Consider the following 57,671-nt stretch of genomic DNA (forward strand, 5'->3'; position numbering starts at 1 on the left):
TCGGCTGAAATCAAAACCTTTTGCCTGTTAGATACTCATACTTGCTATGTTGTGGATGTAAAAGACCGCTTTGGTAATTATGGTTTGGTGGGAATGATGATGGTACAGGCCACAGCGTCAGCCCTGGTGGTAGATACCCTATTACTCAGTTGTCGAGTGTTGGGCAGAGGAGTTGAATATCAAATGCTCAATTTCCTGGGTAAAATTGCCCTAGCACGCGGACTGAAGCAGATCGATATTATTTACAAGCCCAGTTCTAAAAATCAGCCTGTTGGGGATTTTCTAGAACAGTTGATAGCAATTAACAAGGAACGTTTAGCAGAAAGCTATTGTTATAAGTTATCAGCAGATGATTGTCGGGCGATCGCTATTGCTTCCGAACGATTAGACAAAGAAGCAAAACATTCGGCATCTGAAGGGAATTTAACCCAAAGCGATCGGGCAATACCCCAAAAATCCGCCAATTACACCGCCTTATTCCAAAAAATTGCTTCAGATTGGCATACACCAGATCGGATTCTTCAATACATTGAGGAGTCTCAAGTTCAAAACCAACAGCAGCATCAGACATTTGTTGCACCCCGCACTGAAACCGAGAAACACTTAGCTGACCTGTGGCAAAACTTACTTCATAGATCCCCAATCGGCATCTACGATAACTTCTTCGATTTGGGAGGCAATTCTTTGTTGGCAGTGCAACTGCTGTCTCGGTTGCGAGAAAACTTCCATGTAACCATACCCATTCATCAATTATTGGAAGTTCCAACAATTGCGAGAGTGGCTCAAGTAATTGAAGCGATCGCTCAGACAGGAGTGGCTGCCAATTTAGCGATCGATCTGGCAGCAGAAGCTATCTTAGATCCGGCAATTCGTCCAAAGACAGCATTCAAGTTTATCGTCCAACCCCAGGCGATTTTCTTAACTGGAGCAACCGGTTTTCTTGGCGCGTATTTAGTAGACGAACTCCTGCAACAGACCACAGCTAATATTTATTGCTTAGTGCGAGCGCAGGATGTAGAACAGGGCATCCAACGTATCCAAAGGAATTTGCAAGCATACGGACTTTGGCAAGAAGAATTTCGCTCTCGCATCATTCCAGTCATTGGTGATTTGGCTTTGCCCAACTTAGGTTTGAACGAGTCACAATTCCATCAACTTAGCCATGAAATTGATGTCATCTATCACAATGGTGCTGTCGTCAATTTTCTTTATCCCTACAGCAAACTCAAAGCAGGCAATGTGCTGGGAACTCAGGCGATTTTGAGGCTAGCAACTCAAACAAAAGTCAAACCCGTGCATTTTGTTTCGACACTGGGCATCTTTTCTGCTCCTGCTTATGCAAATGCTAACTACATTCAAGAATCCGATGGATTGGCAGAATTTGAAGGGTTGCAAGGGGGTTATTTACAGAGTAAATGGGTGGCAGAAAAGCTGGTCATGCAAGCACGCGATCGCGGACTTCCTGTATGTATCTACAGACCTGGTGCAATTTCCGGGCACAGCCAAACGGGAATTGCCAATGTGGATGACTTCTTTTGCAGCCTGACTAAAGGCTGTATCGAACTAGGTATGGTGCCGGATCTAGAATTTCCGCTCGATTTGACCCCAGTCGATTATGGTAGCAGAGCGATCGTCCACCTCTCTCAAAACCCTGACTCCTTCGGCAAGGCATTTCACCTTGTTTCTCCCGATTGTCTGTCTTGGGGTAATTGGTGTGAGTTAGTTCGGTCTTTAGGCTATTCGCTAGAGCAAGTTTCTTACCATGAGTGGTATGCTAAATTGCTACACAATGCGAAACACAATATTCCAAATGCTTTACATACCTTCCTGCCATTGTTAGACGAACAATTATTAAAGAACGTACAACTACCTGCATTTGATTGCCAAAATACATTAACTGGACTTGCTGACACCAATATTATTTATCCAACAATCAACACCGAATTACTCAATATCTACTTTGCATACTTCAAGAAAAGTGGATTTTTCAGCGGAGTTTAGCTTTCTTTTGCCACCTTATAAGTAGGTGGTTGCAATTAAATATAAGATAAACAGAGGACTTTCAGATTCAAGGTGTAACTGAATGCCTGTTGGAAAGCAATTGTGGGCTGGGCGACACGATAGCCCATAGTCAAAGGCGGGCAAGATGCCCACCCCACAACATTGGATAATTTTTTTCTTGGAAGTCCCTTATATCATGTCCGCTTGATTGCTTATTAAACCCGAAGAACCCCACCCCGCCAAAGCTGTGCTTTGTCTCCCCTCCCGAAGAGCGGGGAGGGGGTTGGGGGTGGGGTTATTTTATTATGGGTAATTTGACGGACATAATATTACGCCCCAATACAGTTCAGTTAAGCATTGTTTTCCTCTCTCTGTTCCCTCTGTGCCTCTGCGGTTCGTTAAAAAAATTGACTTTGATAAAGAGTTTTAGCCTTAACTGAACCGTATTGCCTTACGCCCACCTACTTAAATCTTACTAAAAATCGCTTTTATCTCAGAACTTGTAGTAGTAAAACAGATATAAAATAGCCCATCTTCTATTGGTTTTTCTAAAACTTTAGCATAAATATCAACGCTTAATTCTTTTGTATATTTTGGTGATAAAACTAATTTAATATTACTGAATAAAGAAGGGATGACATCTTTTTCTATATCATTGGGACGTACCTCGGCTCCCTTCGTGGAAAGTTTAACTAAACTGCCTTGAAAAAGGTTTTTTTCAATGTGCTTTTCATCTAAGATTGTATATTCTATTGGTATTGCTTCAGCTAAGGGTAGTAATCTTTCTTCTTCTTGAGTTAGAAAGAGATTGTATTCTCCAATAATCCCCCTAACTTCATAAATATTTATCGGTAGTTTAATTCCTTTTACTTGTACTTGCTTTTGTCCACAGATTTTAACAATTGACTCTACTTCTCTAAATGTCGATTCTGAAATAACAATCTGTCCTCCAATTGTATAGGATTCAATACGATAGGTAAGATTCACCTGGCTACCGACTACACCATATTTGGTTCGGATATAAGAACCAATATTTCCAACAACAACTTCGCCTGTGTTGACAGCTATTCCCATTTCTAATGGCGGCAGATTCCACTGCTGCATCTTTTCATTTATACTCGTCATTGCTAACTGCATAGCAATGGCACAAGCAATAGCCCTTGTAGTGTCGTCTTCTTTGGCAGTAGGCGCACCAAACAACACTAAAATACCATCACCTGTAAACTCATCAATGGTTCCTTGATACTGGGTAATAATATCTGCCATTGATGATAAATAAAAGTTGAGAACTTGAACAACCTTTTCCGGGGGTAATTGTTCAGAAATACTGGTAAATCCTCTTAAATCGGAGACGAGTATGGTGATTTTGCACCGTTCGCCCCCAAGCTGTAAACCTTTGGGGCTTTCTAATAAGGTAGTGACTACTTCTTTGCTTAAGTAACGCCCAAATGTATAACGAATTTCTCCAGCAGTACGGGCGATGTGGACTGTAATAGCGATCGCAGATCCCAACAAAGCTAATAATGGTGGTACTACAGGTATCCACCAACTGGCGATAAAGGCTGTATATGTACTAGCAAATAGCACACCTGCTGCCAAAATTGGGCTAGCTATTTTCTGGAGGGATAAAAACTTTACCCCACCTGCATATCGCCATTGCCAAGTTAGACTTGCACCCACAAAAGACCAGAGAAAAATCCATCCTATTTCCACTGGCTGCGACCAACTCTTAATTAGTGGGCGATCTGCTGTAGCTGCACTGATAATTTGACTCGCAATATTCGCATGAATTTCTACCCCAGGCATAGGTTCTGGGGAAGTCAACAAACCACTACTATAGGGAGTGAAGAATAAATCCTCAAAACTTTCGCTGACGTTACCAATTAAGATAATGCGATCGCGTCCCCATTCTGGTGGTACCTTGTCTTCCAAAATATCTGTCATCGTGACTGTAGAAAAGCGTCTGGCTGGGCCCCTGTAATTAATTAAAATTTGGTAGCCACGGTCATCAGCTCGCACATAGCCACCATCATTAGCGGCAAAGGGGATAAATCTTGTCTTTCCTAACTGCCAATTTTTTGTCTGTCCAAAAGTTTGGGGTGCAATACCTTCGGCATCAAGATAAAGTAAAGCTAAATATAATGCAAAACTATAAATAGTCTCCCCATTTTTATCTGTTAAGTAGAGCAAACCCCGTCTTACCTTTTTATCTGGATCTAAAACCAAATCATTTGCACCTACTTGCCCTTTATCTTTGAGTGCTGGTGGCGGGTCAATTGGTTCGCGTTGGTTATCCCCTACCACTCTTTGAATCCCGACTAAATTGGGGGTAGATGTAAATACTTTGGTTAATTCTTGATGTCCTGGTTCTACAGGTAAATCGCGGTAGATATCTAAACCAATAGCTCGTGGTTTCCTGGCTTTTAATTTTTGCAATAATTGAGCATACAGACCATCTGGAACGATTGGCTGACGAATTTTTTTCATGTCTGCAAGATTTACTCCCACAATGACAATCCGGTTATCTGGTGCTTCTTGGGGTCGCAGACGCATATATCCATCGAAAGCCTCCAACTCCCAAGGCTGCATTAAACCAGCAAAGCGTAATAAGATGACCACACTAGCCACACTAGGAGTAGTAATCAAAACACCGCGCCATTGCCACAGCAGCTTTTTCAACATCATCTTTTTTACACCAAAATTAATTTTTCAGGTTAGCAAAGTAGCCGTTTTAACTTTGCCAACATCAAAATGTACTGAGGTTAGCGATCGCTCGTGCAGCAGTCAAGGAAAGGTTCTTTGGCGATCGCCCCTAGACCGACTGATTGTAAAAGTTCTTCCCATTCAGTTGGCTTCTCGCGGCGCAATTGAGCAACGGTATTCAATGCTTCCTGCCAAATTTGAGACTCTGCATAAATTTTTGCCTGTTCTAGAAGTCCTGCCCCAGCTAGCTGACTCTTCAGGGATGAACTTACTTCAGTACGCTGGAGTAATCCCTTGACAGATTCATCCTGAGCGCGGTCTTGAAAATCGCAAATCATCGTGAAGTACCATCGATAATACTTACCAATTTGGAGAGGAACATTTGCTGGTAAGTCCAGTTTAATGATGCCAGGAGTACTAGGTAGTTTAAAAGTTGTCAGATAAACTTGATTTCCGGCTTCATCTGTCAAAGCCAATTCTCCAGATTGGGCAGTATTTTGAGGAATGTACCAATACAGTGTTGGATTGGCTGCAACCGTTTTCCCAAAATTATTTTTTGACGGCATCAAAGGCGTTATCGGTATTCCTCTCTCATCGATACAAGAAGAGCCACGCGTTCCTCCACCCAATGTTTGAGAGGGCGCTCCTCGGTCATCTACAGGTGGGAATTTGAGACTGACTTTCCACTCCAAGTTGGATAGCGATCGCCGTGATGGCAAGCTAGCAAAAGTGACAATGGTGGGAGAAAGTGCGCTAACAAGGATCGCTAAAAACAGAAAAGATTTTGGTAAATTCATGATCCGCGTAAGGACTTCTATTGAACGTAAATCTTTGAAGCAGTAAATTATACCAATTCAAAATTCAAAATTCAAAATTAAGAAAGTGAGAATTATAGCAACGGACAGGGAGCTTAGGACAGCAATAAAATCACAAAGTACGCTGTTGAAGACGCGTTTCCCGCAAACTGTCCTAACGGCTTTGGCGACTGCTATAGCATAGGTTTTATGGTTTGCATCTGTATCATATTTTTTGTGAATTGGTATCAGTCTTTTCAGAAGTATCTGAAAAATGCACTCCCTTAGGGACTTCCAATTAAAAAATATCTCGTTGCTGTGTAGGCAGAGTGCAGGCTACGGTGTACACACAAGTTATCCGAACCCCCTAAATCCCCCTTTTTAAGGGGGACTTAAAGAAAATTCCCCCCCTTTTTAAGGGGGGTTAGGGGGGATCAAAACGCTACTAGACAACTTTATAAGACTTGTATGTACACGGTAGGTGCAGGGGGGAGACAGAAAAATACGATTCCAGTAAATTGGATCGTTCGATTGTTTATTTTCTGGAAGTCCCTTACCAGGGATTGCCGACGATCGTGAAACCGCTCCAATAGTAGGGATGAGCAAATTCTTTGTCTCCTATTTGTCCTAACTCTGGCGGTAAAGGAAAACTCTTACTCGCTGTTACCAACCGACCCTTCTCTAGTCGCACCTGACCCTTGAGCATTGCTACCTGTGCTTGCCGCAGAGCCTCGGCTTTAATCGGAGTTTCTTTCAATTTCTCGTAGAAACTTGTCATTAGTCCCATTGTGCTTTCATCGTTGACAGACCATAGACTGCCCATCGCTGATTTCACTCCTGCTAACACCGCCAAGCCTGCAAATCCCAACTCCGCTTCTGGGTTCCCTAATGCTGTACGACAGGCACTCAAAACCAATAGTTCCACTGGTGGCTGACTTAACTTCAACTGCCGCAATTGGCTAATTAGTAATTTGCTATACCAAAACTCAATATAGGATTTATTGATATTACCAGGCTGAAAGTTGGCATGGGTAGAGAAATGGACAATACCAAACGTCTGTAAAGCGCGGGCTTGTTTGAGCTTTTCCACGGTGAAGTTTTCGTTGAGGAAAGATTTGCCAGTCCACAATTGACTGACGATTAAAGACAACTCTAGTGACGCTGCTGGTAAGGGTTTTTGATCGGGGAAGCGATCAGCTCCCATTGCTAAGACTTGCTGATTTCTCACATCCGCATAGCGAGTATCAGTAAGTGATAGGCTGGGCATGAGACCAACGCTGTATCTTTCCACAATAAACCCTTGCCCGTCATGGAGGGCGGCGATCGGTAGGGAGCGTAAACCCGTGTCCATCAAAAAGCTAAGATTCGTGATTTTTTGAGCTTGTAAATCCTTCTCTAAAGGTTCAAGCAGCCACTTATAAAGCTTTTGAGCCAAAGGCAGATAAGGGGGGGAGCGTTGAATATTAGTGATAGCTCCTTGGAATTCTTGAGCGTTTTTGAGGACTTGCTCTCGTGTCGCTCCCTTAATCTGCCGTCTGATTGGTGTTCCAGAAGCAGTGACCATCACTAGTTCGAGCTGGTAGTTATCTTGAGCTTGTTGCGTAGTGGGTTGTACTTGCTGTCGGCGCTGCTCCAAACTTTGAGAATGGAACTCCCAAATAGGTTGCGGTTGCTTGGCAGTCTCGTCTTGTTGAGATTTGGAGTCTTGCTCGGTTTGGGGTTGAAACAAGACATAAATCAGGGCAGGTTTAATGCCAGTGGCTTGTTCAATTCGGCGCAATATAGCCTGGGCTTCTTTTAGGGTTTTGATGCGGACATTGCTGATACCCAAATGATTCTCAAAGGTCTTGGTGAAGACTTCCTCCAGTTCTGGCATGTTAGTGTCAGTTGCTTGTGTGGAGGCGAAGGTTACTTCAGGTTGCTGGGTAAGAGCAAAGGGATTGGTGAGATCGACGGGATTAAAATTAATAAGTGGAGGAGGGATAATAGAGATTTTCCCGCCAACGATCGCACCAGCTGTACCATTTACCGAGGCATTACCAATCTGAAACGGATTTAAGCTGCCTCCTCCATGCCGGATCGTGATGTCTCCCCCACCGTTACCGCCAAGGCTGGAAATGCTAGCCAGACTGCTGTTGCTGTCGGTGAAGGTGTCTGTGACTCGGAAAAATTGTCTAGCGGTGATATCTATGTCACCACCTCTACCGTTTTTCCCACCTTGGGCGTTAATCTGGGTAGCTTGAATGTCACGGCTGGAGTCAAGGGTGACATTGCCACCTTTGCCGAAACTACTGCCAGAATCAATTGCGCCAGTGGTAATATTGGTGGCAGCTTTGGCGATGATGGCACCACCGTTAACTCCTGAACTGTTCAGGTTGCCCGTAGAAATGGCATCGCCGCTTTCGAGAGCGATCGCTCCCCCATTCCCAGTTGTAGAACTAGTGTTGAGAGTTCCCGCACTGGTATTGATATTGCCATTGGTACTGATTATTCTAATCTCTCGACCTTGATTTACCACATCGCCAGTGGTAATGTTTTGGTTGGCTTGTAGGTTAAGGGTGGCATTGTCAGCTCCAGTGAGTTGAAATCCACTAGTGTTAATGGAACCTAAGCCAAAGGGCGATCGCAAAGTAACCGGATCATTGAAAGTCACATCACCAGCTAGGGTAATTGCACCACTGCTGTTATCTCGCCCGATAAATATTTGAGAAAAGCCATTTTGCCAGGTGTTTAATTTACTGGCATTTAGATTTAAACGGGCATCGTTAATGTTGCCACCCAAGGTAATGTCTAAGCTAGGAGTACGAGGCTGCAACTGAAGGATACCAGTACCTTTGATTTGGGTGGAGCCAAGGAAGTTCATTTCATCAGCAGTGAGGGCGATCATACCACTACCTGTTCCAGTGGGGTTAATGGAACTGTTCTTAATGCTAATTCCTTCTGTACTGTTACTACTAGCGCCTTCTAAGCTTATATTTCCTGTTCCCGTCGATTCCACCTCTGCGCCGTCTTCAAGGAAAATGCCGAAGTTACGATTTCCCCCTCCATTACCGCCAGTACCCATGAGGCTGATATTTCCATTGGCTGAACGGACTTTGGAATTGCGACCGATATATATTCCCTCACTAATATCAGTCCCGACTCCGGCAATCCCCTCTAGAGTAATTGTCCCCGTTTTAGTCGCGGCGATCGTGCTACTGTTTACTTCAATGCCGTCGTTGTCCCTACCTCCCCTGGCGTTACTAGTACCTTGGAGTGTAATCCTCCCAGTTCCATTAGAGTTGACCAGGCTATTGTTAAGCTGAATCCCGTTGTTGTTGTTTCCATTCCCGTAGCCTATGCCAGTTAAGCTGATATCTCCATTTACGGCCATGATGCTGCTATTATTCAGCAAAATGCCTTTCTGCTCGCTAGCATCAGCATTGTTTCCCTGACCTTTAATCGAAATATTGCCAGTACCAGAATTGAGAGTAGCTCCATTAAGGCTGACTCCAATGGGATTCGCTGCTGTTCCTTGTGCCGGCTCATTTAAAGGGTTACTACTACCGCCCAGAATTATATTGCCTCCATTAGAATCGATCGCAGCACCGTTTTTGAGGGCGATCGCTCCTCCATTGATACCGTCTCGATCTGCATTGAGGGTGACATCCAACTTCCCCGCGCCACTGGCTGTTAGCTTGGCATTTGAGTTGATAAAAATACTGTTATTAGCTTCTAGCGTTAGATTTGTATTGCCAGTACCCGTTGTGCCGATGTTGGCATTGATGTTGATATTGCGATCGGCAGCTAATTTTAAGTCAGAACCACTGCTCCATGAGATCGGATTGCTGACTGTAATATCTCCTTTACCAGCCAAACCCGATGTTGTCGAAACGGTAACATTACTCAAAGCTAGTTGATTTTGTAGCGTAGTCGAGTTGAGATTAGAAGAGGTTGTGGTGGTGTCAGCAAATATTCCACTACCAAAGGTCATACTGGCGGTATCCATCGCGCTGCTGATGTTAATATCAGTCGGATCTAGCAGGAGCGTGCCGACTTCCCCCCCAGGCGAACGCAAATCAACTAAGCCTTGAAATAAGAGCAATCCTTTGCTAGATACTTCTACTAACCCGCCATTCCCACTGTTAAGCCCCCCGATGGCGTCGATCTTACCAAAGAACTGAGTGTTATTATCTGACCAAACGATCGCCCGACCGCCATCACCGTTTAGCAGTGCGTTAGCATTAATTACCGAATCACTACTAACAAACGTCTGTAAGGCATTGGGCAAGATACCTTGACCTTTGTAATCTCCCCCAATCCGAACGATGCCGCCACCAGTTGTACCAGAGGCATTAATGTTAGCACCAATCAATCCGACGCGATCGCCCAAGACGTTTACTGTACCACCTGTCTGCATAACTCCTGTATTGGAAACATCTAGGGTTCCAGAAGCGATCGTAGTTCCTGCGGCAGTTGGGATAGTTGTACCAGATCGTGTTAACTGTACTGTGCCCGCATCTAAATTCGCGATCGCACCAAGATTTAGTCCCTTAGCCCCTTGGGTTAACAGGGTTGGCAAATCCAGAGGGTTAATTGCTAGCTGTTGCTCTGTTGTATTTCTTGGCAGTTCTAGCTCTAAACTCAGCAGGTTTCCTGCTTGAGAGATCCGAATCAGGTTTGTCCCCGGTACTGCTGCAAGAGTGATATTGCCGCCAGGTGCGCTCAATGTCGCCGTATTGATAATACTCCCACCGATTAAAGCCAGATTGTGTTTTTCTAAAACTGACAAACTACCAGCATTGATAATAGTCCCAGGATTGGCGAAATCAAAGGCAAACCCAGAGGGATTGCCATTTAAATTTGAGTAATCATTTTTACCGACTGCATTAAACCAAAGGCGATTGTCAAAGCCAATTGCTGTAGCAGTCGTTACCGTAAAGTCAGCCGGAAGGTTAATTTGGGCATTCGGCCCAAAGATGACTCCAGCTGGATTCATGATGAATAAGTTGGAATTTCCTCCAGTTACCTGAATCAATCCATTGATGGTTGAAGGATCTCCGCCGACAACTCGTGTGAGAATGTTGTGAATATCGGGATTTGAGAGAAAATTGGCAATCTGCTCCTGATTGAGTCCAAATTTCTCCAAGCTGTGAAATAGGTTCGCCCGATCGCCAGAAAGCTGACCCCCTTGGATATCAATGCGATTTCCCTCTTGAGTCACAACTGTCCCTGTCCCATCATTAGCTGGAACGATGGATTGTCCAAGTACGGGTTTGGCAGCAATGCTCCCTAACCAAAAGCATAGGGTAAGCACAATCGGCAATGCAGCATCCTGACTTTTAAACACCAGTTGCTTCTGCTGGCAAAGACGCTGTAAGAAGAAGTGCGCAACTGCCTTGCCAATGTACTGCCTTGCCAACCTATTATTTCCTTTTGACTGTTGATTTTTTCTGTTCACTGCCAATTCCCCAAGCTTAAAGTTGATAATTCACTTGGAAATCAAAGCCATCATCTTGAGCGTTATTGCTATGTGCGATCGCCATAATTCTAGTGGTGCGCTACACAAACTTTGCCTCGTAGCGAGCAGAGGGGAAAGAACACTTGCGAACTATCTTCTTTTTGTTCAAAGTCCAAACAGTAGATATCTCTAAAATAGTATCATTCTGTTATAGAAGAAGATTATATAGCAATCCTATTTAATTCGTGAAAAATTATAAATAAGAAAACGAACCGCAAAGTACGCTTTCGCGCGGCGTCTCGTCAGAGAAGGGCGCAAAGGGAAGAAAGAAGAAAGAGATATATAACTTTCACAAATGATTTAGGACTGCTATAGAGTTTTTTTACACAGAAATATGAGCGGCATACTGAATTATATTGAAGACAATCCTAAAAAACAAAGCCTTTGATTAGTTTGGAGTATGAACAATTACAACAATTAATCTTAAATGCACAGTGATTGTATCATGAAAAACAAGCTTTATTAGAATTTAAAAAAGTGAAAATTATTGTTATGCGAGGAGGTCGTAAATCAAAACTATCTATTAAAGAACAAATCATTTTAAGAGGCTCGACCTTAACCTCTCACGAATACATACTGCGTCGTCTTGTAATCTAAAGATTTACTTGATAAATGGTCTCTAGGCAGAAATATAGAAGACTATTTAACCAATAATAGATTTCTAGCTCGAAAGTGACGATCACGTTTTAGGAACAGTTGATGCGGCGATGCTCTCAGTCGTTGTTTCAACTATTTAAGCACTCAATGGCCCACATATTAACATTGTATTTGAGTAAATTATAATGCAGATAAATTCTTCCACTTTGAATGTAAATAGAATACTGTCTCCTGACGAACGCGTGTTTGAAATTGCAAATCAGCTTGGGGGCGCATTAACTAACGTTGTCATTAACCGTATTAGAGGACCCTTGAGTGCAGCCATTGTCAGACAGGCAATTGACTTGACCCAACGTCGCCACCCACGTCTAAATTGTCGGATCGTTGGTTCTACCGATTCCCCACGCTTTGAAGAGGGAGGCGTGACGATCCCGTTGCAACTGGTACATAGCGAAGATGATAATCAATGGCAAAATATTGTTTTGCAAGAACTAAATCAAAAAATTGAAAGCGACAAATATCTCATACGTGCTGTATTGGTTCAGCCTGTTGGCGAACCAAAGGAATCAACAGTCAGCTTTTTGATTGTCACCTTACATCATGGCGTTGCAGATGGCACATTCTGCATCCGACTGCAAGCAGATATCTTGACGTACTGTCAAAAGATAGCAGCGGGACAATCTGTTGAAACAGTGGCGCGTTTGCCTGTGCTGCCTGCATTGCCAAAGCTTTTCCCTGCCTCAATGCAAGGATACGGTGGTGTGGTAAATACGATTGATTGTCTGTTGCGGCTTGTCAGCCAATATGTCGCCCATCGTCCCGAAACTTTAGGTTTTGAGCAGTATCAAACACCGGAATTACGTCGTGCTAACGTGGTTTATCGCCAGCTTGATGAAACTTTCACCCAACGGTTCAATGAAGTTTACAGAAAGGAGAAAGCGAGCGAACAGAGTGCTTTGTGTGCTGCCATGATGCTTGCAGCCGCGAATAAAATAACAGGTGGAAAAAAGCGAGATATCTGTTTGAGTTGTCAGTCATTTGCAGACCTGCGTCGCCGCATCCAACCAGTAATTAGTGATGAGCAGATGGGGTCTTTAGCTTCATCCACTTTGACATTTCACACCTTAAAACCAAGTATGTCCTTTTGGGATTTAGCACGCGATGTGAAACAACAAATCGCTACGAATATCCAGCGCAACGACCTATTTAGTATGATGCTAGCATCTGGACTGGCAGTGGCAACGAAGGGGATGCTCCTAAATCAAGTACTGGCTACTGTTGGAGTCACTAAGCTTGGTTTAGTTAACATTTCTCATCACTATGGCGTATTTGAACTCGAAGAAATTAATGCTGTAGCTTCAGCATCAGTGTTTCCAGGTGTTTTTGTGGTTGAGGCATTAAGGTTTCAGAAAAATATGTTTTTGAATTTTCTATTTTCTGAGCCTTCACTCAGTCCAGAAACGATCGCGGCACTTGCAGACGATGCTATTGCCTACCTAGTTGATGCTTGTGCAGATTAGAGTTTCTACCAACGTAAATTTGTTTTTTTGGTAGTGACTAGTTGAGTTTCTCAGGAAGCAGCATCATATTCATCAACTACAAGTAAGCTTTGGTCAAGTCCAGTTTTTTTGAGTGTTTCCAATACCATTTCTTGCGGAGCAACTATGTAAATATTTGCATTAGCATCTATTGTTTGTTTAGCAAAAATGAGTACCCGCAGACCCGCACTGGCCATATATTCTAAGTCTTGCATCAACAACACGAGGTGTTTTGGATTCTCAACTGCTGCTTTCTCTACCTCTGTCTTGAAAACGGGTGCAGTCATTGCATCTAATTCTCCAGACAAAGTGATTTTAGCAACATCATTGCCGATCTCTAGTGTGACGCTCAAAGCCATAACTTTTTCCTCTATGCTGATTTATTTGAACCTATTCGTAAGATTTTAATGTCGGAGATAATTTATCAATAAGCAATTATACTTAAAATGTTGCTGAAAATTGGCATTGGAAACATAATTTTTGAACAGGTGATACTTACTTTGGGCTATGCCTACGCATAAGGGACTTCCATCAAAAAAGCTCCCATCGCTGTGTAGGCAGAGGGGCAGGGAACTCTTAACAGTCTATACTTTGACGACGCATTCAGGAGCTTGTTGGCAGATAGGCACTTGAATTATGAAATTAGTAAATCACCCCCAGTCAACCCGCTAGTACAGTTAAACAAACCGTAGTCCGAATTATTGGTTCTCTGTGGGTACTGATTGCCAAGCAAGACGATGTTTCCAGTGCGATGTAAAATTAACTTGAACTACTTGGTTAAAGTCCTCCAAAGCTGCTGAAAAAGTTTTCTCTTTTAGCTTTGCTGCACCTTGGTTGTTCAACTGTTTAGGGAATTGTGGATTCCATACATATTTTTGACAAGTTTTGTGGGCAATTTCTACATCACTGCCATTTTCAGGATTTTGAAAGACGGGATGGTAATGTAACCTGTTGCAGCAAACTTGCAACCATTCTTGCCACCCACATTGCCACAAGCGGACTGTTCCATCAAGACTACCACTGACAATCAATTTACCATCAGGGCTAAAAGCTGCGGAATTTACCCAATACTCATGTCCGCGCCAAGGTTGACCAATGGGGTTGCCTTTCATATCCCATAAGCGCACTGTCAAATCATTGCTGGCACTGACAATCCACTGACCATCAGGACTAAAGGCGACAGAGTTGACTTCTTTTTCATGCCCGTGCCAAGGTTGACCAATGGGGTTGCCGTGAATATCCCACAAGCGTACTGTCAAATCATTGCTGGCACTGATAATCCACTGACCATCAGGGCTAAAGGCGACAGAGTTGACTTCTTTTTCATGTCCGTGCCAAGGTTGACCAATGGGGTTGCCGTGAATATCCCACAAGCGCACTGTCGAATCATTGCTAGCACTGATAATCCACTGACCATCAGGACTAAAGGCGACAGAGTTGACTTCTTTTTCATGCCCGTGCCAAGGTTGACCAATGGGGTTGCCTTTCATATCCCATAAGCGCACTGTCGAATCATTGCTAGCACTGACAATCCACTGACCATCAGGACTAAAGGCGACAGAATTAACTTCTTTTTCATGTCCGTGCCAAGGTTGACCAATGGGGTTGCCTTTCATATCCCATAAGCGCACTGTCGAATCATTGCTAGCACTGACAATCCACTGACCATCAGGACTAAAGGCGACAGAATTAACTTCTTTTTCATGTCCGTGCCAAGGTTGACCAATGGGGTTGCCTTTCATATCCCATAAGCGCACTGTCGAATCATTGCTAGCACTGACAATCAACTGACCATCAGGGCTAAAGGCGACAGAATTGACCCAATTCTCATATTTGCGCTGCGATCGCCCGATAACCCGATCTTGTAGTATTTGATCTAGCTCCCATAAACGCACAGTGCGATCGCCACCACTGATAATCAACTTGCCATCGGGGCTAAAGGCTAGAGAATTAACCTGTCCTTCATGTCCCCGCCAAGGTTGAGTCATGGGGTTGCCATTGATATTCCACAAGCGGATTGTGCGATCGCTGCTACCACTAATAATAAACTTGCCATCAGGGCTAAACGCTACAGAATTTACATGTCCTTCATGCCCGTGCCAAGGTTCACCGATGGGATTACCTTGGATGTCCCACAACCGCACTGTACAATCACTGCTACCACTGACAATCAACTTGCGATCGGGGCTAAAGGCGACGCAAATAATTTTCGCCTCATGTTTGTGCCAGGGTTGAGTAATGGCGTTACCTTGTAAATCCCACAAACACACCGTTCCGTCAAAACCAACACTGATAATGCGATTGCCATTTGGGCTAAAGGCGACGGAAATAACTCCTTCCTTATGTCCGCGCCAAGGTTGAGTAATGGCGTTACCTTGTAAATCCCACAAACACACTGTTCCGTCAAAACCAACACTGATAATATGCTCGCTATTTGGGCTAAAGGCGACAGAAATAACTCCTTCCTCATGTCCCTGCCACGGTTGATTAATGAGATTACCTTCTAGATCCCATAAACACAAAATTCCGTCAATACTGCCACTAACAAGAAACTTGCCATCACGACTAAAGGCTAGACAATTCACCTCTTGCTCGTGTCCCAACAAAAATTTAGCAGTAGGATTGCCCATGATATTCCACAAGCACACCGTAGAATCGCTACTGCCACTAGCAATAAACTTGCCATCAGGACTAAAGGCTACACAATTAACCTCTTGCTCGTGTTCGCGTAAGCTATTCGTCTCTGTCGGTGTGTTCATTGCTTGCTTTAAGCTTCCCAAAACAGGAGCTAGAAGCTGGTTTGAGTATTTTTCTAGATTCTCACCCATTGTTTGAATTGCCAGCACCAAACCTTCTAGCGGTTGAACAGGAAGTAAATTCAAAACCCTGGCGGATTGCTCGCGCAGTTTTAATTCAGTCAGTGCAAGGTGTAACTTTTGAATCTCTTGTTCCTTTTCTCTCAAATGGCGATCGTGCCATCCAAGACTAGGATTAATAAATTGATTAGCTTGTTCGCTTAAATAACCAAACGTTTGCTCTTTTAGTTCTTGATAAGTCTTTGTCTTCAAAACCCCGTTTGCAATATCTTCTCTTTCCCACAATACATTCAGGGTGTATGCCAGAAGTGGTAAATAATCATTTTGTTGGTGAAAATCATGAATAATTTGCTCAATTAGACCTTGCTCAAAGGTAACGCCATATCTAGCAGCAGGTTCAGCGATCGCTAACTTTAATTCTCCATCGCTCATTCTAGTGAGTATACGACTATAGCGATCGTGGATCTTCGCAAGTTGGGGATATTCACTAAATTTATCCAAAAAATCAGACCGCATTGTTAAAACAATTTTGACAGAGCTATCCTGCTGCTGGAACAGTTGAAAGAGACTAGCAAAAAATTTATCACGTTCCGGCTTTTGAGTTTTCGTAAACAGTTCTTCAAATTGGTCAATAAAAATCAGAATGCACTGATAATCTTGTTTGAGGAATGTGACAATTTTAATTAGGGTATTTTCTCTTATTTCTTTAGCAATATCCGCTAGTGGCGATTTTTTGCCATAAGTAGAAGCAAGACACTGATAAAGAGATTTAAAAGGATTTTCATCTGGGTGAAAACTTATATTAATTAATGATTTTTTATAAAATCCCAAACAAGGAATTAAACCTGCCCGAATCAATGATGATTTGCCACTCTCTGATGCTCCTAAAAGCAAGATTACACTATCTTTTTTTAAGCGATCGCCTAGATTAGCAATCCACTTCTCCCGACCAAAAAATTTATCTTTATCTTTAATTTCAAAAGTTTTTAATCCTAAGTAAGGAGAGTCTGTTTTAAGTGGACGACAATGAATTTCCTCAAAATTACTGTCAGAAAAAAAGTCGTATTCAGAAATACCTTGGACATTACATCCAATATTTATATCGCCTTGAGAACTGTTAACCATCTTATCTCCTTACCTTTGGACATCTCTGGCTAAATCTTTACCTCAGTTATAGTTCCTCGGCTAATCTTTGTAAGTAACTCAACAAAATTAATTAGCGAAGAAATGCAGAAGGCAGGTGGTCACTGAGCGTAGTCGAAGTGAGGCAGGAGGAAGAAAATACAATTCTTGCTCTCTGCCAAAAGGGTCTAAAGTCCCTAAATTCGGTTTTAAATACCTTTATTCCGGGAAATTACTTAAACAAACTTTAAAAATATGTAGTAACTTTATCCTAAAACGCCGGAAATGACAAACGGGATGGAACTTTTTGATAACCTACACCTTGCTATGTTTAGCGGCAAAGGTGGAGTCGGAAAAACGACAATCTCCTGCACCTTTGCATGTCGTTGGGCGCAGAAATTTGCCAATGAGCAAATTCTTTTAATCTCAACCGATCCGGCTCACTCTCTTGGAGATGTCTTACAAGTTAGCGTTGATGACATTCCTCGTCCCATAGCAGAACTACCCAATCTACGAGTAAGGGCGTTGGATGCAAAGCGTCTGCTACAAGACTTTAAAGAACGTTATGGTCAGGTGTTAGAACTGTTAGTGGAGCGGGGTAGTTTTGTTGAAGGAGAAGACTTGCTGCCAGTTTGGGATTTAAATTGGCCTGGACTGGACGAGTTGATGGGCTTGTTAGAAATCCAACGCCTTTTTCAGGAGCAGCAGGTAGATCGAGTAGTAGTAGATATGGCTCCTAGCGGTCATACTCTCAACTTGTTTGGATTGATGGATTTTTTAGACACTTTCCTTCATTCTCTGGAACTGTTTCAAGAAAAGCATCGGTATATTAGCAAGACCTTTGCTGGGAGTTACACACCCGATCGCGCTGACGAATTTTTGCAAACCCTGAAAGCTGAACTATTGCAAGGTCGCCGTCTCCTTCAAGATCCTAAGCATACAGCTTGTTTGTTAGTTGCGATCGCCGAACCAATGAGTTGGTTGGAGTCAAAACGATTCCTAGAAGCCTTACAAACCATGCAGGTTCCTTGCGGAGGATTGTTTGTTAACCAAGTCCTTGCCAGTGCGACTGACCGCGATCGTTATCAAGAACAACAACCGCTTATCAGCCAGTATACGGATCTTGCTAACGAAAAGCCGATGTTTATTGTGCCACAGCAAGATGAGGAGCCTTTGGGAATTGTAGCCCTCTGCCATCTCATCAACCAAATCCATATTCCTCAGCTGGAACCGCTATCTCTTTTCGATCTACTCCCAATTCAATGGCCTGAAACAATTCCTCCTAGCTTTGGAGATTTTCTCACCCAAGGTCGCCGCCTGTTACTAATTGGCGGTAAAGGTGGAGTAGGCAAGACCACAGTAGCAGCTGCCATTGGTTGGGCGATGGCTCAACAACATCCCGATCGCAAAATTCGCATGGTTTCCATCGATCCTGCTCATTCCTTGGGTGATGCCTTTGGTCTGAGTTTAGGACACGAACCATATCAAATAACAGCCAATCTTCGAGGTCAGGAAGTAGATAGCGATCGTATTGTCGATCAATTCAGAGCTGATTACCTATGGGAACTGGCCGAAATGATGAGTGGCGAAACCCAAACAAGCGAAACTATTGAAATGGCTTATGCTCCTGCTGCTTGGCGCAAAATTGTCGGTCAAGCTTTACCAGGGATTGATGAAATGCTTTCTCTGTTAACAGTAATGGAATTGCTAGAGCAACAAGAAGAAGACTTGATTATTTTAGACACTGCTCCTACAGGTCATCTTCTACGTTTTCTAGAAATGCCAAATGCACTAGCAGACTGGCTAGCTTGGATTTTCAAACTCTGGATCAAGTATCAGAATGTCCTTGGTCGTACAGAGTTTATGGGGCGTTTACGAACTTTGCGACAGCGCGTAGTCAAAGCCCAAAAAGTGCTAAAAGACCCACAGCAAGCAGAGTTCATTGGGGTTACGCTTAACCAGGCTAGTGTACTTGCCGAACAACAACGCCTGTTCAAATCTATGCAAGAAATAGGTGTGAGCCAGAATTACCTTGTTCTAAACCGCTTTACTTCTACAGCAACCATTACCATTAATTGCGATTTTCCAGGTTTGACAATGGTTCGCTTACCAATGCTTCCTCGCTCAGTTCAGCCTTTAGAACGCATCCAAGCAGCAGCCGGCTGTTTATTTTAACAGCTAATTAAACTAAATACTTTCATACCCAAAGAGAAATTTATTATGCACCGCACTCCAAAACGTGGACAAATTCAAGCCAAACTTAGCACCATGCCTCCTCAACGTTCGCAAGCAACAGTTTACTTAAATGCTTACAAAATAATGCTTGAAAAAGAGCGTTTAGAGGAGGAACTAAAGAAACTCGAAGCACGCCAATCTCAGATTCAGCAGCGTCTTGCTATTTTAAACAGTCAAATAATTGCTGAAGAGGACATTACCCATCAGCAAGCAAAGACTGACTTGGAGGACAAGACACCAAAATTCAAAACCTTAACATTGGAATACTAGTAAGTCGGTACAAATAAAGTTATACCAATTCAATTAATGATTGCAACACATCCTTGGGTGAAGACGCGATGAATCGCGTCTCTACAAATGGTCTATTTGTCGCATTCTTTTTTTAAACTGGTATTAACTAGTAAGGGTCATCATTAGTTAATAGTCTCTAATCCGAATAGCACTAAGTTAACGGCAAACCCATTATCTATAACGCTTTTGGGTGTTGGGTGTAGCGAGGAAGAGATTTATTTGTGTCGGTACTCATATTTACTTTTCTTGATTTTTCCTTACACCCCACACCCTAACCCCATCTTGCCAAAATAGTACTTTAATTTAGACTGATAGACCATCTTTAAAGTTAGTCTCGTTTTTTACTAATTCAAAAAATTCTGAGATTTCTTGAGGCGAGCGTAGGTGGTAGACATTTTTAGTGCTTTGAGCTTGCGCGACATATTCACGATATCTTGGAGTCAAATATTTGTGGCATAACCAAAGCACGCGGTAACTATTGAGGGAACTCTTCAATATTGGGCTGTCTTGAGGCCAGCCGTCTGGCGGTTTTAAGTAACCTGTGATGAATCGTTTAGTTACCCACCATCCATGCAGATATAGTGGTAGATCCACATAAACTAGAGTATCTGCCTCGTTCAGTCGTAGCCAAAGAGTTTCCATGCAACCAAACCCGTCAATAATCCATCGGTCAGTTGATAAGATTTGCTGATGAGTGCGCTTATAGTCTTCCTGGGGAACCTCTACACCTCCTGATTGATATTTAATTTTATCCAGGACGTGAAGTGGTAAACCAGTGATTTGGGATAATCTTTTGCTCAAAGTTGATTTACCGCCTCCAGCATTGCCAAACACCGCTACTTTTTTCATCATTACTCTCCTTTTGTTGCAATTAACTCACCTCTAATTAGAAATGATAAGTTCTTCCATACCCTACTACGATTATCATTTTCATTAATAGCTTTGCTATCGTAGTAACAGAAGTACGATCGCTCTTATGAATATTATGGAACGGCTAGTTATATAGAGTGGTAGTGTAGGTTAATCTACAATGCTTGCTCGAATATCTTTTAAAGTCATCATTAGTGTTAATGGTTCTATTGGTGATGCTTGAAAACCACGTTTTAAATAAAATTTTTGGGCTTCTTCATCTTTAGCGTGAACCAAAATACATCTAACACCAGCTATTTGAGATACTGATAAAATGCGTTTAATAGCATCTTTTAATAAACCAGACCCTATACCTTGTCCTTCCCATTTGGTATCTACAGCTAGCCTACCAATAAGCATACACGGTATAGAGTCTGGTGCATTCCGTTTAGCTTTGCTAACAGCTGCTAAATGAGTTACAGAAGCCGTTGCTAAACAGTAATAGCCTATTACTTTATTTTCAACTGTTACTACAAATGTTCTGGCTGCATCTCCCTCACTTTTCAAAGCTCTCTCCTTCAGCCAGCTATTCAAGGCTTCTGATTTAGATTCAAACTCTGATACATCATGGTCTTTAGTAACAGGCTGAGGAGCATTAATCATTTTCGTTTGGTTTGTCATCAATCCCAAGGCGATTTAGTAGTTAAGAGTTTACGAATTTCTTCATTCGCTTTAGGTGGTGATTCCAAAATAGCCATGAATTCTTGATATTTTTCCTCATCTAATGCAAAGAAGGTTTTGTCACAAATGACTTTTTCAGCTTCTCTACAGGCTACCTCTAACATAAAGTCAGAACGGCTTTTACCAAGAATCGAAGCCGCATTGTCAATTAAATCCCGTTGTTGTTCTTGAACTCTAATATTAATTACTTGGTTACGACCAAGATTATCCATTTTAGAACGGGCAACCATTAGGTATCTTCCATGTATATGTGTCATATAAGCATTACCGAAGTAAGGTTGCAACCTTACTTCGGTAATGCTTAATATCTAATATAGTATATTGTATATACAACGTCATCACATTTTATGTGTCAGTGAAAATGTCGGGAAATGACTCTTTTACTGGCGTTGCTAAATCTAGAGATGAAATTGTACGTATTGAAATTTAAAACTCCTTATCTAAGCTGTCGCGCCTACAAGTTGCTTCATAATCTTTTAGGTAAAACCTGTAAACCCTCTCCTCTGCCCCTCTGCCCCTCTGCTCCCCTGCTGTCTCAATATGCAAATTAAAAACACAACAGCTTATCTGCGTCTGGAGCGCTTCTGCGTGAGAAAAATCATCCCGCATTTATGCAACGCCCTATTCCCTATCCTCTGTTTCCTGCTTTTCTGCTTCCAGAATCGCTAATAAAAGAGCTTCTTCCTGAATTTCAAACTCTTCTTCAGAAAGTTCTCCCATATCAAAAGCAAGTTGGAGTGTAAGAAGTTGCTTGCTGAGATTTTCTTTATCATCAATTTCAGTATTGGCTTGTTCTAAAATTTTTTCCCCAAGCCACGTTACCCCCATTAATGGGCCAGTAATCGGTAATAGTAAGAAGCGCAGAACCATATTAATTTACACTTGTGTAGATTTGTTACAGCTGTCTCACAAGACCGTAATCTTGCTGATGACATTATATAAAACATTACTTAGTCTTATGTTGATGCCAAAATGGGTTGGATTTGAGTTCAGTTAAGGCTTCTTGACATCTGTATTTTATATTTCCGATGTGCAAAAAATTACTTTTACATAAAATTATTACTTACGAGGTACTTAGAGCTTGACAACAGTATTAAATGCATCTCCCCAACGATTTGTCAATACCCCTGCTATTCAACGCATCGCTCAACGTGCTTTGCGCTATCTGCAGTCGGGTTTTTCAGTACATTTACGTGGTGCGGCCGGAGTCGGAAAAACTACTCTGGCAATGCATCTAGCTGATTTGCTCAACCAGCCGATCATCCTCTTATTTGGAGATGATGAGTTTAAAACCTCAGACTTGATTGGTAATCAATTAGGTTATACCCGCAAAAAGGTTGTTGATAACTTCATCCACAGCGTTGTGAAAGTTGAAGATGAACTTCGACAACACTGGGTTGATGCCCGATTAACCCTAGCTTGTAAAGAAGGATTTACGCTGGTTTACGACGAATTCAATCGATCGCACCCGGAGGTAAATAACGTTTTACTCTCGGTACTTGAGGAGAGGTTGTTGGTATTGCCAACAAACCAACAGCGAGCCGAGTATATCCGGGTTCATCCTAAGTTTCGGGCAATTTTAACATCAAATCCTCAAGAGTATTGTGGAGTTCATGCAACTCAGGATGCTTTGATGGATCGTGTTATTACCATCGATATGCCTACACCTGATGAACTGAGTCAGCAGGAAATTGTAGTTCATAAAACAGGCATAGATTCTGAGAAAGCAGAAGTAATTGTCCGCTTAGTACGGATGTTTTGGAGTCGATCTGGTTCTGGACAGGGCGGTGGATTACGTTCCTGTCTGATGATTGCCAAAATCTGCCACGAACACGAAATTTCCGTAAACCCTGGAGATCCTAGCTTCCAAGATATTTGTGCCGATATCCTGCTTTCTCGCACGAATCAACCTCTTATGGAAGCAACTCGCCTACTGGAAGAGGTTTTAAGTGAATTCTATCATCGTATAAATACTCAATCTCAGCCAACTGAGACAATACCAGACAGCCAAAATCAGATTGTATTGGAACAACGAGTACCTTACGAGCATGAGGTCTACAACTACCTGTGCAATTCTCCAGGAAGGCGTTTCTCTGAATTGGCAGTAGAGTTAGGGATCGATCGCAGTCAAATTGTGGCTGCACTCAAGTCTCTCAGAGAACAGGGAGTATTAGTACAAATGCAGGGCAATGCCGAGTCGCCTAACATCTCACAAACAGTTGCTTTTGATTCTGGTCATTTAATAAACAAATGAGTACTAATACTAACCGGGGAGCTATCACCACATCAACTCAGGGTTCTACTTTGGCAGATATTCTCGAACGGGTTCTGGATAAAGGCATTGTGATAGCAGGAGATATTTCTATTTCCGTAGGCTCCACAGAACTGCTCAACATCCGAATTCGTTTGTTGATTTCTTCTGTTGATAAAGCCAAAGAAATTGGAATTAACTGGTGGGAGAGCGACCCCTATCTTAATAGTCAAACTCGCACCTTATTAGCAACTAATCAACAACTTCAAGAGCGTCTTGTCAGTCTAGAAACAGAACTGCGATCGCTCAAAGCACTCAATCCTATTAATCATCAGAATGCAGGCGATTAGCAAATCAAAAGGTTCCGATTCCGGTTTAGCGCCGTTGTTACTAACGGTTGTTGAACTGATACGCCAACTCATGGAAGCTCAGGTGATTCGGCGAATGGATGCTGGCACTCTCAACGACTCTGAGCTAGATCGGGCTGCCGAAAGCCTGCAACAGCTTGAACAACAGGTTGTTAAGCTTTGCGAGATATTTGATGTTGACCCAGCCGATCTAAATATTAACTTGGGTGAAATGGGAAATTTACTTCCCCAATCTGGAGGATACTACCCCGGTGAAACCTCTAGTCAACCCTCTATTCTAGAACTCCTCGATCGCCTATTAAATACGGGTGTTGTGGTTGAAGGTGATTTGGACTTAGGACTGGCTCAGTTAAGCTTAGTTCATGCCAAGTTAAGATTAGTACTCACTTCTAAACCCCTATAACTTTTTTATCTAAATTCTTTTTGGTAAGACATTTTTATGAGTTATGGCTTTTACATTTATGGAATTTTGACCTTGCCTGCTCCACAAAATTTAAATTTAGAGGGCTTAGATCGGCAACCCGTACAAATTAAAATTTTGGATGATTTTGCAGTAATCTATTCGGAAGCACAGCAAGAGCGTTATTTGGCTAGCCGTCGTAACCTGCTAAGTCATGAAAAAGTCCTTGAGGAGATCATGCAAGGAGGCGATGTCTACGACGGGCTACGCCAACGCAATTTACTGCCCGTGCAATTTGGACTTTTGGTTTCAAGCTGGGAAACGGTTTCAAAGCAATTAATTCGTCCTCATCAAGAAGAATTGACGCAATTGCTTGCGAAGTTATCGGGTTGCCGAGAAGTTAGTGTCAAAGTTTTTTGGGATACCGAGGCAGAAATTCAGGGACTATTGGCAGAACACCCAAATCTCAAAACCGAAAGGGATAAGCTAGTGGGCCAACCCCTGAGTATGGAGCGGGTAATCCAAATAGGGCAAACCATCGAACAGGGAATGAGCGATCGCAAGCAAAGCATCATAGATGTATTTAAAAGCACGCTCAACTCCATTGCGATCGAAGTGGTGGAAAATACTCCCCAAATGGACACAATGATCTACAATTCAGCCTACCTAATTCCTTGGGAAGCAGAATCACAATTTAGCGAACACGTTGAAGCACTCGATCGTCAATTTGAAAACCGTTTGCGAATTCGTTACAACAATTTCACTGCCCCGTATAACTTTGCTCGTCTTCGATTAAGTACAACGGCGTAAATATTTGTAGTTGGGATGATGCAGGAGGGAAGAGGATTTTAGTCTAGTTTATCTTCTTTGCCAAATCATAGTTTTTTTTTAACGCAAAGGTACGCGGAGGTTAGCGCAAAGGTACGCAGAGATTTTCTCAAGTTAATTCGCTATGTTCAAAAATATTTAGGGGCATTTCATAGAGAATTGGTATGAACAGCAATAAAAATTGAAACTGTTGAATTTTTTAGAAATTAAATTTTTCTCTCCCTTTTATTTAAGTAAAATCAATGGACGACATATTTAAAGGATTTGAACACCTATTAGAAATTGCCAAAGCTTTAGAAGAAAAAGTAGAGAAAGGGGAGTTAAAAACTTCTATTCAAATTCGATCTCATAATCTCAGTAGTATTCCCCGGCAAGGCAATATTCCGAGAACAAGGAGTTCCAGCCGAGTCAGATCCAATTCCACCGATGCAGCTACACCAATGGATGATGCTGATGTCACCCCCCCATCAGCTCGAACGAACTCAAAAACTTCTTGGCAAGATGTCGGGGGCTTGGCTGATGTTCTCCAAGAAATCAGAGAGTTAGTTGAAATTCCACTTAAACGTCCAGATTTATTGGTGAAATTAGGGTTAGAGCCTCCGCGTGGGGTTTTACTCGTTGGCCCGCCCGGTACGGGAAAAACTTTAACAGCCCGTGTTTTGGCAGAAGAGTTAGAGTTAAACTACATTGCCATCAATGGCCCAGAGGTGATGAGCAAGTATTACGGCGAAGCAGAAGCTCGTTTGCGAAGTATTTTTGAGAAAGCAACTCGTTCTGCTCCTTGCTTGATATTTATTGACGAAATTGACAGCCTTGCCCCAGATCGCAGCCAAGTAGAAGGTGAAGTTGAAAAAAGACTAGTGGCGCAGTTGCTTGGGTTAATGGATGGGTTTGCCAAAACCGAGGGCGTAATTGTATTAGCGGCAACAAATCGTCCCGATTATCTCGATCCGGCGCTTCGTCGTCCGGGGCGCTTCGATCGCGAAGTTCAGTTTCGGGTTCCCGATCGCAATGGACGATTGGAAATTCTCACGATTTTAACAAGTGCCATGCCCTTGGAGACTGCGATTGATTTAGGAGCGATCGCCGATTTGGCTGTCGGTTTTGTCGGTGCTGATATCAAAGCTCTTTGTCAGAAAGCAGCCTACATTGCCCTGCGTCGTCAAGTCCCCTCGCTCAACAGTGCCATTCCTGAGAACATGACTATCATCCAGCAGGATTTTCTGGAAGCAATTAAGGAGATAAAACCCTCAGTTCTCAGGGATGTAGCAATTGAAGTACCGAGTGTCAGTTGGGATGACATTGGTGGTTTGGATAATGTTAAACAAAAACTTCAAGAATCTGTTGAAGGCGCACTCCTTTATCCCGAACTATACGAGCAAACCAAAGCCAAGCCTCCTCGTGGAATTCTGTTGTGGGGGCCGCCGGGAACGGGAAAAACATTACTTGCAAAAGCGATCGCATCTCAGGCTAGAGCCAACTTTATTGCTGTGAATGGCCCGGAATTACTCAGTCGATGGGTAGGTGCAGCAGAACAGGCAGTCAGAGAACTCTTTCGCAAAGCTCGGCAAGCAGCGCCTTGCGTTGTGTTTATAGATGAAATTGATACCCTAGCACCAGCACGAGGACGATTCACTGGTGATTCTGGAGTTAGCGATCGTGTCGTCGGGCAACTGCTCACCGAACTAGATGGGTTGCATGAATGCCCGAAAGTATTGTTAGTAGGAGCAACCAATCGTCCAGAAGCGATCGATCCTGCCTTGCTCAGAGCCGGAAGATTGGACTTACAAATCAAAATCGATCTACCAGAACGAGCCAGTCGATTAGCTATTTTACAAGTTCACAATCTAGATCGTCCCTTGGTTGATGTCGATTTAGAAACCTGGGCAACAGTTACCGAGGGTTGGAATGGTGCAGACTTGGCTTTATTGAGCAATCAAGCTGCTTTAAGCGCAATTCGTCGATACCGCGCCCAAGGATTGACTGACTCCAGCTTGATTCAGATTACAAATGATGATTTCCAAGTTACATATCAGATGCTTGCTAATCAGCACTATGAGGGCTTATAGATCCCCGACTTCTAGATCCCCGACTTCTTGAAGAAGTCGGGGATCTAAACACCCGCACTTGAAAAAACGCAGAGGTTCAGTATTTATACAGTCTTAATGTACTTAATAAGTATCCCAAATTTATGTCAATATACGCCTATGCTCTTTTAGTCCCCACCGCATCACCACTTGTTCTACCTTTAGGGATGGAAAGGAATATTGAACTAGTTTACTCTTCTGGTTTAGGTGCGATCGTAGAGTCGGAAATCTCACTGGAGGCAATACAGGCAACGGATGAGCGTTTACTTCAAGCTGTATTAAACCACGATCGCGTGATTCGAGAACTTTTTCAACAAACTCCCCTTCTTCCCCTACGCTTTGGGAGGGGTTTTACCTCGCAAGAAAAACTGCTAAATCATCTAGAAAAGCACCAAGAGCAATATCTAGAAGCCCTAACTCAGCTAGCAGACAAAGTTGAGTACACTTTAAAAATGACACCCTGTAATTTGGTTGACGATTCTGAAACTATTGATGCTAAGGGAAAAGCCTATTTATTGGCTAAAAAACAACGCTACCAAACACAGCAAGCATTTCAAACACAACAATGCCAACAGTGGGAACTCTTGAGCCAGTTAATTCTCAAAACATATACAAATGTTATCTGTGAAACTCGACAGTCAGATGTGCGGCAAATCCACTTTTTGGCACAGCGTAACGATTCAACGCTCAGTACGCAGCAGTTTTCACTCTGGCAGGTACAATGCTCACACTGGCAATTGGCACTGAGCGAACCTCTGCCACCCTATCATTTTCTAGAAAATACTCTCATATAAATTCATAAAAAATAATATTTAAAACTTTCCCAGAAAAAATAAAGATGAGATAATTTTTTCTTTATTTTTTTTATTTTCTTATATTTATCTTATATTTTTGGGAACACTAAACCCAGGAAGAATAAAACACATTGTGTAAGTTTTACCTACTGCTCAATCAGAGCAGGATGAAATCAATAATTAGAGTTGTGAGAGTAAAAGAAAATGGCTGTTGAAAAAGTTAACTCATCTTCAAGTCTGGCTGAAGTTATTGACCGCATTTTGGACAAAGGAATTGTAGTTGATGCTTGGGTACGTGTTTCTTTAGTTGGTATTGAACTGCTATCAATAGAAGCTCGGATTGTGATTGCTTCAGTTGAAACTTACTTAAGATATGCCGAGGCAGTTGGTTTAACATCTCAGGCTGCTGTTCCATCTGCTGCTTAACACCACATTAGAAAAAGCGAGTCTTTATGGCTTCTAAGCTGATGCGCGTCTAAAGTATATAAACACTCTTGATGGTCGTTGACTGATGATTGTTGACAGTTAACTCTTAACGGTTAACAATCATTAGTTAAATGTACAAATTAAATGCGTAACAGCCTATTTAATATAGGACTCATATTTGATTTTTGAACAAAACTCAGTACACCTTTATTCCTTCTTTCCAGTAAAGAGTCTCTTACCTTTACGAGTGATTCAGAAATTAAATCTGATTGCTATATTTCTAGTTAACAAAATAGGAGATATCATCTGATGGCTCTCAAGAATTTATGGGAACAAGAGCGATCGCAGCGATTGCAAATAACTGCTGAACGCCGTCAACAAGTTAAGCAGTGGAAACAGCTAACTCAACAAGAATTTCAGCTGCAAGCAGATGTGCTTCATCAAGAATTGAGCAGTTTTGTTACCACGCTTGACAACAACAGAAAGTTACAACAGCAGCAATTTCAGCAAGAGATCGTCGAGCGGCAATTGGAAATATTGCAAATAAAAACAGATGTCTCGCAACGCCAGCAAGAATACCGCCAACAGCGTTCAGCAAAGGCTCAGGCATTATTCCAAAACTTGCAAAATTTCCGAGAAATCTTACATAACAGTGTTTGGGGCGATTACAGTCAAGAACAAGCAGTTTCCCCCCCTCCTGCTAAAGAAGAGAAATTAGTTGCAACAGTTCCAAAATGGTCAATCTCCCGTTCTGCAATTAAAGGCGCTGGTTTTCGTCCTTCCGCCAATACGATGACTAAGAAAGTGCCTGCCTTGAATGCGGATACTGTTAAATCTAAAGTGCAGCAATACATTCAGCAAGCTGAAGGAGCTACTCTGATAGAAATTGAAGAAGTGATAGGCTTAAGCCGGGTGCAAACGATAGATATCCTGCGCTCCTTGATTAAGCAAGGGGTACTAGAACAACGCGATCGCCAATACTTTATTCGGCAACAAGCAATTTCTTGACAAACTTACATTCAAGCTGATTTTTTGTATTTGCAGACTACCTAGCGATCGCTTGTATCTGTCGCCTTAAGCAGCAGAGTACACAACCGATAAGCATTAAAGCTGGTCTATGCTTTGTAGTATTCAACATTTCCATCTTTTTCCGGTCTGTATTGACAAGCAATTTGCTCAGTAGCAGTAGATGTAATATGGCAAAAAGTTAACCTATTAATAATTAGAAAAAGAGCTTAAATCTTTGTTCAAGTTTCCGGCTTTTAACTTTAAAAATATCCAGATTAAAAAGGGATATAACAAGTTCGTGTAGCTCAATCAAGGTTTTAAACTGTGCTATTGGCAATTGCACGATGAAGTTAGTAAGCTGGATTGTTTGAGGAATTCTAATGTAAATGCAAAACTCAAGATATATAAGGAGGTGCGATCCATTGTGAATCAATTGATCAACCAACTTCAAACTAAATTATTTACAGGTAGGCTGAATCTTGAAGCAAGAGATGGGCCGACTTGGACGCTATATTTTCGTTTAGGACGATTAATTTGGCAGGCTGGCGGTTCTAATGCCGATGAGCGATGGCGACGACACTTGTTGCGGTACTGTTCTAATCTGGATGTGACACAGTTGGAGCAGCTTGTCTCTCCCCAGGAAAATTATCGCGAGTATTCCATTCTTGTTAAGTTGCGAGAACAAAAATTAATCGAACAACAACAACTCGTTAGCCTGATTACAAGCTCAATAGCTGAAGTTCTGTTTGATATAATGCAGTACATTGAAGCCAAAAGAAATGGCGACAATCCAGCAGGGCAGTTGTCACATACTACCGTTGTTGGTGAAGTTCCTGGGGTTCTTTTAGCTGTAATACCAACTGAGGAAGTCTTGAAAAAGGCTACACAAGCCTGGCAAGAATGGCGAGATGCAGGACTGGCAACCTACTCGCCCAATTTATTTCCGATCATTCAAAAAATTGAGCTACTTCAAGGACAAGCATCCTCCAAACAGATTATTGCTCTAGTTGATGGCACAAAAACTTTACGAGGTCTAGGGCAAAAAAGCGGTCGGGATGTCTTAGCTTTGACTCGGTTATTGATGACATTGGTAAAAACAGGGGCGATCGCTTTTTCACCCACCCCAAAACTCAGGCAGGTTGGGATTACTAAAGAAACTGGCAACCCCTCCAGTGCAGTTAATAATTCCAATTCTTCACTAAAGGCAGAAGAGGACACTGTTTTACAAGTTGCACCCAATTTCAACAAAGTTGCTCCCCCAGCGACTAGTAAAGAAATTGTCAGCCCATCCAGTGCAGTTAATAATTTCAATTCTTCACTGAAGAAAGAAGAGAACACTGTTATACAAGTTGCTCCCCCAGCAGCCGGAAACAAAAATCAACCCACAATCAAAGTCGAAGAAAAGACTATTTTACAAGTTGCCCCCCCAGCAGCTAGTAAAGCAATTATTGATGTCTCAAGACCTTTAGTTGCCTGTGTGGATGATAGTCCGATGATCTGTCGCAGTTTGGAGGAAATTCTCACCCATCAAGGTTATCGTTTTGTTGGCATTCAAGATTCCTTGACGGCAGTTTTAAACCTAATTAAAAGCAAGCCAGACTTCATTTTTTTGGATCTTTTGATGCCAAAAGTAAATGGCTATGAAATTTGTTCTCAAATCCGTAAAACTCCAAGTCTCAAAAATGTGCCGGTTGTTATCTTAACGGGCAAAGATGGAATAGTAGATCGGATGCGAGCAAAATTAGTAGGGGCAACTGACTTTATGGGTAAACCTGTAGAAGCAGACAAAGTACTCAATGTGCTTCACAAGTATTTAAGCGTTTAGGTTGAAGCGACAGTCATGCCAGTAGCTTCCCTACATCCATTTTCAAAACAGATTTTGGATTGTAAATTGCTTTCTATATCTGGCTTGGTGTTAATTCATTTGTCGCAATAATTTGTCAAATTCTAAATTAAATAGTTAGGAAAAAATGAAAAAAGTTCTTTTAGTTGAAGATAGCCTCACAGAATCCGAAAAGATGACACGTTACCTAGAGCAAGGAGGATATTCAGTTTATGAAGTTCGCAGTGGTGAAGAGGCTCAACTCAGGTTGAAACAACAAAAACCCGACTTGATCTTACTGGATTTGATTTTGCCAGGTCAAAGTGGATTTGAGTTCTGCCGCAAGTTGAAAGCCGATCCGACAACAAAAGGAATCCCGGTAGTGATTTGCTCAACTAAAAATACAGATGTTGATAGAACTTGGGGCAATATGAGTGGTGCCGATGGCTATTTAGTCAAACCTGTAGATGAAAATACCTTGCTCCAGACTGTTAATAAATTTATTCGCTAAAGGAAACTAGGGCAATGGTACAGGGCAATGATAGCTTTTCTTCGTTACCCATAAATAGCCAATTTCGACTTGAAAACTCTCCTCAAGGAAACAACCAGAGGTTTTTAAGATTTCCGTTGAATGGAAAGGTAAATGGGTTACTCCCATTAGCTGATTTGCGGGGAGTAATTCAGGTTGCACTCACTGAGATTTTGCCAGTACCGCAAGTAGCAGAATTCTTGTTAGGCATAATGAATTGGCGGGGAGAAGCGATCTGGATTCTTGATTTAGCAGCTTTGTTGGGAGCAACACACTGGTGTCGGCGAGAAGGTGTGCGAAACTCTGGCATGGCGATGCTTGTTCAAGTCCAGAATCAAACCGTCGGGCTGTTGGTGGAGCAAGTCAATACCATTGAAGTTCACGATCCCCAAGAGCGGTTAGAGATTTCGACATCAATGTTACCTGGCCGACTAGGCTCATTTTTACAGGGTTACTTTGTGGATTCTCAAGGTAGCCCTTTGATGTTACTTGACACCCAGATTGTGATTCAAGCCCTTCAGCCTCTTTAACACTAGACCTCTTGCAAAAATAGTTTTGCACTCTTGGGGGAAAGGGTAAAGGTAAAAGGGCAAGGGTTTTTTCTTATCCCTTTACCCTTTACCCTTTCCCCCTTACCCTTTTCCCTACTTCTGCAAGAAGTTTACTCTGCATTCTACTCCTTAATTCCGACAACCTTCATAGCAAGAAAGATCATGGTAGCGCAACACAATCTTAGATCCAGCCAACCTCACTCAAATCCCAGTAACGGTTATAAAGAAACCGATAACGGGCATACCGTTGATGTACCAGCAAAACAGCAAATCACCTCCGCTCTAGAAGAATTGCGAACTGAACTGGATCAAGCTGATTGGGTGGAAACAGGGCCATTGCGAGAGAGAATCCGCAAGTTAAAAGAACTGCTAAGTGTGTTGCCATATCAAGACGGAGGAGATGGATTAGAGGTAGAGCAAGTACAGGCGATCGCTAGCAAAATCCGCCAATTTTCCGATCTAGATACTTTGCTCGCCACTGCTGTCATAGAGATACAAAGCGCCCTGCAAGCCGATCGCGTCGTGCTGTATCAGTTTACGAATCCGACGCTGGGGATAGCTGTTGCGGAGGCGATGAGGGATGGTTTTACCCCAATGCTGAAGGAAAAACTGCCCGCCGTCACTTTTGGATTGGGTTCTGGCAAGGTTTATCAACAAGAAAAATTAGTCGCGATCGCAGATACCTACACTGCAAACTTGTCTCCTTACCAAAAGCAACTCATGGAGCGGTTTCAGGTTAGAGCTTGTGTGAGTTTGCCAATCTTAGTAAAAGATGAGGTTTGGGGTTTGTTGGTAGTGCAGCAATGCACTGCTACTCGCCAGTGGCAAAATGCTGAAATTCAGTTACTAAAATTGATCGAGCAGGAATTAGAAGCGCAACTGCAAGTTGCCGTGATTCAGGCTACGTTGCAACAAGAAGTGGAAAAAGACCAAATCCTGGTTGGTGTAGCGAATAAAATTCTCCAGTCCAAAGATTTGGATACCATCTTTCGCGTTACCACCCAAGAAGTAAGACAGTCACTAAAATGCGATCGCGTCGCAATTTATCGTTTCCAGCCAGATTGGAGTGGGGAATTTATTGCTGAATCTGCTGGATCTGAGTGGGTTTCTCTATTAGAAGAACAGCGAAACAACCCAGCAATTGTCAATAACGTTAACTATTGCAGTGTTAGGAACCTTGCAGACGAAGGGGGATTGGCTGGGACAACAGGGCGATCGCAAAATGCAGATAGCTACATTCAGCATAGCCAAGGCAAAAATTTCCATCGCGGACAGATTTATCGAGTCAATAATGATATTTACAGTGCTGGTTTTTCTGACTGCTATATCAAAGTTTTAGAAACCTATCAAGCCAAAGCATACATTATTGTTGCCATCTTCCAGGGAGAAAAGTTGTGGGGCTTGCTCGCTGCCTATCAAAATTCTCAGCCTCGTCAGTGGAAAGATAGTGAAGTTCGCCTAATGGTGCAGGTTGCAACTCTGTCTAGTATTGCGATTCAACAGGTGCAATATCAGCAACAACTTTATCACCGCTCTGAAGAGTCAGCCAAACTTGTTGAACGAGAACGTACAGTTTTCGGCATCATTGAAAAGATTGGGCAAGCAACGGATCTTCGCACCCTTTTCCGCACTACAACCCAAGAGTTGCGGCGATTTTTAAAATGCGATCGCGTTGTCGTTTATCAATTTCATCCAGATTGGAGTGGAGAAGTTATCGCTGAATCTGTGGCTGCTGGTTGGTCGTCACTGGTGGAGATGCAGGAACAAGAAAGCATTTTAAAAACAGGCATGGTATCTTCAGAGCGTTGCCATGTTAAGGACTATGGCTCCCCTGTTAAACCTGACGCTGATACCTATCTTAAGGAAACGCAGGGTGGAATGTACGCCAAAGAAAAGCGCTTCCGCAAAGTCAACGATATTTATGCTGCTGGTTTTTCACCTTGCTATTTAGAAGCATTAGAGAAGTTCCAAGCCAAAGCGTACATCATTGTTCCCATTTTCCGCGCTGGTAATCTCTGGGGTTTGTTAGCAGCCTATCAGAATTCTGATGTGCGGAAGTGGACTGAAGAAGAAATCGGTGCTTTATTGCAGATCGGCGAACCGTTGAGCATTGCCCTCCAGCAAGCTGAATATATCGAACAGCTACGGTTAAAAAATATCGAAATGACCCAAGTAGCTGAAGTAGAACACGCCATCGCCCGAATGACGGAGAGAATGCTTCATTCCCAACACCCAGAAACAATTTACCGCACTACCTTGGCAGAATTGCGGCAGTTGTTCAAATGCGATCGCCTAGCAATATATCGCTTCAACTCTGACTGGAGTGGTGAATTTATGGCTGAATCTGTAGGCAGTGACTGGGTGCCTCTGATTGGCCCCGATATCAAGACCGTATGGGAAGACGAACACCTACAGCAAACCCAAGGCGGACGCTATCGCAATAATGAAACTTTTGTCGTCAATGATATCTATACTGTTGGTCATGCCCAGTGCCACATCGACCTGTTAGAGCAGTTCCAGGCTAAAGCCTACACCATCGCCCCAATTTTTGCTGGAAACAAACTTTGGGGTTTGTTAGGAGCTTACCAAAATAGCAGCCCGCGCCAGTGGAATTCTGAGGAGGTGCGATTGCTGACCAAATTGGGCATTCAGTTGGGTTTAAGCGTGCAGCAAGCCGAGTACGTCGGAGAACTGAAAACGAAAAATGCAGAGTTGGCGCAGGCAGCAGAAGAGGAACAAGTGCTGACAGGGATGGTGGAAAAAATTCGCCAAGCTCAAGAGGCAGATACAATTTTCCTGAACGTGCTGCCAAGTTTACGCAAACAACTACAGTGCGATCGCCTAGCAGTATTTCGCTTTCATCCCGACTGGAGTGTAGAGTTTGTTGCCGAAGCCGTAAAAGATCAATGGCTGTCTTTAGCTGGTTCCGACATCAAAACGATTTGGATGGACGATCACTTACAAGAAACTCAGGGCGGACGCTATCGCAATCATGAAACCTTTGTTGTCGATGATATCTCCACTGCCGGTCACGTTCAGTGCTACGTCGAAATATTAGAAAAAATCCAGGCCAAAGCTTACGCGATCGCTCCGATATTTACTGGAAGCAAACTCTGGGGCTTTATAGGAGCATACCAAAATACTGGCCCTCGGCAGTGGAAATCTAAGGATGTGCAACTGTTGCGAAAAATAGCTGTGCAAATGGGTATAGGCTTGCAGCAGATTAAGTATATCGAACAACTTAAGAAGAAGAATGCAGAATTAGCGCGAACCGCAGAAGGGGAACGAGCGCTAACACGGCTGTCAGAAAAAATCCGCCAAGTTCAAGAGCTAGATACGATTTTCCGCAATGCCTTACCAGAATTGCGATCGCATTTGGAATGCGATCGTTTAGCAGTGTATCGCTTCAATCCAGATTGGGGTGGCGAGTTTATTGCCGAATCCGTCAGTCGGGAATGGGTGGCTTTGGTTGGCCCCGATATCAGGACTGTATGGGAAGACGAACACCTCCAACAAACCCAAGGTGGACGCTATCGCCACAACGAGACGTTTGTGATAAATGACATTTACACTTCTGGTCATGCCCAGTGCCACATAAAAATTCTAGAGCAATTCCAGATGAGAGCCTATATCATCACCCCGATTATTGCTGGAAACAAGCTCTGGGGTTTGTTAGGAGCTTACCAAAATAGCGGGCCGCGACACTGGCAAGAGAATGAAGTCAACTTGGTAGCGAAAATCGGCACGCAGTTTGGGGTTGCCGTCCAACAATCGCAATACTTACAACAAACCTTAAGCAAGAATGAGGAATTAATCAAACTGGCAGAACGGGAAGTAGCAAACGCCCGATTTTCCTATCGCCTGCCAAGTCGGTTAACAGAGATGGCACAAAGTCATGGTAATGTTCTGGAATTTGTCCAGTTTGCCACCCACGAACTTCGTCAACTACTGAAAGTAGATCGAGTTGGAGTTTACCGGTTTGAGCCTGATTGGTCTGGAGAATTTGTAGTTGAGTCTGTGACTGGGGATTGGCCTAAGTTGGTGGGAACAAGTCTTGCCAAAGTTAGAGATACCTATCTCCAGTACAACCAAGGAGGGCGTTATGTCCGCAAAGAAAGTTTGCGGGTTGACAATATATATAGTGTCGGTCATGACGAATGTCACATCCAATTGTTAGAGATGTGGGGAACTAAAGCCTACATGATTTCTCCGATTTTTCAAGAGAATCGGCTCTGGGGACTGATGGGAGTTTATCAAAATAGTACAGCGCGCCAGTGGGAGCAATCCGAGGAAGATGTTCTCAACCAAGCCAGCGTCCAGATTGGTATTGCCCTGAATCTTGCAGATTACCTAACACAAGTGCGTATTCAAGAGCAGCAACTAGCAGAAGCAGCAGAGCGCGAACGCACCGCCCGCGAAAAACTCCAACAAGGAGCTATACGCGTTCTCATGGCTTTGGAACCATCCTTCAGAGGCGATCTTACCGTTCGAGCGCCCCTATCTGAAGATGAAATTGGGACGATCGCCGATGGTTACAATACTACGATCCAAAGTTTGCGAGATTTAGTGCGACAAGTGCAGATTGCTGCCAGCAAGGTGAGTGAAAATTCCAGCAATAACACTACCTCAGTAGTACAACTATCTAACCAAGCTCAACAGCAAGCAGAACGGCTCGAACGCGCTTTGGAACAATTACAAATGATGGTAACTTCCACCCAGGTAGTTGCTGTTGATGCCCAAAGAGTAGGACAGGCGGTTCAACAAGCTAATAAAACCGTCCAAGCTGGCGATTCGCTGATGGAAAGAACCGTAGATGGGATTTTGGAGATTCGGGAAACTGTATCCGAAACAGCGAAGAAAATTAAGCGCCTCGGTGAAGCTTCTCAGAAAATCTCGAAAGTAGTGAGTTTGATTGAAAACTTTGCTACTCAAACTAACTTGCTGGCGCTCAATGCGGCGATTGAGGCTACCCGTGCCGGAGAGTACGGTAAAGGCTTTGCGGTGGTTGCAGATGAAGTTCGTTCCCTGGCTTATCAATCAGCGAGTGCCACCACAGAAATTGAGCGACTCGTGCAAGAAATTCAAAGTGGAACCAACGAAGTTACCGAAGCAATGGAAGTCGGGATTACCCAAGTTGTCCAAGGCTCGAACTTGATCGATGAGACTCGTCATTCCCTGAGTGCGATCGTGGCAGCTACCAACGAAATTGGTGGACTGGTGCAAGGAATTACTCAAGCAGTTTCCACTCAAAGTCAGCAATCTCAGATGTTGACAGAAGCGATGATGGATGTATCGGCGATCGCCCGCAAGACTTCAGAAAGTGCCATCCACATTTCCGAGTCTTTTGAGGAATTACGGATGACTTCACAACAACTGGAAACCAGCGTTAGCCAGTTCAAAGTTGACTAGCCCGTTCCGGGAGGGGAAAGGGAAAGGGGGAAAGGGGAAAGGGAAAGAAAAAACCTTTAACCCTTACCCTTTAACCCCTTCGGGGTGACGCTCGCAAGCTCGCTAACGCCAGTCGCTCATGGGGGAAACCCCCAAGACCGCGCTGGCTCACCTTTTCCCCAAACCCAATTCTGAGTTGAAAATGCTTATCCTAACCGTATTGCCCTCCTGCCTTAACAGATAAATCTCCTTAACACCAAGCGCATTGTGTTATGAATCCCGATCCCAGTAATCAAGAGCAGGCTTTTCTTGCGGAAGCGGCAGAGTTATTGCAAACCATTGAGCAGAATCTGATCGGTCTACTTGATGAAAAAACAATAGAAAAAGTTCATGCCTTGATGCGAAGCGCCCATACTATCAAAGGGAGTGCTGCCAGTGTTGGGCAAGAAACTATTCAGACAATTGCCCATCATTTGGAAGATGTATTCCAAGCGTTATACGCTCCAGAACTGGAAATCGATCCAGAATTGGGCGCTTTGCTTCTAGATGCTTATGAGTGCCTGCGAACTCCATTGAGTGCAGCCTTGATGGGCTTATCCTGCAATGAGGCAGAAATACTCGATCGCACTGCCTCAATCTTTGCCCAACTTCAACATAAGCTAGGCGACTTTTTTGGCCGCGAGGCTCCGCTTCCCAGTTCGGAAGAACTTGGCTTTGATGTGGTAGAGTCAATCTTTTCCGGGAGTGTACTCCAGGATTTGCAACAGTTGGAAACTGACATTCAAAGCCAAGATCCGCAACAAATTCAAACAACACTCAACTCCCAAGCAGAATTTTTTGTCGAACTAGCAGCATCTTATGGCTTATCTGGATTGGAAGAAATTGCCCAGGCGACCCTAAACGCGCTCAAAGCACATCCAGATAAAGTATTGGAAATCGCTCAGGCGGCTTTAGAAAATTTTAAAGCAGCTCAAACAGCAGTACTTGCAGGCGATCGCACTCAAGGGGGAGAGATATCTCTACAATTGCGAGAATGGACAGAACTAACTACTCCTGTCCCAGAACCGCCTGGGCAACCAGTTGCGATCGCTGCCCAACCAACACAAACGACTACAACTGAGAATCAGCCATCTCCCCTCCTCAGCGCCAGCGAAGCGGAATCAATTTGGTCGTTTTTCCCGAAGCGGACTGATAACTCCGTACCGAAAACACCGGAGGTACTAGCACCTATTTCTCAGGATTCGGTAGTAGCCCCTTCTGCCATAGAGCGGATTTTACAGTCAATCTGGATCGGAGATCCACAGACATCTTGCCGATACTCAGACTCAGATCGGACAGCCTCTCCACCACCAGCACCAAGCCTCCAGGCTCAATCATCGGCATCACTTCCCAGTATCCGAGTCGCGATAGAACAGCTCGATCGCCTCAGCCATACAATTGGGGAATTGCTAATCAGCGAAAACCAACAAAACCTGCAATCTAACTACATCCACAAAGCAGCTCAAGACACTCTACTACAGTTTTTGTACTGTCAACAACAACTTAGTAAAGTTTTTACTTGGTCGGATCGACATCTGCTGCTTCCCGAACGCAAGCAGCGACATATACATGGCTCTCCACGAGTTATCTCTGCTACCGAGGCACAATCCAATTTTGATGCCTTAGAAATGGATAACTATAGCGAGTTGCACATTCTCCTGCAAAATCTGACAGAAGACATGGTGCAATTAGGAGAACAGATTGAGGCTGTTAATGGCTTAGTTCAGCAATCTCGCTTCAGTCTCGGAAAGCGCAAGCAACTGCTTTCAGGAGCGCAGGAAGATTTACTGCAAGCCAGAATGGTTCCACTGGGAACAGTGTTGAATCGATTACCGCGTCTCCTGCAACAGATGGTAGCAACTTATCATAAGCCTGTTGAACTCAAGCTTGGCGGTACGAAGGTACTGGTGGATAAAGCCATTTCTGAGCAGTTGTACGATCCCTTGCTGCACATGATTCGCAATGCCTTCGATCATGGCATTGAACCGGTAGAAACCCGCCGCCAGCAGGGTAAACCAGAAACCGGAACAATTACAATTCAAGCCTATCATCAAGGCAACCGCACTACTATTGAGGTACGGGATGATGGTCGAGGCTTAAATTGGGAAGCCATTCGTCAACGAGGTATAGAAAAACACCTGCTGACTCCCGAACAAGCCGCCTACGCCTCAGAAGACCAACTGGCAGAGTTATTATTTGAACCAGGCTTTTCTACCGCCAAGCAGGTTGGTGAGTTATCTGGCCGTGGTATCGGCTTAGATGTGGTTCGCACTCAATTGCAAGCTTTACAAGGTTCGATTGTGGTGCGATCGCTTTTAGGGCAGGGAACCACCTTCATCCTGCAATTGCCCCTGAGCTTGACAACAGCACGCTTGCTCGTTTGTCAATCTCAAGGTATTACTTATGGCTTGCTGTCTGAAGGAGTTAGCCAGGTTTTATTACCGCAGCCAGAGCAGATTCAAGTCCAGCAATCTTTACATGGGCAAGGCAGCCAAAAATTCTGGCAGTGGGGAGAAGGGCAAAGTCAGCAACTAGTTCCCATCCGCTCACTTGCCAATTTGCTGGATTACAAATATCCTTTATTCACCCAAGACCACAATTTAAACCTAAGTCCTTTTCCAGTCAAACAACGGAACACCGTTGAACCTCTGCTGCTGTTGGAAACAGAGCATCAATATCTGTGTTTGCAAGTCGATCAAATTTTAGTCGAGCAGGAATTAGTAATTAAGTCCCTCGGTAGAGTCCTGACTTTACCTAGTTACATCCAAGGCTACAGCGTGTTGGGAAATGGTAGTCTTACCCTAATCGTTGACCCGTTGGAGTTAGTTCGGCAAACTTGGGAGACAGATATGATGCCAACTTCCCCGGCATCAAGTCTTGCAACTAAACTATTGCCCGCGCCTGAGCCTGTTCTGACTCTAGAGGGACAGCAAACCTTAACGATAACGCAACCACAGCAACAGCCGATGGAAGTCAATACAGCCGTTGCTCAACCTAACCGACTGACAGTTTTAGTGGTGGAAGATTCGGTTGTACAAAGGCAAAGTTTGGTGCAGACGCTCCAGAAAGCCGATTATCAAGTGTTGCAAGCAGGTGATGGTCGAGAGGCGATCGCGCAAATGCTGCAACACGGTGATGTTGATTTAGTGATTTGTGACATTGAAATGCCACAGATGAATGGATTTGAATTCTTAGAACACCGTCGCCAAGACGAGCGTTTGTCCGGGATTCCTGTGGTGATGCTGACTACCCGTAGCGGACAAAAGCACCGCCAATTAGCTTTAGCTCTAGGGGCGAAAGCTTACATGACCAAACCCTATTCCGAACAGAGCTTTCTAGCCGCGATCGCTGAATTGGTTAATGGGTAAAGGGTAAAGGGTAAGGGGGAAAGGGGAAGGGGGAAAGGGGAAAGGGGAAGGGGGAAAGGGAACCCCATAACTAAAGTTAGCGGCTTGAAGTAAGGATACCTCAATTCTTCCGCAATAGTCTGGAATTGAATCTTTTTCCCCTCCATAAATAAAGTTTAGGGGCTTGCACCCTTTCCCCTTCCCCTTTACCCCTTCCCTTTTCCCCCTTCCCCTTTACCCCTTCCCTTTTCCCCCTTCCCCTTTCCCCTTTACCCTTTACCCTTGCTATGCTCAACACTCCCTTTCCGTTTAAGCGATTATCTGGCGCTGTGAGCGATCGCGACTCCCTACGAGTCGTTGTTTTTGCGATCGCAGACTATTTATTTGCCCTGCCAGTTGGTGCAGTTCTCAAGGTGATGGCTTGTCCCCCGATTCGCAGTACAGTTGAAAGTGGTATCGGGATGGTTGATTTGGGAGCGCAAACGATCACAATTGTGGACTTGCGCCAAAAGTTCATTTCGCAAATGCAAGCCCAACAGCCGCATCAAGTTCCCTCTGCGGTTGACACTTCAGGGCGCTTCTTACTTCTGACTCAAACCCGGACTGGGGAAATTTGTGGCATTCCTGTAGACAAGCCCCCTGCCTTAATTGATATTCCTTTGTCAGCAGTGCGTCCGGTGCCGTGGTCTTATCGGCAAGTGGCGGAGTTAAGCTGTGTTAGCCACATGGCTGTTTTGCCTGTAGCACCGAACGAGGAACCACTCAAAGTACTTCTTTTTGGTATGAGCCAGATATTGGCTAATAAGTTGGGGTTGCCCGGAACAACCGCAACCTTGCCTCCTGGGCTGGCATCAGGCGAACAACGGCAAAGATTTCTCCGTTTTTCCTTGGGGAATCAAGGAAGTGGATTGCTACCATTCCACTCATTACAGGACATTATTCATCTCGCTAGCCAAGAAATTTCCCCAGCCCCGGCCTTACCAAGTTGGATTTTAGGTTTCTATAATTGGCAAGGACAGATGCTACGGGTGGTTGACTTGGAACATTTGCTTGGTTATGCGCCGCTTTTGAAACGGCAGTCACGACCAGAAAAGCCAATGGTTCTGGTTCTCGAACTGCAAAATCAGGTAATCGGGTTTTTGGTGGCTCATGTCTACGATGTAGAGTGGCAGGATTTACAGCAAGCACAATCGGCACCAACCGACTTTTCCCCAAACAAACTGCTAAATTTTGTTCAAGGTATTCTGCCAGGCGATCGCTGGATTTTAGACACCAGAGCGATCGCCCAAACATTGCAATGGCAAACCCACTGATTTAACTTGATGCTGCCAAGGAGTTTTCCGTGACGATCGCAACTTTAGACCCTAATTCTGAAACCCAGCCTGTTGAAAATGAAATCCAGATAGAAGAAATTTTGGCTAATGTGGCTCTAATCAAAGCAGTCTTTCAATCTGCTAAGGGGCCAAAGGTCGCTCAATTGCAGCAGAAGGTAAGTCAAATCGAAGCTTTTATCCAAGCTTTGGCTAAGGATTCGCCCAGTGACAATGATGAAAATGTTCGAGGAGCTTTTCAACTCCAGCGAGAACAACTTGCGGGCATCGATCGGCAAATGCAGCAGGCAAAAGGCCAAACTGCACTTTTGGAGGTTACAGTCACCGTCCTTCGAGATATTCTCAACGCCGATCGCGTTTTGATTTATCGTTTTGAAGAAGATAATCGCTCTCGTGCGATCGCTGAAGCTATACAAGCAGGTTGGACATCCTTGCTCAACCAATCCCTACCGATAAATTTGTTTGTTAATAAACCCGATGTTAGTGACGGACAAAACTTACTCAACAACCTAACTGAAGTATTAGAATTAACTCCCCGCCAACAGCAATTTTGGCAACGCTTTCAGGTGCAAGCTAGCCTCTGCTTACCCTTGATTGTCAAACAACAGCCTTGGGGTTTTTTAGTTATTCATCATTGCCTCCAACCCCGACAATGGCAGGAAGCAGAGCGCAGTTTGCTACAACAAGTAGGAATGATGTTGACAATTAACTTGCGCTGGGCTGAAATAGTAGCTCCACCTGCTCAACATCTGTCACAGCCTCCCCAAAAGGCTGATCGCTCTGAGTTACTAGTGCCATTTCAGCAGGTGAGTCAAGCTGTACAAGCAGGAGTAAGAATCGCCGAGCTTGCCGGCGAGCATTTAATGTCTATTCAAGATACTGTTGCTATTACTAATAAACAGCTGCAATATCTTGGTGAATTTTGCCAGCAAGCTTCTGACTTTATTCGCCTTGTGGAAGGCTTGAGTACCAAAATTCAGGTTTTATCCCTGAATACAGCCATCGAAGCCACAAAAGCTAACGACCAAGAACTAGGTTTGCTAGCTGCTGCCGAACAGGTGGAAATTCTCGCCCGTCAAGCCCGCGATAGCACCCTAAATATAGAGGAATGGTTCCAAGAACTCCAAGTGGCAGCAGCAGACGTTGCTTCTGCGATCGAACCGTGCGATCGCCAAATCAGTGCGGGACTGGAGTCAATCGCGCAAATTCAGGAGCAATTCAAAGCGATCGCCGACATCGCTGCTTGTACCCTCAAATCAATAGACCTATGAGCAAAAGTTACTTTTGCTCATAGGGGGGAAAGGGAAAAGGTTAAAGGGAAAAGGGTTTTTATTAGCCCTTTCCCCTTTACCCCTTACCCTTTTCCCCACTTCTGCAAGAAGTCTAATGTCGAAGCCATAGAATTGTCACAAACCCCATAGAAACGAGAGTTGTTTTCATGAGTACCGATTTTGTCCCCCAACCGCAGAACGACGATCGCTTCCTAGAAGAAGCGATCGATTTGTTACTGTTCTTGGAGCAGGAGTTGCCTAACTATACAAAAGACAGTAACCCTGGTACAGCTTTGGCTCTCATGGAAGCTGCTAGCTCTCTGCATTCGATTGCCATAGCAGCTGAGTTAGATGCCATTGCTATAGTTGCGGCTGCACTAGAAGAGATTTTTCAGCTTCTACATCAGTATCGGGCAACTGTCAACGCCCCGATCGCCTCCCTGTTGTCGGAAGGATTAGATTGTCTACAGATGCTATTGATGGCATTTTTAACAGCCTCGCAAATTGACGAAGTAGAAATTCTGGAGCGGATGTCTGCCATTGTTGCTCATCTACAAGCAGAGTTTGGCGATCACCAGGAAACAAACTTTGAGACATTGATAGAGCGATCGCAAGAATGTGAAAAAGCAGGCGAACAGGGAGTAGGGAGCTTTCCCCTGCCCCCTGCCCCCTGCCCCCTGCCCCCTGCCTCTTGTGAAACTAGCCCCCAGTCTGGCAGCCTTGTTTACGTAGATACCGAGCAGCTTCCCATCAATGTAGGGGAACTAGCAAATCCGAAGGAGTATGATGAAGGAGATTTTCATGCTTGGTTGGGGGATTTTTCCTTACCTACTGAAGCATCCCTAGTTAAATCTGTTCGCGATCGCCATCCACTCTCTTTACAAGAATCCATTTCTACCATTGTTGCAACAAGTATTCCAACCGCCACACCGATCAATATTCAGCATCTCGAACAACTAAATGTGCTAGTTGCAACATTATTAACTACATATAATCAGCAAGCCTGTCAAGAAGAACAACAGCAACATACCATCGGGCGGTTGCTCCGACAAGTTAAACGATTACAACACCTGCTGGATAATCTACAAGAATGGTCAGGACGTTTAGCAGCAATTTCAGATACCCTTTCTCCTCTAGCTGCTTCTCGCTCTCAGCAATTATACAGTATTCTGCAATCTGTTTTGGCTGAAGCGTCTCAGGTGGCATCAACTGTTGATTCGCTGAATAACAATCATCATCAACTCAAACAAGAACTTATACAGCAGGAAAAGTTACTTAAGCATTCTGCCAATTTAGTCAAAAAAGTTACAACTATTCCTTTAAAAGTAGCCTTAGAACCGTTGCATCGGCTTTGGTCTCAGCTACAAGCTCTACAAGATAAGTCTGCTAGACTACATTTACAAGTTAGCGATATCCAAGTCAATCGGGCATTTAGCGATCGCCTCCATGCTCTCCTATTGCATATAAGTTGCTATTTACTAGAGCAAAGTATTGAGTCTGGCCAAACACGCCAACAGCTAGGTAAAAATAGCAACGGTATTATTGAAATTCAAATTTACCAGCAGGGAAATCAACTAATTATTGATGGCTGTGATGATGGCGCAGGACTGAACTTATCTCAAATCTATCAACAAGCTTTAGCCCAAGGACTCGCCCTGACAAAACCAGGGGATATCTTACAAGAACTAGTAATTGAACCAGAGGTTTCATCTGTTTTATGCGATCGCGCTGCCTTAGAGTTAGGAGTAGAATTAACTGAAGTTTGCAAGCAATTAACAGCTATTCAGGGAAGAATAGTATTGAAGTCTAAAGCTGGACATGGTACAGCTTTCTCGCTCCAAATTCCCCTCGATCAAAAAATTGCTCAACTTATCGTCTGTCAAGCTAACTCCAGAGTCTATGCATTTATTGCCGATTCTGTAGAGCAGATTTGTCTATCCCAGTCCGAACAAATTATCCAAACTCAAGCGGGACGGATGTTATTTTTGCAGTCTTCTAGCACCAGTGGCTTCCTTGGTTGCGATCGTGAGGATTTAACAACAGAAATGCTCGTCCCTATTCACTTATTGACTGATGTACTGATTTGTCCTAACCAGCTTCCTACCTCAGTTACTACTTACAACACAGATACACTAAATGCTTTCAAGCAGGATAAGCCTTTATTAGTATTTCGTTACTTAGACAAACGATGTGCTTTAGAAGTAGATTGCATCATCGGCAAGCAATCCGCTGCGATCCATCCTTTGGGGGAAGCAATCCCAGTTGCAGCTTATATCCAAGGAACTAGCATTCTTGCCAATGGGCAACTTAGCCTGGTTTTAGATGGTCATCTTCTCACAAAATCTCTAACTTGAATCAATACCTGTGTCATTCTTGTTAAGAAGGTGTTATGAATTTCAGACAAAACTGGCTGACTTATAAAGGGTTTTAGCAATAATGTATTTGCCCTAGGTGGGTTTCCAAAAAGTGCTAACACCCCCTAGAAAATTCAACTTTTTCTACAAGCTTGCTTCATCAAGATACGCTTGTTTTTATACACCTCTAAAGTTCCAGACTGCGGGTTATCTAACGTGCCATCCCACACCCAATATTCATAAATTCCATTCCGAAACTTATACACTCGAACCCCTTCTGTCGCTTGGCTAGTTCCTTTACCCAAACTTAAATTACCGTTGGGATTGGTCGCGCGATAGAGCAGTTCACCATTCGTATAATTCTGCCAAATATTGATGTTATAACCACCCTGGCATTTTGTACTCAGGATGATGCCAGCAGTAGAATCAGCAGAAGCAGGTAAGGAAAAATTAGCTAATATACTGATTGGCAAAGCAAGGAATAACGCCGATCTTTTCAGGAGTGTTTTCATTATTTTCAAGAGTGTTGTGAAATTAATTTTTGTTTAGCATTCCAGCAAGCCTTTATTTCACATCCTGACGACGACTTTGCTCCTGAAAGTAGTCGCGCCAGCTTTCGGGTAAGGCTTCAAGTTGAGCAGCTTGGTGAAGTAACTCTGGATTGTTCTGCTCACGAGTATAAAGCTGAGTGATATTAGCAACAGTAATATTATTGTCATCCCGGCTCACCAATTCTAAAGTGTCTCCGGCTCCAACTTCGCCCTCTTGCAAAACACGAAAGTAAAATCCGGTGCGGCGACTTGCGAGAAATCGTTTTACCATATCAGGTCGTCCAAACCGAATGCCCAGTTTGTAGCAGGGTAGGCGAGGTTGTGTCACCATCAGTTTTACAGTGCCGATACGAAAGCGATCGCCAATATTCACGTCTTCTTCTCTGAGTCCAGCGATCGTTAAATTTTCACCAAAGATGCCTAGCGGTAACTCTGTGTCAGGCAATTCATTTCGCCAATAATCGTAATGCTCGAATGGGTATACATAGACTGCTTTATCTGCTCCGCCATGAACGGTGAGATCGGCTTGTCCATCACCGTCTAAATTGAGTACGCGCACCATGACGCGATCGCTAACTGGCTCTTTGAAAATTCCAGTGCTAACTGTTTTCCCTTTCCAGGTAACTTCACGCGGTAGTCCCACGTTTACAGAAATAAGTTTCATCTTTGCGGTATGAGTCTTCGTTAATGTTAAGTTTACTAAGTATAACTGTTTTAATGGTTATCAAAAAAAAAATAAACGGTAGGTTCGCTCATTTACAACACTCGATAGTCCCAATTTTTGTGTTGCTGATTAAGGTTAAATACTATAGACAATTCATCAGTAATAACATCGCCTAAATTAAGTAAATCAGCCAGATAGCAAACAAACTTTGGAGGCTATTTCGTATAGCAATTATTTAGAAGTTTAAAACATCTAATGATTCTTCTATTTCTAAATCTAATATTATTTCTCGTGTATCCTTGAGTGCTTCAAGCTTACCTTCTTTACGATAAATATCTGCCGCTTTTTGAAAATCTTCAATTGCTCCCTGTTTATCTGCAATTTCTAAACGAATATTGCCACGATTATAATAAGCATCAGCATAACTACAATTAATCTCGATTGCCTGAGTATAATCTTCAATTGCGCCCTCAAAGTCTCCTAAATCTGAACGAGCATTACCACGGTTGTAATAAGCATCAGCATAACTAGGATTAATCTGGATTGCCTGAGTATAATCTTCAATTGCACCCTCAAAGTCTCCTAAATCTGAACGAGCATTACCGCGTTTTTTATAGGCTATTGCATCTTGAGGATTAATCTTGATTGCTTGAGGAAATCCTGGCTGAGAGCCTAATAAATAACGAGTAATCCCACGGTTTTTATAAGCATCAGCATAATGAGGATTAATTTTAATCGCCTGGGTATAATCCTCAATTGCTCCTTGGTTATCTCCAACATGAGAACGAGCTTCAGCACGATTTTTATAGGTTACGGCAACATTAGGATTTATTCTAATAGCTTGAGTATAATCATTAATTGCTTCCTCTAATCGCCCAAGTTGATAGAGAGCTAAACCTCTTTTATTGTAAGATTTAGCATCATGAAGGTTTATTTGGATTGCCTGAGAATAATCTGCGATCGCAGCTTCGTAATCTCCTATTTGATAGTGAGCTAAACCTCGTTTATAATATAAAACGTCAATATCGCTTTGATTAACTTGTAGTGCTTGATTATAGTTAGTAATTGCATTTATATATTCTCCTTTTTGAAAGCATTCATCACCCAGCTTTACATAAAATATATTTAAATCTTCATTATGATATTCAGGTTGAAAAGAAGATTTGAATACCTGATGATTAGTTGGCTTAGATAGAATTTCTTGTTTCGGGAGATATTTATAAATAGATGGTTGTTGCCGAGAAGAATTATTTATAGAAGATTGTAACTGTTCTAGATAGCACCATAAACCACCACCATATAGTAATTGTTCTATCCCAAAAGAAATTTTACCAGTCTTCAACTTAATCATCCGGGTTGGGAGAAAGCCAGCCAAAAAAAGGTGATACTCCGATTGTGCTTCACTCACATCTTCTTGAATTAAAATGCAAACTACAACTGCATTTTTTTCAACTTCTTCAGAACTAATTGACCATCTAACTCTGTCAATGCGACCATGACGAGATTTAACTTCGATACCAATAGATGGGTCAGAAGTCAACGTAAAATCTATATTACCATCGCCGCCAAATCGCTTTTCATAATCGACTTCGGTAATAAAATCAGCTAAACGTTCTTTGACAACTTCTTCACCCAACTTCCCTTTGAGATAGCTAAGAAAAACATCACGCACTGGTAAAACACGCTTATATTTTTCAGCCATCTGCCAGCAAAACTCCCGTAGTACCTTTAATCTCTCTCCAGAAATTATAGTTAATTCACTATATTGACCTTCTGTTTCACAATGAAGCAGACAACCAGATGCTAACCTTTTAATAAAATCAGACTGTAGCGATCGCAGTAGTGTAATCCAGTCCATTTATATTTCTGCGAATCTTTTGATGAGATTATTCTATTAAAATATCCATTCGGCGTAAACCTTTTAATTAGCTTGCAGGATTTACATCAGTTTTAAAGGTGCAGCCATGTCTGATTATGCCAGAGTTTTGAGGAGTTGGGAGAGTGCGATCGCTGGGAATAATACATGAAATATTAATTAACTCCAAGAGTGTCAAATGACCCAAAATCAAAACCCCAAGCCTTTCACCGACTCCAGTCCCCCCTCCTCGCTTGCGGGGAGGGGGCTAGGGGGTGGGGTTCCGGGATACCCTTGGCAAACCTCCCACGAACTTTGGAAAAAACTTAAACCATTAGCGCGACAAATGCGGTGTGAACCAACTCCAGCAGAAAAGCTACTTTGGGAAAAGTTGAGACACAAGCAACTTTTGGGTTTCAAGTTCCGCCGTCAGCAAACAATTGACCGTTTTATCGTCGATTTTTACTGTAATGAAGCGCGGTTAGTGGTGGAAGTGGATGGCGAAATTCACGACTACACGCAAGAGGAAGATGCGATACGTCAAGAATTTTTGGAGAGTTTGGGGTTGCAGGTTGTGCGATTTAGAAATGAGGATGTTCTGGAGAGGATGGAGGGGGTGTTGCAGGATATTGGGGCTTGGTTGCAGAGATAGAACCCCACCCCCAACCCCCTCCCCGCAAGCGAGGAGAGGGGGCTAATTATGTGGTTTTTGATGAGGAAGTGCGATCGCGCCAGAAGTATTCTAGGGAATATATCAACAGCTGCATTGGCTGTCGATACAAGTTGCTTTGTAAAGGAAGTTTATCACTCCATAACTCAGTGAGTGGAATGATAATATCTTCGCCGATATATTCTGGTATCTCGAAATATTTGGTCGTTGGGAGGATTAACTAGCGTTGCTGTTAAGGATTAGGGTTGGTGGTGCGAGGGTAGTGGTTGGAGATGAGTGTTAGCAAGTATATAGCCCAGATAGTTAAAATCTTACTAATTTTTACAGACAGTGAGTGAATAAAATCATTGTGTCTTACTTAGCGGTAGTGACTATCTGAGAATGAGTAAATAATATAAATGCTTAAGCTCAGAAAAATTCAAAAAATTAAGTAGTCATAAAAAATGTCAGCATCTAACAATCTTAATTACCCAAAATCTGTTAGCACATTAGAGGTTCTAGATAGCTTTTTAAAAACAATTCAAACAATCCAAGAAATTTTAATAACATCTAACAAACAAGAAGCTCCTTACTCAGAAATAAATACTATATTATCAAAAGTAAGATCAGAAGTAACGCAGGAAATAGAAACACTTGAAAAAGAGTTCCAAGAAGAAACTAGCAGTATGAATAGAGATATACCCTATGTCAATTCATTTCAATATAGAATTGATTTAGCTATAAAAAGACTATTGAATTAGCTCGGCTTCAAATTTTGCAACAAGTGTTTAATATAAGATTCCAGCAAAATTTTATGCTTCCATGTTAAGCTTTCTTTTTTTTTCAGATATGTTGGGACATAATTTAGTGAATCTTCGTAGATAGCAAAACGCAGACCTGAAGTTATTGCTGTAGACATTTCTTCTCGATATACTCTGCGATGACCAAGGATATCAATACTATCTCGTAGCCAATTCACACACATAGATATATCTTCTCCAAACTTCTTGTAAGCAGTAGAATTAGGAGTAAGATTATACTTATTTTCAGCAATCACAACTACTATTTCTACTATTAAATCATGACGCATTTTATCGTCGTCTAACCACTTAATAATTTCTTGAGCAGCATCATAGTTCTCAATATATTCTTCAAAAACCTGCCTAATCTTTCTGAATTCTCCTATGATTTGCAGAGAAACATCATCATCCCTACCTGCCAATTTAGTTTCAGCTGTATCAATTGTTTGCAAGTAGCTAATTGCATAACTTTTTATTTTACTTTCACATTCTTTTTTATTGCTTTCTATTTTATTCTTTGATTCTTCATCTACTCTTGAATTAATGAAGAATTCTAAAGCAGTTACACCTATAGGAATATAGCCTATCAAAATAGGCAAAAGTATTTTTTGTTTCTCGGAAACTTTGTTATTTTTACCAGGATCGTCAGGTAATCTACCTATATAGTAACCTCCAACAAAAATTAAAATACTCACACCTATGAAAAGTAGTGTTCCTGTAGTTCGTTTAAATAGTCCTTTAAACATTAAAAATACCTTTATGAAGAGAATAATGTTTGTTAAACGTTAGATAAAGCTTATAACAATGATTTCAAAAGCATTGTTATCTTGTCAAACTTATGTTGAGGACTCAAAATCCAGCGTTACTAGCCTAAATCTTATTCCTTTCTACCAAGAACTGTATTAGTCCTTGTTCCTCACTAGCTGCCATACGAATACGCGCAATCATATAGCAAGCTGTATTTTTATTAACCCCGATTTCTTTGGCAAGCTGACGCACACTAATACCCCCTGGATAATTTAGCACAAGGTGAATCGCTACAAACCATTTTTGTAATTCTACATGAGTCTTGTGAAAAAGTGTACCCACTGTAACACTGTATGAAGTAAAGCATTCATTACAGTGATATCTACGCTCATTCTTGTATGCAGTAGCGTTGGTTGATTCACAGTATGGGCACTTTGGCTTTCCACCCCAGCGAATTTGCTCAAGTAGGGCAAGGCATTCTTCGTGATTTCGTGACATTGTTATTCTCAGAGTTCTGAGAATAACAATGTCAAAAATTACTCTTTAATTTTCTAGCAATATGTATCAATCGTTAAGGAAAAACCGAAGTAATATTGCGATCGCAATTTTTATTTTTTCGTATAAAATCCCTTGCTCTTTACTTGTGAGTTAGGAGTCGGGTTCTAAGAACAACTGGTGAGGGCTGCACCACATTGATCTTCCCTTGTCAACCAACCCTTAACACCTTGATATTCTACCTGCGCCCAATCTCCCTGACAGCCTAACAATTTGACAGCCGTATTAGCAGGAATTCTTCTCAGTTTTTGGCTTTTTTGACTGCTACTAGCATATAAATCCACACCGTTAGTACCGTAGCCCCGCGTTGTTAAGCCTAACTTTGGCACGAATACCCATCCAGTTCCTTGAAAACCATTGCTAGCATTAGTAATCTGCACCCAATTTCCAGCAGCACCAATAACCTGAACTGTTTCCTTAATGGGTATTTGTCCTATGATTACATTATTTGTACTTGCACCACTCCGTACATTTAACCCTTGGGAATCTGTATCGGTGACGTAGGCAAAAATATCGCACTTTTGAGAATCACTTGATTTCGCTAAACTTATTTCACTAGCTATACCAGTATTGAGTATCACACTAATACAACTGAATGCCAATCCGATCGCTAAATTTGATGCTGGCTTTTTCACTTTTTTTGTCATCATTTCTTTAAGTTTCTGGCATCAGTACCCAAGGCTGAAATCTTATTGATATCTCCGAATCTACATAAACTTCAAGACGCGATTTATCGCGTCTCTACATTAAGGTTTTGTTGCTCTATCTAAACTGTATTGAGCTATAGTAGGTTACTTCATATCATAGCCAAACAAATTTGGGTCTACTTCTCCTAACTGCAACTCTGCCAAACCATACTCAGCCCATCGTCTCTCTACCATCGCCGCCACATCTGGGTCAGATTCCAAAGGCGAACCCCATTCATGATTTGTTTCCGGCGGAATCTTTGTAGTTGCATCAATTCCCATCCGTCCACCTAAGCCAATCTTCTCACTGGCAAAATCCAACGTATCAAAAGGTGTATTCGGCAAAATAAACACATCCCGCACTGGGTCAACTTTAGAACTAATCGCCCACACAACTTGACGCGGATCGCGAATATTTATGTCTTTATCCACAACAATTACAAATTTTGTGTATGTAAATTGTGGTAAAGCACTCCAAAACGCTAAAGCTGCTCGTCGCGCTTGTCCCGGATATGCTTTATCAATGGAAATAATCGCTGCTTTGTAACTCAAAGCTTCCATTGGGAGGAAGAAATCGACAATTTCTGATACTTGTTGCCGCAGTATGGGCGTATAAATGCGATTTAGTGCGATCGCCATCATCGCTTCTTCTTTAGGTGGACGACCGCTAAATGTTGTTAAGTAAATCGGATTTTTCCGGTGCGTCATACACTCAAAGCGTACCAACGGCGAATCTTCCACGCCGCCGTAATAACCCATGTGGTCGCCAAAAGGCCCATCTGGTAAAACTTCCCCTGGTGTAATCGTTCCTTCCAAGACAAATTCGGAATCTGCGGGAACTTCCAAATCTACAGTTTTACACTTCGCCAACTGCACACCAGAACCGCCGTAAAGTCCTGCAAACAGCCATTCTGATAAATCTACAGGGATGGGTGTAGCTGCTGCCATAATAATTAGAGGATCTACACCAAGTGCGATCGCAACTTCTAATTTTTTCCCACGTTCCGCTGCTTTTCGCAAATGCCTCGCCCCACCCCGCACCGATAACCAGTGAACCGTCATCGTATTTTTAGATTGCAGTTGCAAGCGATACACACCTACATTTGGAGTACCCGTCTCACAATCCTTGGTAATTACGAGTCCCAGCGTGATAATCTTGCCAGCATCACCAATATAGGGACGTATCAAAGGCAACTTATTTAAATCTAAATCATTACCTTGAAGCACAACTTGCTGACAAGGGGGGAAAAAGTCTCGTCCTGGTTTTGCCTTCACCACATCAAACAGCACTTTCCCAAAATCTATCGCCTGGGAAATCTTCTTCGGCGGTTTTGGCTGTTGCAGCATACTCAATTTTTTCCCCAGAGTTTCCAACTCCTCTGGATGCTGCATATTCATCGCCCAGCAAATCCTTTCCACAGTTCCCATCAAATTCACCGCCACCGGGAAGGAAGCGCCTTTGACGTTTTCAAACAACAATCCTGGCCCACCTTTTTGCAGCATCCGGTTGGAAATCTCAGCAATTTCCAGTTCTGGGTCAACTAAAGCAGAAATTCGCCGTAATTGTCCTCTTTCTTCCAAAATTTTAATGAATCCCCGCAAGTCTCTCGCCATTGTTCTAATAAAGCTGATTATTTAAGAAGTGTGAAGCGCTTTCTTATATTATGGGGCATTGGGGATTGGGCATTGAGGAAGAGGCAAAGAAGAAATTTGTTCAATCATTCTCCCTTGTCTTCCCTCCCTCCCCATTCGGGAAATTGTTGGTTTTAATTCAATACAGTTCAGATATAGCAGTCCTAAATCATTTGTGAAAATTATATATCTCTTTCTTCTTTCTTCCCTTTGCGCCCTTCTCTGACGAGACGCTGCGCGAAAGCGTACTTTGCGGTTCGTTTTCTGATTTATAATTTTTCACGAATCAAATAGGATTGCTATAGAGCAACAAGACTTTTATGTAGAGACGCGATAAATCGCGTCTTGATTTATCTCTTAACCCAAGCCTATTGGGTTTTAATTGGAAATTAACCTATTTAGTAACTTTTCTTAACTGTGTTTTCCGAAGCATTTAGTTATTGTATTTAGGGATATGCAATTATTTTTTACAAATAAGCGCTAACCAATCAAACATGGCCAGAATATACTATACCTTCCTGGCAGGCGGCCTTGTTATATAGTCCCTGCTGGGTTTATTTGTTACAAGCTTTAAGTTTATTTCTAAATTTTCGTGAGTTTGCGTTAGCGTAGATCAACTAAAACATTTTTCCCACATCATTGAACTAAGAATCCTACACTTAAAAGGTGTGAAATATTCAATTAATAATATTGACTTTACCAGTGTCAATATCGTAACAAGCACCAACAATTTTTAGTTTACCTTCACCGAGCAATTTAGCTAAAATAGTTGAGCTTTCCTGCAATTTTTCAGTCTGATACTGAATGTTGGCTATAACTGCATCTTGCATATTATCACCAGTTCGGAACTTTATCCTTTCTACAGATGGTTTAATACCCTCAATAATCAAACCAATTCTGCCAGGAAGTGGTTCGTTTTTGATTGCTTCTGCTACTGCACCGCATCTTCTGTGACCCAAAACCATAATTAACTGCGAACCCAATACTGCTGTAGAATATTCCAGACTACCTATAACCGTGTCACTGACAACATTACCCGCAACTCGCACGACAAATAAATCTCCAAGTCCTTGATCGAAGACAATTTCCGCAGGTACTCTAGAATCTGCACAGCCTAATATGGCAGCGAAGGGATACTGAGCTTTCGCAACTAATCGTAAGCGTTCTAGTGATTGATCGGGATATTGACGTTTTTGATGGATAAATCTTTGATTACCATCAAGCAATCGTTTGATGGCTTCATTCGGACTGATTGAATTAGGGTTAATTGGGTGAATATCAGCAACAGCAGTTTGCTCTGCATTCCAAAAGCTATCACCAAAAGTAGTAGCTGCAATACCTACGACACTGGCGAATTTCAAGAAATTACGTCGCCCAACAAATCCATTAATTCGACTCATCAATCTACCTGACAACAATAAAGCTGTTCTCAAGAAGATATCAGACTTAACTAAAATGCAAGAGTACTTAATTACACGGTTTAAGAGTCATTTAATATTCGGGTGATTGAGAGTGGTTATAATCCAGTCTCCCTTAGCGATGAAAGCAGATGAACAAGCGATAGAAGATAGTCGTTGAAGCCGCTTTATTGCTCCTTATCTAAATTCTAATAATCAATAAGATCGTAATTTTTTTTAAATCTTTCTATGAATAAATTTGAGATAGAGTAGAATTCATAATCCATGAGGTAAAATGGGCTTGTGCCTCGCTGCGGCAACAGAAGCACAACAGTCTTTATAGTTGATTTTAAGACTTAGATTGTGTATTTAACTCACTGAAAATATTCTGTAAATATAGAGATATTATCTTTTAATTTATTAATCAGTATTGAGACGATACATCTAGCTATTTTAGAGGATATTTAAAAAGTATTGGGCGAATAGGATTCGGTAATAAGCTGTTCCACATTTAAATTGCATAATTACGGCGGGCAAGATGCCCACCCCACAAGAGTTATATAAATTTTAGATATGCAAACTAGATGTGGTTTAGCTTTCACAAACTCTCTTCCACTTCCGTAGACTAATACAAAAAAGGGTTTTGCCTGTGTAGCCAAGATTTCCAATTGCCAGTTAATAATAAATTAGACTTTTCAAACATCCTCTAAAAGCGTAAGCGTAGCTCGTTTGGTGTTTGCTTCCTGATTTACTCAGGCACAAAGCTCTGTTCTGACGTTCATTTTCAAAAGTTTGTGGTTGACTGAAATTGGTTCTCTGGCTAATAATGTGTTTTTTCTAGTCAAATTTAAAGTACTTCTATCTAAATTCAGGTTAGGCATCTCTTGCCAGCAGTGGCGGCAGAACCAGTAGGTTTCTTGTAAACGAATGTGACGAAGCATTTGGTTAGAACAGCAAGGGCAGTTTGTCATAGTATTGTTGTTTTATTAAAAAAGTTAAACACAAATAAGTAGTTTGCTCTTGGCTTAACTACCAACAGCTTTAATTTATAAACAGAAAATAAAGAACTAATAAAGAAATGACGGTAGTTAAAAAACTTTAGAAAATATTAACAATTACTTGATTAGCTTAGGGTAGCAAGAACCGCAGGTATCGCTCACTCTCTAAGACAGTCTATTTATACAAGAACGATTACGCCCGTTTGCTTTGGCTTGATAAAGGGCTTGATCTGCTGCCTCAATCAAATCCAAAGGAACCATATTAGATGTCGGAATCACTGTGGCAATTCCGATACTCAAGGTGACGTGGTGCTTCACAGGCGATGCAGCATGGGGAATATTTAGTTGTTGGATAGCTTTATGAATTTCTTGGGCAACGTGAAAAGCCCCATCACTAGGAGTGTTAGGCAAGATAACAACAAACTCTTCTCCGCCATAACGAGCAGCTAAATCCTTAGAACGTTTGACACTTTGTTTGATAGCTTGGGCAATAAAGCGCAAACAATCATCCCCGGTCGCATGACCATAAGTATCGTTATATTGTTTAAAATAATCAATGTCGCATAAAAGTAGTGAGATAAAACCTTGTTCTCGTAAAAGATATTGCCAGACAGAATTAAGCTTAATATCAAAACATCGGCGATTGGCGATTTGAGTTAATTCATCCACCATTACCATATTTTCAAGCTGCTGGTTGGCACGCTGCAATTGTTGATAAAGTTCAGATTGCTGAATAGCGATCGCTACCTGTGTTGCCAATTGCTGAAGCAGTTCGCTTGCCCAAGGTTGCCACTGACGCGGGGCGCTGCAATGATGAGCAACCAAAAGACCCCACAGGCGATCGCCCTCTAAAATTGGTACAACTAGCTTGGCTCTGACTTGCAACTGTTCTAATAACTCTACATGACAAGGGGCAAGTCCGGCGGTGTAGATGTCTGGAGTAACTCTGAGCGTACTTTCTTGATAAGACTGTCCCTGTATTTTGACAAAATAGTTGTCTGTAATTTCCATATTCAAAATCGATTGCCAACCTGCTGCTACAGACTCCGTGACAACCACACCACTCCAATCACGGTTAAAGCGATAGATGATGACGCGATCGGTTTGCAGAAAATGTCTAACTTCAGCAACAGTTGTGTTTAAGATTTCATCTAAG

The 57,671-nt window shown here is 42.6% G+C and carries 40 protein-coding genes (2 of these 40 cut by a window edge); 22 read left to right on the plus strand and 18 right to left on the minus strand.

The window, feature by feature from the left end; genetic code table 11:
• On the plus strand, window positions 1–2,001 hold the end of the coding sequence (locus RMX69_RS16290) for a thioester reductase domain-containing protein (RefSeq protein ID WP_322638052.1). The gene continues 2,844 nt to the left of window position 1, outside the view; the window shows 2,001 of its 4,845 coding nt (coding positions 2,845–4,845); the start codon falls outside the window, past its left edge; the stop codon is at window positions 1,999–2,001.
• A 465-nt stretch (window positions 2,002–2,466) separates the two neighbouring features.
• On the opposite strand, the gene RMX69_RS16295 is transcribed toward RMX69_RS16290, so the two are convergent.
• The 3 genes from RMX69_RS16295 to RMX69_RS16305 all read right to left on the minus strand — a co-directional run bounded on the left by RMX69_RS16295 (window position 2,467) and on the right by RMX69_RS16305 (window position 10,938).
• Complete coding sequence (locus tag RMX69_RS16295) at window positions 2,467–4,686, minus strand: adenylate/guanylate cyclase domain-containing protein (protein ID WP_322638053.1); 2,220 nt, start codon at window positions 4,684–4,686, stop codon at window positions 2,467–2,469.
• Window positions 4,687–4,763: 77 nt separating this feature from the next.
• Complete coding sequence (locus RMX69_RS16300) at window positions 4,764–5,501, minus strand: DUF928 domain-containing protein (RefSeq protein WP_322638055.1); 738 nt, start codon at window positions 5,499–5,501, stop codon at window positions 4,764–4,766.
• Between the two features lie 550 nt (window positions 5,502–6,051).
• Window positions 6,052–10,938: a CHAT domain-containing protein gene (locus RMX69_RS16305; protein WP_322638056.1), complete on the minus strand. Its 4,887-nt coding sequence runs from the start codon at window positions 10,936–10,938 to the stop codon at window positions 6,052–6,054.
• A gap of 842 nt (window positions 10,939–11,780) precedes the next feature.
• Between RMX69_RS16305 and RMX69_RS16310 the strand changes: the two genes are divergently transcribed.
• Window positions 11,781–13,115, plus strand: coding sequence for a phthiocerol/phthiodiolone dimycocerosyl transferase family protein (locus RMX69_RS16310; RefSeq protein ID WP_322638057.1), 1,335 nt, complete (start codon window positions 11,781–11,783; stop codon window positions 13,113–13,115).
• Between the two features lie 50 nt (window positions 13,116–13,165).
• Here RMX69_RS16310 and RMX69_RS16315 read toward each other — a convergent pair whose 3' ends face one another.
• Window positions 13,166–13,492 (minus strand): anti-sigma factor antagonist, encoded by a 327-nt coding sequence (locus RMX69_RS16315; RefSeq protein ID WP_322638058.1) that lies wholly within the window; start codon window positions 13,490–13,492, stop codon window positions 13,166–13,168.
• Between the two features lie 339 nt (window positions 13,493–13,831).
• On the minus strand, window positions 13,832–17,074 hold the full coding sequence (locus tag RMX69_RS16320; protein ID WP_416211623.1) for an eIF2A-related protein: 3,243 nt from the start codon (window positions 17,072–17,074) through the stop codon (window positions 13,832–13,834).
• Between the two features lie 294 nt (window positions 17,075–17,368).
• Here RMX69_RS16320 and RMX69_RS16325 point away from each other — a divergent pair, with 294 nt between their 5' ends.
• Window positions 17,369–19,246 (plus strand): ArsA family ATPase, encoded by a 1,878-nt coding sequence (locus RMX69_RS16325; RefSeq protein WP_322638059.1) that lies wholly within the window; start codon window positions 17,369–17,371, stop codon window positions 19,244–19,246.
• A 45-nt stretch (window positions 19,247–19,291) separates the two neighbouring features.
• On the plus strand, window positions 19,292–19,576 hold the full coding sequence (locus RMX69_RS16330) for a hypothetical protein (RefSeq protein WP_289796047.1): 285 nt from the start codon (window positions 19,292–19,294) through the stop codon (window positions 19,574–19,576).
• Between the two features lie 324 nt (window positions 19,577–19,900).
• On the opposite strand, the gene RMX69_RS16335 is transcribed toward RMX69_RS16330, so the two are convergent.
• The 4 genes from RMX69_RS16335 to RMX69_RS16350 all read right to left on the minus strand — a co-directional run bounded on the left by RMX69_RS16335 (window position 19,901) and on the right by RMX69_RS16350 (window position 22,057).
• Window positions 19,901–20,449 (minus strand): adenylate kinase, encoded by a 549-nt coding sequence (locus tag RMX69_RS16335; RefSeq protein ID WP_289796048.1) that lies wholly within the window; start codon window positions 20,447–20,449, stop codon window positions 19,901–19,903.
• A gap of 168 nt (window positions 20,450–20,617) precedes the next feature.
• Window positions 20,618–21,127, minus strand: coding sequence for a GNAT family N-acetyltransferase (locus RMX69_RS16340; protein WP_289796049.1), 510 nt, complete (start codon window positions 21,125–21,127; stop codon window positions 20,618–20,620).
• Window positions 21,127–21,417, minus strand: coding sequence for a DUF1778 domain-containing protein (locus RMX69_RS16345; protein ID WP_322638061.1), 291 nt, complete (start codon window positions 21,415–21,417; stop codon window positions 21,127–21,129). The genes RMX69_RS16340 and RMX69_RS16345 overlap by 1 nt, the downstream gene beginning before the upstream one ends.
• Window positions 21,418–21,808: 391 nt before the next feature.
• Window positions 21,809–22,057: a gas vesicle protein GvpG gene (locus tag RMX69_RS16350; protein WP_289796051.1), complete on the minus strand. Its 249-nt coding sequence runs from the start codon at window positions 22,055–22,057 to the stop codon at window positions 21,809–21,811.
• Between the two features lie 211 nt (window positions 22,058–22,268).
• Here RMX69_RS16350 and gvpN point away from each other — a divergent pair, with 211 nt between their 5' ends.
• From gvpN to RMX69_RS16430, 16 genes are all read left to right on the plus strand, one after another.
• Entirely contained in the window at window positions 22,269–23,441 is a 1,173-nt protein-coding gene (gvpN, locus tag RMX69_RS16355; RefSeq protein WP_322638062.1) for a gas vesicle protein GvpN, read from the plus strand.
• Window positions 23,438–23,788, plus strand: a complete 351-nt coding sequence (locus RMX69_RS16360; protein WP_322638063.1) for a gas vesicle protein — start codon at window positions 23,438–23,440, stop codon at window positions 23,786–23,788. The genes gvpN and RMX69_RS16360 overlap by 4 nt, the downstream gene beginning before the upstream one ends.
• The gene (locus RMX69_RS16365) at window positions 23,775–24,209 is read left to right on the plus strand and encodes a gas vesicle protein K (protein ID WP_194144283.1); all 435 of its coding nucleotides are present in this window, start codon (window positions 23,775–23,777) and stop codon (window positions 24,207–24,209) included. Before RMX69_RS16360 ends, RMX69_RS16365 begins: the two co-directional genes overlap by 14 nt.
• A 36-nt stretch (window positions 24,210–24,245) precedes the next feature.
• The gene (locus tag RMX69_RS16370; RefSeq protein WP_322638064.1) at window positions 24,246–25,016 is read left to right on the plus strand and encodes a GvpL/GvpF family gas vesicle protein; all 771 of its coding nucleotides are present in this window, start codon (window positions 24,246–24,248) and stop codon (window positions 25,014–25,016) included.
• A gap of 260 nt (window positions 25,017–25,276) precedes the next feature.
• Window positions 25,277–27,103, plus strand: a complete 1,827-nt coding sequence (locus RMX69_RS16375; protein ID WP_322638065.1) for an AAA family ATPase — start codon at window positions 25,277–25,279, stop codon at window positions 27,101–27,103.
• A 122-nt stretch (window positions 27,104–27,225) separates the two neighbouring features.
• A complete protein-coding gene (locus RMX69_RS16380) occupies window positions 27,226–27,915 on the plus strand; it encodes a GvpL/GvpF family gas vesicle protein (protein WP_289796057.1) in 690 nt (229 codons plus the stop codon).
• Between the two features lie 204 nt (window positions 27,916–28,119).
• Window positions 28,120–28,341: a gas vesicle structural protein GvpA gene (gene gvpA / locus RMX69_RS16385; RefSeq protein WP_163931998.1), complete on the plus strand. Its 222-nt coding sequence runs from the start codon at window positions 28,120–28,122 to the stop codon at window positions 28,339–28,341.
• Between the two features lie 309 nt (window positions 28,342–28,650).
• Window positions 28,651–29,349 carry a gas vesicle protein GvpC gene (locus tag RMX69_RS16390; RefSeq protein ID WP_289796058.1) on the plus strand — a complete coding sequence of 233 codons (699 nt, stop codon included), beginning with the start codon at window positions 28,651–28,653 and terminating at the stop codon, window positions 29,347–29,349.
• 424 nt (window positions 29,350–29,773) lie between these two features.
• Window positions 29,774–31,174: a response regulator gene (locus tag RMX69_RS16395; RefSeq protein ID WP_322638066.1), complete on the plus strand. Its 1,401-nt coding sequence runs from the start codon at window positions 29,774–29,776 to the stop codon at window positions 31,172–31,174.
• 145 nt (window positions 31,175–31,319) lie between these two features.
• Window positions 31,320–31,682 carry a response regulator transcription factor gene (locus tag RMX69_RS16400; protein ID WP_069071669.1) on the plus strand — a complete coding sequence of 121 codons (363 nt, stop codon included), beginning with the start codon at window positions 31,320–31,322 and terminating at the stop codon, window positions 31,680–31,682.
• 14 nt (window positions 31,683–31,696) lie between these two features.
• A complete protein-coding gene (locus tag RMX69_RS16405) occupies window positions 31,697–32,230 on the plus strand; it encodes a chemotaxis protein CheW (protein WP_069071668.1) in 534 nt (177 codons plus the stop codon).
• 183 nt (window positions 32,231–32,413) lie between these two features.
• Window positions 32,414–37,660 (plus strand): GAF domain-containing protein, encoded by a 5,247-nt coding sequence (locus RMX69_RS16410; RefSeq protein ID WP_322638067.1) that lies wholly within the window; start codon window positions 32,414–32,416, stop codon window positions 37,658–37,660.
• A gap of 251 nt (window positions 37,661–37,911) precedes the next feature.
• Window positions 37,912–41,046, plus strand: coding sequence for a hybrid sensor histidine kinase/response regulator (locus RMX69_RS16415; RefSeq protein ID WP_322638068.1), 3,135 nt, complete (start codon window positions 37,912–37,914; stop codon window positions 41,044–41,046).
• A gap of 266 nt (window positions 41,047–41,312) precedes the next feature.
• Complete coding sequence (locus RMX69_RS16420; RefSeq protein WP_322638069.1) at window positions 41,313–42,338, plus strand: chemotaxis protein CheW; 1,026 nt, start codon at window positions 41,313–41,315, stop codon at window positions 42,336–42,338.
• Window positions 42,339–42,367: 29 nt separating this feature from the next.
• On the plus strand, window positions 42,368–43,627 hold the full coding sequence (locus RMX69_RS16425) for a GAF domain-containing protein (RefSeq protein WP_322638070.1): 1,260 nt from the start codon (window positions 42,368–42,370) through the stop codon (window positions 43,625–43,627).
• Between the two features lie 167 nt (window positions 43,628–43,794).
• Window positions 43,795–45,981, plus strand: coding sequence for a chemotaxis protein CheW (locus RMX69_RS16430; protein ID WP_322638071.1), 2,187 nt, complete (start codon window positions 43,795–43,797; stop codon window positions 45,979–45,981).
• Window positions 45,982–46,115: 134 nt separating this feature from the next.
• Here the strand turns inward: RMX69_RS16430 and RMX69_RS16435 are convergent, their stop codons facing one another.
• The 3 genes from RMX69_RS16435 to RMX69_RS16445 all read right to left on the minus strand — a co-directional run bounded on the left by RMX69_RS16435 (window position 46,116) and on the right by RMX69_RS16445 (window position 49,054).
• Complete coding sequence (locus tag RMX69_RS16435) at window positions 46,116–46,493, minus strand: hypothetical protein (RefSeq protein WP_322638072.1); 378 nt, start codon at window positions 46,491–46,493, stop codon at window positions 46,116–46,118.
• A gap of 52 nt (window positions 46,494–46,545) precedes the next feature.
• Window positions 46,546–47,196: an MOSC domain-containing protein gene (locus RMX69_RS16440; protein ID WP_322638073.1), complete on the minus strand. Its 651-nt coding sequence runs from the start codon at window positions 47,194–47,196 to the stop codon at window positions 46,546–46,548.
• A gap of 235 nt (window positions 47,197–47,431) precedes the next feature.
• Window positions 47,432–49,054, minus strand: a complete 1,623-nt coding sequence (locus tag RMX69_RS16445) for a tetratricopeptide repeat protein (protein WP_322638075.1) — start codon at window positions 49,052–49,054, stop codon at window positions 47,432–47,434.
• Window positions 49,055–49,250: 196 nt separating this feature from the next.
• On the opposite strand from RMX69_RS16445, the gene RMX69_RS16450 reads away from it, so the two are divergent.
• Complete coding sequence (locus tag RMX69_RS16450; protein ID WP_322638076.1) at window positions 49,251–49,703, plus strand: endonuclease domain-containing protein; 453 nt, start codon at window positions 49,251–49,253, stop codon at window positions 49,701–49,703.
• A gap of 461 nt (window positions 49,704–50,164) precedes the next feature.
• Entirely contained in the window at window positions 50,165–50,461 is a 297-nt protein-coding gene (locus RMX69_RS16455) for a hypothetical protein (protein ID WP_322638077.1), read from the plus strand.
• Here RMX69_RS16455 and RMX69_RS16460 read toward each other — a convergent pair.
• The 6 genes from RMX69_RS16460 to RMX69_RS16485 all read right to left on the minus strand — a co-directional run.
• Window positions 50,458–51,246, minus strand: coding sequence for a hypothetical protein (locus tag RMX69_RS16460; RefSeq protein ID WP_322638078.1), 789 nt, complete (start codon window positions 51,244–51,246; stop codon window positions 50,458–50,460). The two genes, RMX69_RS16455 and RMX69_RS16460, sit on opposite strands and share 4 nt — an antisense overlap.
• 124 nt (window positions 51,247–51,370) lie before the next feature.
• A complete protein-coding gene (locus RMX69_RS16465) occupies window positions 51,371–51,745 on the minus strand; it encodes an IS1595 family transposase (RefSeq protein ID WP_322638079.1) in 375 nt (124 codons plus the stop codon).
• 164 nt (window positions 51,746–51,909) lie between these two features.
• A complete protein-coding gene (locus RMX69_RS16470; protein WP_322638094.1) occupies window positions 51,910–52,449 on the minus strand; it encodes an SH3 domain-containing protein in 540 nt (179 codons plus the stop codon).
• A 144-nt stretch (window positions 52,450–52,593) separates the two neighbouring features.
• A complete protein-coding gene (locus tag RMX69_RS16475) occupies window positions 52,594–54,102 on the minus strand; it encodes a UbiD family decarboxylase (protein WP_322638080.1) in 1,509 nt (502 codons plus the stop codon).
• A 695-nt stretch (window positions 54,103–54,797) separates the two neighbouring features.
• Window positions 54,798–55,520: a carbonic anhydrase gene (locus RMX69_RS16480; protein WP_289796077.1), complete on the minus strand. Its 723-nt coding sequence runs from the start codon at window positions 55,518–55,520 to the stop codon at window positions 54,798–54,800.
• A gap of 1,160 nt (window positions 55,521–56,680) precedes the next feature.
• Window positions 56,681–57,671, minus strand: partial view of a diguanylate cyclase domain-containing protein gene (locus RMX69_RS16485; protein WP_322638081.1) — the 3' end only. The gene runs 2,726 nt beyond the window's last position; 991 of the gene's 3,717 nt are visible here — the last part of the coding sequence; the start codon falls outside the window, past its right edge; the stop codon is at window positions 56,681–56,683.

This window comes from Nostoc sp. EspVER01, assembly GCF_034530635.1.
Taxonomy (GTDB): domain Bacteria; phylum Cyanobacteriota; class Cyanobacteriia; order Cyanobacteriales; family Nostocaceae; genus Nostoc.

Excerpts from the sequence above, each read along its gene's own strand:
- RMX69_RS16445 (WP_322638075.1), bottom strand. The coding sequence starts at position 49,054 with ATGGACTGGATTACACTACTGCGATCGCTACAGTCTGATTTTATTAAA.
- RMX69_RS16345 (WP_322638061.1), bottom strand. The coding sequence starts at position 21,417 with ATGGTTGCCCGTTCTAAAATGGATAATCTTGGTCGTAACCAAGTAATT.
- RMX69_RS16420 (WP_322638069.1), top strand. The coding sequence starts at position 41,313 with ATGCTCAACACTCCCTTTCCGTTTAAGCGATTATCTGGCGCTGTGAGC.
- RMX69_RS16340 (WP_289796049.1), bottom strand. The coding sequence starts at position 21,127 with ATGACAAACCAAACGAAAATGATTAATGCTCCTCAGCCTGTTACTAAA.
- RMX69_RS16480 (WP_289796077.1), bottom strand. The coding sequence starts at position 55,520 with ATGAGTCGAATTAATGGATTTGTTGGGCGACGTAATTTCTTGAAATTC.
- RMX69_RS16460 (WP_322638078.1), bottom strand. The coding sequence starts at position 51,246 with ATGTTTAAAGGACTATTTAAACGAACTACAGGAACACTACTTTTCATA.
- RMX69_RS16320 (WP_416211623.1), bottom strand. The coding sequence starts at position 17,074 with ATGGTTAACAGTTCTCAAGGCGATATAAATATTGGATGTAATGTCCAA.
- RMX69_RS16360 (WP_322638063.1), top strand. The coding sequence starts at position 23,438 with ATGAGTACTAATACTAACCGGGGAGCTATCACCACATCAACTCAGGGT.
- RMX69_RS16370 (WP_322638064.1), top strand. The coding sequence starts at position 24,246 with ATGAGTTATGGCTTTTACATTTATGGAATTTTGACCTTGCCTGCTCCA.
- RMX69_RS16315 (WP_322638058.1), bottom strand. The coding sequence starts at position 13,492 with ATGGCTTTGAGCGTCACACTAGAGATCGGCAATGATGTTGCTAAAATC.
- RMX69_RS16380 (WP_289796057.1), top strand. The coding sequence starts at position 27,226 with ATGTCAATATACGCCTATGCTCTTTTAGTCCCCACCGCATCACCACTT.
- RMX69_RS16465 (WP_322638079.1), bottom strand. The coding sequence starts at position 51,745 with ATGTCACGAAATCACGAAGAATGCCTTGCCCTACTTGAGCAAATTCGC.
- gvpA (WP_163931998.1), top strand. The coding sequence starts at position 28,120 with ATGGCTGTTGAAAAAGTTAACTCATCTTCAAGTCTGGCTGAAGTTATT.
- RMX69_RS16470 (WP_322638094.1), bottom strand. The coding sequence starts at position 52,449 with ATGACAAAAAAAGTGAAAAAGCCAGCATCAAATTTAGCGATCGGATTG.
- RMX69_RS16405 (WP_069071668.1), top strand. The coding sequence starts at position 31,697 with ATGGTACAGGGCAATGATAGCTTTTCTTCGTTACCCATAAATAGCCAA.
- RMX69_RS16330 (WP_289796047.1), top strand. The coding sequence starts at position 19,292 with ATGCACCGCACTCCAAAACGTGGACAAATTCAAGCCAAACTTAGCACC.
- RMX69_RS16440 (WP_322638073.1), bottom strand. The coding sequence starts at position 47,196 with ATGAAACTTATTTCTGTAAACGTGGGACTACCGCGTGAAGTTACCTGG.
- RMX69_RS16400 (WP_069071669.1), top strand. The coding sequence starts at position 31,320 with ATGAAAAAAGTTCTTTTAGTTGAAGATAGCCTCACAGAATCCGAAAAG.
- RMX69_RS16310 (WP_322638057.1), top strand. The coding sequence starts at position 11,781 with ATGCAGATAAATTCTTCCACTTTGAATGTAAATAGAATACTGTCTCCT.
- RMX69_RS16415 (WP_322638068.1), top strand. The coding sequence starts at position 37,912 with ATGAATCCCGATCCCAGTAATCAAGAGCAGGCTTTTCTTGCGGAAGCG.
- RMX69_RS16300 (WP_322638055.1), bottom strand. The coding sequence starts at position 5,501 with ATGAATTTACCAAAATCTTTTCTGTTTTTAGCGATCCTTGTTAGCGCA.
- RMX69_RS16475 (WP_322638080.1), bottom strand. The coding sequence starts at position 54,102 with ATGGCGAGAGACTTGCGGGGATTCATTAAAATTTTGGAAGAAAGAGGA.
- RMX69_RS16450 (WP_322638076.1), top strand. The coding sequence starts at position 49,251 with ATGACCCAAAATCAAAACCCCAAGCCTTTCACCGACTCCAGTCCCCCC.
- RMX69_RS16335 (WP_289796048.1), bottom strand. The coding sequence starts at position 20,449 with ATGATGAAAAAAGTAGCGGTGTTTGGCAATGCTGGAGGCGGTAAATCA.
- RMX69_RS16350 (WP_289796051.1), bottom strand. The coding sequence starts at position 22,057 with ATGGTTCTGCGCTTCTTACTATTACCGATTACTGGCCCATTAATGGGG.
- RMX69_RS16430 (WP_322638071.1), top strand. The coding sequence starts at position 43,795 with ATGAGTACCGATTTTGTCCCCCAACCGCAGAACGACGATCGCTTCCTA.
- RMX69_RS16390 (WP_289796058.1), top strand. The coding sequence starts at position 28,651 with ATGGCTCTCAAGAATTTATGGGAACAAGAGCGATCGCAGCGATTGCAA.
- RMX69_RS16375 (WP_322638065.1), top strand. The coding sequence starts at position 25,277 with ATGGACGACATATTTAAAGGATTTGAACACCTATTAGAAATTGCCAAA.
- RMX69_RS16325 (WP_322638059.1), top strand. The coding sequence starts at position 17,369 with ATGGAACTTTTTGATAACCTACACCTTGCTATGTTTAGCGGCAAAGGT.
- RMX69_RS16435 (WP_322638072.1), bottom strand. The coding sequence starts at position 46,493 with ATGAAAACACTCCTGAAAAGATCGGCGTTATTCCTTGCTTTGCCAATC.
- RMX69_RS16295 (WP_322638053.1), bottom strand. The coding sequence starts at position 4,686 with ATGATGTTGAAAAAGCTGCTGTGGCAATGGCGCGGTGTTTTGATTACT.
- RMX69_RS16410 (WP_322638067.1), top strand. The coding sequence starts at position 32,414 with ATGGTAGCGCAACACAATCTTAGATCCAGCCAACCTCACTCAAATCCC.
- RMX69_RS16365 (WP_194144283.1), top strand. The coding sequence starts at position 23,775 with ATGCAGGCGATTAGCAAATCAAAAGGTTCCGATTCCGGTTTAGCGCCG.
- RMX69_RS16455 (WP_322638077.1), top strand. The coding sequence starts at position 50,165 with ATGTCAGCATCTAACAATCTTAATTACCCAAAATCTGTTAGCACATTA.